This is a genomic window from Streptomyces sp. TOM-9 (assembly GCF_056858595.1).
The window spans coordinates 563,561-619,607 of the sequence record NZ_JBXEQB010000001.1 but is presented as its reverse complement, the minus strand read 5'-3'; the positions used below and the strand labels follow the sequence as shown (position 1 = coordinate 619,607).

Sequence of the window (56,047 nt, the reverse complement as noted above, 5' to 3'; positions counted from 1 at the left end):
ATGCTCTTCACCGCCTACAGCTACGGGAAGATGGCCGCCGAGCACCCCGTCGCCGGCTCCGCCTACACCTACGTACGGCGCTCCATCGACGGACGGGCCGGCTTCCTCGTCGGCTGGGCCACGCTCCTGGACTACTTCTTCCTGCCCATGGTCATCTGGCTGATCGGCGGCGCCTACCTGCAGGCGCAGTGGCCCGCCGTGCCGATGTGGGTGTGGATCCTCGCCTTCATCCTCACCACCACCGCGCTCAACCTGCTCGGCATCCAGGCCGCGGACCGGGCCAACTCCCTGCTGATGGCGTTCCAGATCCTCGTCATCGTCATCTTCGCGCTGCTCTCGCTGCGGCACGTCTTCCACATCGAGGGCGCCGGCGGCCTGTTCAGCACCGGGCCGTTCCACAACGACGCCACCACGCTGGCCGGGATCTCCGGCGGCGCGGCCATCGCGGCGTACTCCTTCCTCGGCTTCGACGCCGTCACCACGCTCACCGAGGAGACCGTCGAGCCCCGCAGGACCATGCCCCGCGCGATCCTGCTCACCGCCCTGATCGGCGGCGGCATCTTCGTCGCGCTCGCCTACACCACCCAGCTCGCCCACCCCGGCAGCCGGTTCGACGACCCGAGCTCGGCCGCCTTCGAGATCGCCAGGACCATCGGCGGCGACCTCTTCTCCTCCGTCTTCCTCGCCGGACTCGTCGTCGCCCAGTTCGCCTCCGGCGTCGCCGCCCAGGCCAGCACCTCCCGCCTGCTGTACGCCATGGGCCGCGACGACGTCCTGCCGCGCAAGGTGTTCGGCTACCTCCACCCCCGCCACCTGACGCCGGCCCTCAACATCCTCCTGACCGGCGTGGTCGGGCTGATCGCCCTCCGCCTGGACGTCGCCACCTCCACCTCCTTCATCAACTTCGGCGCCTTCACCGCCTTCACCTTCGTCAACCTCAGCGTGATCGCGACGTACCTGCGCAAGCGCCGCGCGGGCGAGCACGCGGGCGTGTTCGCCTACGTCGTCGTCCCCGCCGTCGGCGCCCTGATCGACCTCTGGCTCCTGCTCCACCTCGACGGCAAGGCCCTCACCCTCGGCGTCATCTGGCTCGCCCTCGGCGTCGCCTACCTCGCCTACCTGACCCGCGGCTTCCGCAGGCCGCCGCCGGAGCTCACCTTCGACGAGCAGCACGGCACCGCGAAGGCCGTCTGACGTCCCGGCGGTCCCGCTGTCGGTGCCCACTCCTACAGTCGCGGCATGACGACTTGGATGCGCGGATCGTTCCCCGGGCACGAGGTGAATCTCGTCTTCGCCCGCGGCATGACCCTCGACGCGCTGACGCGGCGCCTACGGGGCGCGCAGCGGGAACCGCTCATGCTCGGTGAGGCGGGCGCATGGGCGTGGGCGGTTCACGACATGCACGACTACGACGCCGATGACTACGACGGAGTGGACTACAACCGCCTGTGCCGTGACGGCGCGGAGGTCGTCGTGTTCGAGACGGAGCCCTGCAGCGCGAAGGCCCATCCGCCGTCCTTCACCTACTTCCGCGACGGCCGCACGGTCCTCTACCTCTCCTTCGGCAGCCCGCAGCTTCGCAGCGGAGAGAACCCCGACCACCTCTCGCCCGAACTGCTGGCCGCGAACCTCATCGGTCCGGACTCGGAGTGCGCGCGGGAGGCCGACCCCGGTCACGACTGCTTCGACCACCGGGACGAGGACCACGCGCGCCTCGTGCGGGCGATCGCCGGTTTCTTCATCCTCCCCTCGCCGCCCCTGTCCCCGGAGGTCTGCGCCTGATGGCCTGGCTCAATCCGAACACGTTCGTCACCTTTGTGAGGGGCATGACGCTGCCGACGGTCGCCGCCGTCTACGCCGAGGCCGGCCGGCCGGCCCTCGCGAGCGGATCAGGGGCGGGCTGGGTCTGGCTGACCCACGACGCCTGCAGTGCTCCGCGCGGGTCGCAAGCCTGGGAACTGGCGCGCGAATGCACCGGCTTCCGTCACGCACATCGTGCGAGCGACCCTGGAGGTGCGCCGGTGGAAAGTGTCTTCCTGGCCTCCACGCCCCCATGCCCCTGCCCGCACGGGCAGGACTACGTGGTCCCCCACTGCGCCGAGCACCCGATCCAGTTCACCCACGCTTCCGGCGGATTCGAGGGGACCTACTTCAACTTCGGCATGCGACGCGAGTCCCGGCGCGCCGGCGGCTCGGCCGACCTGCTCGTCCGTGAACTCCTGGACGCGGGCATCGTGGGCCGCGACACCCCGCGGTACGACGCGGACCCCGCCTTCAACGCCGACGGCACCCACACCGTGCGCATCATCGCCGACCACTTCGGGCTGCCCTCACCGCCCCTCGCGCTCGCGCCGGCGGGGTGAGACCGCAGCGTGGCGACCCGGTTCACCGGGCCGGTCAGCGGCCGGCCGCGCGGAGCCGGGCGAGGGTGCGCAGGCCGCGTCCGAGGACCTCGGGATCGTCGTGTGCGGCGCCGTACCGGATGCCCGAGACCGCGTCCAGGGCGGAGTCGACAGCCAGGCGTTCGTGCTCGAGCGGGGTGAGCTCCCGCCCGTAGCCGGTCAGGAAGGCCTCGTGGAGGTCCGGACGGCCGGACCAGGCGTCGGAGAGCCGTACGACGTCACGGAGCGCCGGCTGCGGCTCGCTGCGCTCGAAGTCGATCACGGCGAGCCGGCCCGACCACAGCAGGTTGCGCAATTGGAAGTCGCCGTGCGTGGGCACCAGGTCGAGAGCGGGAAGCGCGGCTGCCCGGGCCGTCAGCGCGCGGACGAACTCCTCGTCACCCGGGGCCAGGTGGCAGCGGGCGCCGTCCAGGTGCAGGTCGAGCTTCCCCGTGGCAGGCCCCTTGTCCCCGGAGGCGGGCCGTGGCGGTGCGCTGCCGTGGACGGCGGCGGCGAGCGCGCCGACGCGGACGAAGATCGCACGTTCCTCCTCCGGGGGCCGGACGCCGACGTGGAGCGGGCGTCCGGGGACGGCGGTCACGACGACCGCGCGCAGCCGCTCGTCGGCCGCCACCAGGCGTGGCGTGGCGGCTCCCAGGGTCGGCACCCAGGTCCGGTAGGCCGTCACCTCCCGGTGGTGGAAGCGGTCGTTCTGGTGGACCTTGACGTAGCCGACGAGGCCGTCCGCACCGTCGACCCGCCATATCCGACTGCTCTCGCGGGGCCAGGACGTGTCCGTCCACCGTTGGATCGGGCCGACGGCGCGTTCCGCGAACCGTTGCACCCCGGCTTCCGGCAGGCCCGGTCCGCAGGTCATGCCCAGCCCGACTCGGTGTAGTGGCGGCCGGCCCGGATGCCCTCGATCGCGGCGCGGGTGTACGGCACGAGGCGCTCGGGGAGGGCGTCCGGGTGCCACCAGCGCCAGGACAGGCACTTGTCGGGCTCGCGGACCACCGGTTGGCCCTGCCAGCGGCGTACGCGGAAGACGAGTTGCAGCCGGGGGCGGCCGCCCGGCGCGTCGACGAGGTGCACGGCGTGCGCGAACTCGGCGTCCGCCGGGCTGATCCGCAGGCCCGTCTCCTCGTCCGCCTCGCGGACCAGGCACGCTACGGCGCTCTCCTGCTCGCAGTGCCCGGCGGGGAAGTGCCACTCGCCGCCGGCGAAGGCGGAGTCGGGGTGCCGCAGCCCGAGCAGGACCTTGCCGCCGGGGTTCTCCAGGTACAGGTGCGCGCCGACGACGTGGAGGACGCCCCGCCCGGCCGCCCGGACCCCGGTGCCGGGCGGCACGGCCGGGCCGGCGTGCCGGCGGACGAGCTCCAGGGTCGCGTGGCCCAACCGCAGCCGCGGCATGACCTCGGGCCGGAACCAGCGCAGCAGGACGCCTTCGCTCGGCTGCAGGGCGTCGGGATCGCCGTTCCAGCGGCCGGTGAACACCTGGACCGGCAGGAGCGACCCGTCCGGCTCGTGGACGTGCTCCACCGCGAAGGCGCGCAGCACGGGCAGGTCGAGCCCCGCCTCCTCGCGCAGTTCACGCCGGGCGGTCGCCTCCAGGGACTCGTCGCCCGGCTCACTGCCGCCGCCGAGCAGTGACCAGGCGCCGGGGTTCCGGATGTCCGGGCGGTCGTCGCGAAGGTGCAGGAGGTACTCGCCCCGGTCGTTGTGGATGAGCACCGAGGTCTTGCGCGGTTCACCGGCGGCCGGTGCACCGTCGTGGATCGACGTCAAGCGAGCCTCCAGGGGAGCTCCGGGGGTGTGCGGTCACCAAGGTCAACGAGCGGGGACGGCCGACGGGAGGGCAGGTTCCGGCCTTTCTGCGCGCCCCTGCCCGGGCCGCCCGCACGAGTGGGCAGGGGTGGCGCCAACTCGCCGCTTCACCAGCTAAGTTGTGTGCTGATCAGTTCGCGTATTCGAGTCCCCAGGGGATGGCCATGACCAGCGGCAGCGACGCTCCCGACGACTACGACTCCGCCGAGCAGCTCCGCCGGCGGATCGACACCACCAAGGCGCACCCGGCGCGCGTCTACGACGTCTTCCTCGGCGGCAAGGACAACTACCCCGTCGACCGTGAGGCGGCCGCGGCCGCGCTGGCCGCCAATCCCCGGGGCTACCTGGACGTGCGGCACAACCGGGACTTCCTGCGCCGCGCGGTGAACCACATCGCGGGGGAGACCGGCACGCGCCAGTTCCTCGACATCGGCACCGGGCTGCCCACGCAGGAGAACGTGCACCAGATCGCGCAGCGGATCGCCCCCGAGGCGCGGGTCGTGTACGTCGACAACGACCCCGTCGTCCTGGCCCACGCGCGCGCCCTGCTGACCAGCGGCCCCGAGGGGCGGACCGACTACATCGACGCGGACCTGCGCGACCCCGCCGCGATCCTGCGCCAGGCGGCCGGCACGCTGGACTTCACCGAGCCCGTCGCGCTCGTGCTCGTCGCCGTCCTGCACTTCGTCGAGGACGACGAGGCGTACGGCATCGTCAAGCACCTCGTCGACGCGCTGCCCTCGGGCAGCCACGTCGTGCTGAGCCACCTCACCTCCGACCTCAACGCGGAGCAGATCGCCAAGGTCGCCAAGACCTACCAGGACCGCGGCTTCTCCTTCGTGCTCCGCGAGCACGCCGAGGTCCTGCGCTTCGTCACGGACAACGGCCTGGAGATCGTCGAGCCCGGGCTCGTCCCCGTCCACCACTGGCGCCCCGACGACGTCGACGACACCTTGGCCACCCACGCCGACGCCTCGCCGGAGTTCATCGAGGGCCTCGAGGACATCGACGCGATCCGCTACCGGAGCATCACCGACGTCACCGACGCGGACATCAACGTCTACGCCGTGGTGGCCCGCAAGCCCTGACCCCGCCGTGCCCGGCGCCGCCCCTCCCGGACGGGGGGCGGCGCGGTCGTCAGCCGCGGCGGTAGATCGTGATCGAGTGCCCCACCTCGTCGATCGGCTCGCTGCCGGCGATGAGCTCGGCCAGCCGGCCCTCGGCCTTCGCGACCGAGGAGTCCGACACCACGAGCAGCCCGTGGACCTGGTCCTCGGGGACCTGGCGCGGATCGGCGGCGTGGATGCCGTAGTGGGCGGGGACCCCGCTGCCCTTGTAGACCAGCCAGACCCGCTCGCCGGGGTAGCGGTCGCGGAGCCGGTCCGCGAGGCGGCCCAGGTCCTGGCCCCAGTCGACGTTGGAGTCGTGCAGGCGCAGATGGGTCCGGGACGTGCCGCCGAAGGCCTCGTTGGAGTACTGCAGGTAGTACGGGAAGGTCCGCAGCGAGCTGACGGCGACGAAGGCGACGAGGGCCGCCGCCGCCACGTCCGCCCACCGCCGTCGCAGGGCGGTGACGCAGGCCGCGGCGACCGCCCCGAACATCGGCAGGAAGACCACGTAGCGGACGCCGAAGTCCCGTGAGCCGGTCATGGCGGCGGCCGTCAGCACGGCCGCCGGGACGAGCAGGTACGGGGCGGCGGGGCGCAGCCGGGGGAGGGCGAGCAGCGCGGCGGTGCCGGCGAGCCACAGGGCCAGCATGCCGAGCGGAGCCTTCACCAGCACCGCGGCGGGCAGGTAGTACCAGAGCGCCCCGCGGTAGTGGCGGCCGAAGAGGAAGCCCTCGAAGGTCGAGTCCTCGAAGCCGAACTGGACGGCCATCCCGTCCCGGTACGCCCGCGGGAGCGGGAGCGCGTCCACGGCCCAGCCCCGCAGTCCGTGCAGGGCCGGCAAGGTCTCCGGCGCGGTCCAGCGCAGACGCGGGTCGACGAGGAGGTAGGCCGCCCACACCACCGCGACGGCGACGAGCCCGACCCCGCCCGCCGCGATCGCGGCACGCCGCAGCGACCGGACGGTGCCGCGCCGCTGCGCGCCCCGCGCACCCATGTGCCACACCGACAGCGCAGCCAGGAGCAGCAGGACCGGCACCGCGGGGAGCGTGCTCATCCGCGTGGCGACCGCCGCGCCCAACGCCGCACCGGCGAGCGGCAGGTACCGCCGGGGACGCTCCCGGGCCCGCCACAGCGCCCACACCGACGTCAGCAGGAAACCGGCCGCCGGGACGTCGAGGGTGGCGAGCGAGCCGTGCGCGATGACGTCCGGCGAGAACGCGTACAGGACGAGCGCGAGCAGCCCCCCGGCGGGCCCGGTGAGATCGCGCGCGAAGGCGAGCACCACCAGCCCGAACAGCAGGGTCAGCGCGATCACCGGCAGGCGGGCCGCCAGCATCAGAGGCCAGGGATCGTTGCCCGACCCGTAGAGCACGCTGCGGCCGAGCTCCGTCTGGTCGCCCTCGAAGGCCGGGTCGAGGTGGGGGTGGGCGAACGCCAGACCACCGGCGATGACGAGCTTGCCGAGCGGCGGGTGCTCGGGGTTGAAGCGCAGGCTGTGCTCGCGCAGATAGACCGTCGCGGTGCCCACGTACACCGGCTCGTCGATGGTGGGCGTCTGCTGGACGGCCGTGGTGACCATCGCGAACGCCATCTGCGCCAGGAGCACGAGCACGGCCAGGACGTACAGCGGACGCCGGTGGCGCAGACCGGCCGGGAACCCGCGCACCGGCACCGTGGCGATGGTGGTGGGCGTCGCCGGTTCGGGGGACACCGCGGCGGGCGAGGGCCGTTCCTGCGTCATCGTGCGCTTACCCCGTCGCCTGTCCCTGTGGCGCCACCGCTGCGCGCCGGCGCCCTCCCGGTGGGCGCCGCGGGACACACTAGCCCCGCCGTCGTCACGGCGCGTGGGGTTCGGGGTGTTGCGCGGGACGTGTGCCGGACGCCGTACCGTGGGCGCATGGCAGTCCCCGAGCTGATCCGCATCGTCTCCCGTTCCTCCCCGATGGCGCTGGCCCAGGTCGAGCGCGTACGCGCGGGACTGGCGGCGCTCCACCCCGGCATCCGGACGGAGGTCGTGCCCGTCACCACGTCCGGTGACCGCTGGATGGGCGACCTGGCCCAGCTCGGCGGCAAGGGCGCGTTCACCAAGGAGGTCGACGCCACGCTGCTGGAGGGCCGGGCCGACCTGGCCGTCCACTGCGTGAAGGACGTCCCCGCCGACCGGCCGCTGCCCGCCGGGACGGTCTTCGCCGCCTTCCTCAAGCGGGACGACATCCGCGACGCCCTGGTGCACCCCGGCGGCCTCACCCTCGACCGGCTCCCGCCCGGCACGCGCATCGGCACCTCCTCCGTACGCCGCATCGCGCAGATCATGGCCTCGCACCCGCACCTCACCTGCGTCCCCATGCGGGGCAACGCCAACCGCCGCCTGGAGAAGCTCGCGGCGGGCGACGCGGACGCGCTGCTGCTGGCCGTGTCCGGGCTCGAGCGGATCGGCAGGACCGACGTGATCAGCGAGGTGCTCCCGGTCGAGACGATGATCCCGCCGATCGGCGCGGGCGTCCTCGCCCTGCAGTGCCGGGAGGGCGACGGCGACACGATCGACGTCGTCAGCGACCTCGGCGACCCGGCCGCACACCGGGAGACCACGGCGGAGCGGATGTTCCTCCACGTCCTGCAGGGCCACTGCAACAGCCCCATCGCCGGCTACGCCCACGCCGAACGCGACGGCCGGCTCTCGCTCCGGGCCCGGGTCTTCTCCCCGGACGGCAAGATCGTCCTCGACGCCCACGAATGGGCAGGTCCGCTGGACCCCGCCACCCTCGGGACGTCGGTCGCGGTGGCACTGCTGCGGCAGGGTGCGCGCGAGCTGATCGACAGCATCGGCCACTGACGGGACCCGGGCCGCCGTCGACGCCCGGACCGCGGCGGGGAGACTGGTGGGCGCTGCCCGTCGTCCGTCACCGTCCTGGGAGAGCCGATTGTCCCGCCGCGACCCCCGTGTGCTCGTCTACACCCGCACCACCGACTACCGGCACGAGTCGATCCCCGACGGCGTCAGGGCCCTCACCGAGCTGGGAGCCGGGAATGGCTTCCGGGTGGACGCCACCGAACGGCCCGAGGACTTCGAGGGGGCCGGCCTGCGTGCGTACGACGCCGTGGTGTTCCTCTCCACCAGCGGGGAGGTGCTCAGCGACGCGGGCCGGGACGCCCTCGCGGCGCACCACGCCGACGGCGCGGGGTTCATGGGCGTGCACGCCGCCGCCTGCACGGAGTACGACTGGCCCTACTACGGGGAGCTGCTGGGCGCGCGCTTCACGGGGCACCCGCCCCTGCAGGCGGGCACGGTCCTCGTCGAGGACGCCGCCCATCCGGCCACCGCGCACCTCGGCGCGGCGTGGAAGGTCACCGACGAGTGGTACGACTTCGACCGCAACCCCCGCCCCGGGGTGCGGGTCCTGGCCTCCGCCGACGAGTCCTCGTACACGGGCGGCTCGATGGGCGCGGACCATCCGCTGGTGTGGTGCCACGAGTACGGCGGAGGGCCCGTCTTCTACACCGCGCTGGGGCACTCCGCGCAGGCCTACCACGACGCGGCCTTCCGGGCCCATCTGCTCGGCGGGCTCCGGTCGGTGCTGCCCGGGGCGACGGACTGAGCGGGCGTCGGCGCGCGGCCTCAGAGGCGTCGCAGCACGGCGACCACCTTGCCCAGGATGACCGCCTCCTCGCCGGGGATCGGGTCGTAGGCGGGGTTGTGCGGCATGAGCCAGACCCGGTCGCCCTCGTGCTTGAGCCGCTTGACGGTGGCCTCGCCGTCGATCATCGCGGCCACGATGTCGCCGTGGTCGGCGGCGTCCTGGCTGCGCACCGTGACCCAGTCGCCGTCGCAGATCGCGACGCCCGTCATGGAGTCGCCGACGACCTTGAGGGCGAACAGCTCGCCCGCGCCGACGATCTGCCGGGGGAGCACGAAGACCTCGTCGACCTGCTCCTCGGCGAGGATCGGGATGCCGGCCGCGATCCGGCCGATCACCGGCACGCGCGCGGACGGGGAGGCGCTGACGGGCTCCGCACCCGGCTCGGAGTCGTGCTGGGACGGCCAGGAGCACCGCACACGGTAGGCGCGGGGCCGGTGCGGATCCTGCTCGAGCACGCCCTTGCGCTGCAGCACCGCCAGCTGGTGGGCGACGGAGGAGGTGCTCGCCAGCCCCACGGCCTCACCGATCTCGCGCATCGACGGCGGGAAACCGCGGCTCTCCACCGAGCCCAGGATCGCCTCGACGATACGGGTCTGACGGTTGGTCAGCCCGTCGGGGCCGGGGTTGTCCGAGCCCTGCGGGCGCCCGCGGCGCACTGTCGTCCTGGTGGGCTCCATGCCCCGTCCCTCCCTGTGCGGATCTTGCTGCGATACGTAACGTTACCCTGCTCCACGGCGTTTTTGGAACGCGTGTGCGAAATTCCGTGAAGATCTGTGAGCACGCCGCGCGGAACCGGCCGGGATCACCCGTGGAATCCCGCTGTCACAAACGGAGCCGCTGCCCGGTCAGACTTTGGGGCCCGTGCGTCCGGCGCCGGCGACCGGAATGGGTCCGCAATGGCTCCGGAATTCCCCGACCCGGCGGGCAGGCCCCCCGCGGGCCCGCCACGGCAATTCGCGCGAGGCGCGGGAAATGCCTGCCGTACGGCGGCGGCGCTCCTCAACCGCGCCGAATGGGGCCAGGGCGAAGTGGCCCCGGGCCCGGCGGAAATCGCCCTCTGTGTAGGCTGGAACGGGCAGTCGGGCGGATCTGACGGTGGAGGAAAACGCGACGATGCAGCCAGGCGACGCGGAACGCGACGGCTCGCTCGACGAGGCCGCGGAGGTGTTCACGGCCCTGCGCCCCCGGTTGTTCGGCATCGCCTACCGGATGCTCGGCAGCGCCGCGGAGGCCGAGGACGTCGTCCAGGACGTCTGGCTGAGGTGGCAGGCCGCCGACCGCGACGCCGTGGAGAATCCGACCGCGTTCCTGACCACCGCGACGACCCGGCTGGCGATCAACGTCACCCAGTCCGCCCGCGTGCGGCGCGAGGGCTATGTCGGGCCCTGGCTCCCGGAACCGGTCGACACGCGCGCCGACCCCGTACTCGGCGCCGAGCGCGGCGAGGCGGTGGAGTTCGCGGTCCTGCTCCTGCTGGAGCGGCTGACGCCCACCGAGCGCGCGGCGTACGTGCTGCGCGAGGCGTTCGACTACCCGTACCGGGAGATCGCCACCGTGCTGGACCTGAGCGAGGCCAACTCCCGCCAGCTCGTCAGCCGCGCCCGCAAGCACATCGCCGCCGGGCGGCGCGAACAGGTGGGGAGCGCGGAGCACCGCCGGCTCCTCGAGGCGTTCGTGGCGGCGGCCAGGGCGGGCGACCTGGCCGGCCTGGAGAAGCTGCTCGCCACGGACGTGGTGAACTACGGCGACGGCGGGGGCGCCGTGCGCAACGCCTCCAAGGTCCCCGTGGTCGGCAGCGCCAAGGTGGCGAGGTTCGTCACCGCCTTCGCCCCGCGCTTCTGGCCCGACACCGAGGTGGTGTGGGTCGAGGCGAACGGGCAGACCGCGGCGCTCGTGTCCCAGGCCGGCACGCCGATGGCCCTGCTGGCCATCAGCGCCTCCGAGCAGGGCATCGACCAGCTCATGTGGGTGCTCAACCCGGCGAAGCTGACCGGCTTCAGCTCCTTGGCGGCGGGCCCGGACGCGCCGTCCGCGTAGGACCGGGCCCGGGGCGGCGCCCCGGGCCGCACGTGGCGACCGCCCGGCCTACGGTCAGAGGTCGGACGCTGCCCGGCCCGGGGCGACGTCGCCCGCCCGCAGCAGCCGGAGGAAGGCCTTGAGACCCGTGATGATCTCCTCGTTGTCCGTGAGCCGGTTCACCGTGGCCTCGAACTCCCGTGCCAGCGCGGTGATCCGGCGGTCGGTGTCCTCGGCCCGCTCGTAGACCGACACGCCCAGCACGTCCACCGTGCGCCGCAGCTCCGCCAGGGCCCGGTACTGCTCCTCGGCCTTCTCCTCAAGGACCTTGATGCCGCTGTCCGTGCGCTCGACGCCCTTCTTGAGCTCCAGCACGTCGTCGCGTGGGTAGGTGACGTCCTTCAGCAGGGTGCCCAGCCGCTGCCGCAGCTGCCCGAACCACGCGCCCGCCGGGCGGAACACCGTGCTGAGCAGGAAGAACCCGGCGATCCAGTACCCCGCGCCGTGACCGGTCGCGAGCGTCACCGCCACCACGCCGGCCGTCGTCAGCAGGTGCCCCGCCAGGGCGACGCGCAGCATCGTCCGGGCGATCCGCGCGGCCTCGGCGTCCCGCGCCTGGGGGACCACCAGCCCCTTCTCCCGGCTCACGGCGATCTCGGCCAGCACCGCGTGCGCCCGGAAGTGGACGTTCCACGGCACCGTGAGCAGCACCAGCAGCCACAGCAGGCAGAGCACCCCGGCGCCCACGCCCAGGACCACCGGCAGCGGCGCGCCCACCGCGTAGACCAGTGCCAGCACCCCCGCGGTCACCGCCAACGCCAGCACCGCGCCAAGGAATCTCCCCATGGCCGTCTCCAACCTCCTTCGTCCGAGCGTTCGTTGCCGCCATCGTCCCGCCCGGTCGGCCCGCGGGCATGAGTACGGCTACTCACCCCGCCTGCGCCCCGGTGCTGTGGCGCCGGGGCCGGTGGGACCGAAGCGCATGCCTGCCGGAGAAGCGGGCAGCAACCGCGTGAATCCGTCCGTCGGAACGTGATTCCCCTGCCCCACGTGGCATGCGACAGGAAGGTCGTGCTCCCAGGAGGTCAGCGATGGTCCCGGTCCACCACCTCACGGCCGCCGTCGCGGACCGGGAGGTCTTCTACCGCGAGGCGGGTCCCCGCGACGCCCCCGTCGTCGTCCTGCTGCACGGCTTCCCCGCCAGCTCCCACATGTTCCGGCACCTCATCCCGCTGCTCGCGGACCGCTACCGGGTCCTCGCGCCCGACCACATCGGCTTCGGCCGGTCCTCGATGCCGTCCCTGCAGGACTTCCCCTACTCCTTCGACGCCCTCGCCGACGTGACGGCCGCCCTGCTGGAGCACCTCGGCGTCGGACGCCACGCGATGTACGTCCACGGCTACGGGGCGGCGATCGGCTGGCGCCTGGCACTGCGCGCCCCGGCGCGGATCACCGGGATCGTCACGCAGAACGGCAACGCCTACGCGGAGGGCCTGCTCGACTCCTTCTGGTCCGACGTGCGCGCCTACGCCGCCGACCCGTCACCGGGGAACGAGAAGGCCGTGCGCTACGCCCTCACCCCGGACGCCGTCCGCTGGCGGTACCTCAACGGCGTCCCCGACCCGGGCCTGGTCAGCCCGGACACCTGGGCCCACGACGTCGCGCTCCTGCAGCGTCCCGGCAACGACGAGATCCAGCTGCGGCTGTTCCGCGACCACCCGCGGGACGTGGACCTCCAGCCGGCGCTGCACGAGTACTTCAGGGCCGGCCAGGTGCCGCTGCTGGCGGTGTGGGGCGCGAACGACGAGGTCTACGCCCCGGTCGGCGCCCGCGCCTTCCTCGGCGACCTGCCCGAGGCCGAGGTGCACCTCCTCGACACCGGGCACTTCGCCCTGGAGAGCCACCTGGACTCCGTCGCCGGGTACGTGCGGGGCTTCCTCGGCCGCGTCGTGCCCTGACCCCCGGGTGGCCCGGGTGCGCTCAGCGGGGCCGGGTGATCGTCCGGTGCGCGACGTACGCGTCGACGCCGGCCGTCCCGTCGAGGCCCGCCGGAGCCCCGTTGACGGTCACCGGGCCGGTGCGCAGCCTGCGCGCGACGGCGACGGCGCGTTCGGGGTCGGTGGACCACACGCCGCCGGACACGCGGTACTCGCAGTCCTCGGCGATCCGTACCGCGTCGTCGTCCCCGTCGTGCGGGATGACCGTGACCACCGGGCCGGAGACCTCGTCCTGCGCGATGCGCATGCGGGGGTCGACGTCCGCGAAGAGCGTCGGTGCCACGTAGTAGCCCTCCTCAAGGCCCGCGGGGACCCGGGGACCGCCGGTCACCAGCCTGGCGCCCTCCTCGATGCCCAGCTCGATGTACGACATCGCCCGCTGCTGCCGCTCGCGGCCGGCCATCGGCCCGATGGTGGTGTCCGGTGCCGCCGGATCACCGGCCTTCAGGGACGTGACGGCTTCCTCGACCGCCGCGACGACCTCCTCGTACCGGTGGCGCGGGGCGAGGACACGGGTCCGCGCGGCGCACGTCCCGCCGTCGTCACCGGGCGACGCGAACAGCCCCCGCACCGTCCGCGGGACGTCGGCGTCGTCCAGGACGATCGCGGCCGCCTTGCCGTCCAGTTCCAGCCGGACCCGCTTGAGCTGCTCGCCGGCGAGGGCGGCGACGCGGCGGCCGGCCCGGGCGGAGCCGGTGAAGGCGATCGCGTCGACGTCCGGGTGGGTGACCAGGTACTCGCCGGTGTCCCGGTCGGCGGGCAGTACGCTCAGCGCGCCCTCGGGCAGTCCGGCCCCGGCGTACAGCTCGGCCAGCAGTCCCATGCCCAGCGAGTTCTCCGGCGTGACCTTCAGGATGACGGTGTTGCCCGCCAGGAGGGCCGGGGTCAGCCGCGCCGTGGCGGCCGAGAACGGGCACTGCCAGGGGATGACCGCCGCGACCACGCCTACGGGATCGCGCCGCACGATGGTGTCGAACCCCGGGGTGGGGTCACAGGGATGGACGACCTCCTCCCAGCCGAGCTCCTCGGCGGCCTTGAGGCAGGCGTCGACCCGCCGCGTGAGCGAGGCCTGCTCCGCATCGGTGAACCGGCGGGGCGTCCCGGTCGCGGCGGACACCCGCGCGGCCGCCTCCTGCGCACGCTCCTCGCGCAGCCCGTTCACCCGCCGGATCACCTCCTGCCGTTCCTTGGGGTCCAGGTGCGGCCACGGCCCGCTGTTGAAGGCGGCGCGCGCCGTGGCGACGGCGGCGTCGGCGTCGCCCGGCGCGGCTTGGGCGGCGCGGCCGATCAGGGAGCGGTCGTGGGGTGAGCGGATGTCCAGCAGCCCGGGATGCGCCGGGGCGGTCCAGGCACCACCGATGTACAGCCTGTCGTACACGATCATCGAGTGTTCCTCTCGGAGTCCGGGTCCTGGACGGTCCTGTCGCTCCGCGGAATCGACGGGATGCCCGATATAGGCTCGTTGGCAGTGACTTCCGTGATCGGCCCGCACGGGGCGCTCCAGCGCGGGGCGGGCGGGCCGACCGCAGGACGGAGCGGGGAATGAGCGCAGCGCGCGGAGCGGGCGCCCGGGCGGCCGAGGGGACCGACGAGGCGCCGCGGCCCGGGCAGGGCCGCAGGCCGGCCGCCCTGGTCCGCGGCGAGGTGCTCGCGGCCGCGCGTGAACTGCTCCTCGCCGAGGGCATGGCCGCCTTCACCGTCGAGAAGGTGGCGCGGCGCTCCGGGGCGAGCCGGATGACCATCCACAAGTGGTGGCCGTCGCGGGGCGCGCTGGCCCTCGACGCCTACGTCGCCGTCGTCGAGGAGCGTCTGGTCTTCGAGGACACCGGCGACATCGAGGCGGACCTGACGGCCCACATGCGGAACTTCGTACGGCATCTGTGCGGCACCCCCGCGGGACGGGTCGTGTCCGAGCTCATCGGCTGCGCCCAGACCGATCCCCCTCTCGGCGAGCTGTTCCGCGAGCGCTACTCCGGGCCGCGCCGCGCGCGCATGGCCGCCGTCCTGGAGCGGGCGCGGGACCGGGGCCAGCTGGCGGCGGACATCGATCCGCAGGTGCTGATCGACCAGTTGTGGGGGGCCTGCTACTTCCGGCTCCTGGTGGCCGACCACCCCGTCAGCGAGGGGTTCGCGGAGACCATCGTGCGCAATCTGCTGCACGGCGTGGGCGGCCATGTCACGGGCCCGGCATGAAGACGGCCTTGGTCTCCAGGTAGGCCTCCAGCCCCTCGGGGCCGCCCTCGCGCCCCATGCCCGAGGACTTCCGGCCGCCGAACGGGACCGAGGGTGCCAGTTCGAATCCGTTGACGCTCAGCTGGCCTGTCGTCACCCGGCGCGCGACCTCGTAGGCGCGTTCGGGATCGGCACCGTGGACGCTGCCGCTGAGGCCGAAGTCGGTGGCGTTGGCGATCGCCACCGCCTCGTCGACGTCCTCGTAGGCCTGGACGGTCACGACCGGGCCGAAGATCTCCTCGCGGGCGATCGTCATGCCGGGCTCGACGTCGGCGAACACCGTGGGCAGCACGTAGTGGCCGTGCTCGTGGCCCGGGCTGCGGCCGCCGCCGGTCACCACCCTCGCGCCCTCGCGGCGGCCGCTGTCGATGTAGCCCAGGACGCGGCGCAGCTGCCGGGCGTTGAGGACGGGGCCGACCTGCGTCGTACGGCTCCAGGGGTCGCCGACCCTGAGCAGGCGCACGCGGTCGGCGTACGCCCCGAGGACCTCCGTGATCCTGGAGCGCGGCGCGAGGATGCGGGTCTGGGCGAAGCAGATCTGTCCGGCGAAGGGCATGCTCAGCGGGGTGAGGGTGTCGAGGGTGTCCTGCAGGTCCACGTCGTCGAGCAGGATCGCGGCGGACTTGCCGCCCATTTCGAGGGTGACCCGGGCGAAGCGCTCCAGTGCGGCCGTGGCGACGGCACGGCCCGTCGGCACGCTGCCGGTGAAGCTGATCTTGTCGACGCCGGGCGAGGCCACCAGCGCCTGCGACTCCTCGCGATCCGCCGTGATCACGTTGACGACCCCCGGCGGCAGTCCGGCCGCCTCGGCGCACTCGGCGACCACCAGGGCGTCCAGCGGACTCTCCGGCGGTGACTTCACGACCACCGTGCAGCCTGCCGCCAGGGCCGCGGGGATCTTGTGCGCGAAGATGTTGAAGGTGGCGTTCCACGGGGCGAACAGCGCGGCGACGCCGACGGGTTCACGGGTCACACGGGCGTGCCCCCGGGAGGTGGGACGGCGGTCCTCGAACGCGTACGAGCCGGCGAGCTTGGCGAAGTAGTCGAAGCGGCTCTGGCCGGCCTGGACGAGTCCCTCGGCGAAGGCGACCGGCGCCCCGACCTGGGCCGTCCACAGACGGGCCAGCAGCGGCAGCCGCCGGCGCACCTGGTCGGCCAGCCGTCTGAGGTGTGTGGCGCGTTCGGGCGCGGACATCCGCGGCCAGGGGCCCTCGTCGAAGGCCGTGCGCGCGGCGGCGACCGCGCGTTCGACGTCCCGGGTGTCCGCGAGCGGCACGTGCAGCAACTCCTCCTCCGTGGAGGGGGAGACGATGGGTGTGCGGCGGGTCCCGCTGGGGGAGACCCAGCGGCCGCCGATGTAGAAGCCCTGGCCGGTTCCCGCGGAGACTGCTGAGGACAGGTCGAACATGGCGCTTCCCTGAGGTCGGCCGGACCGCCGCCACCCCATCGGCCGGATCCGGCGATATGAGCACAGTGTCAATATAGTACTTAAGGAATGTTTCACGGGAAACATTCCTTATCGGGCAATTCGCCGTACGCAAGTGATGTGCCGGGGCGCGAGGGCGCGAAGAGCGGAAGCCGCGCCCACCGGTCTCCCGTGGGCGCGGCTTCCGCTTCCGTGAGGTGCGCGACCGGCCAGTCGCTGGTCAGAGGCCTGCTGTGGCCGGTCGCCAGATGTTCGGCCGGTGTCGGGGGCCAGTCGAGGACCGGTCCCCGGTCGGGGTGTTACCGGCCGCCACCGCCGCCGCCGCCGTGGCCGCCGCCACCACCGCCGCCGCCGTGGCCGCCACCGCCGCCGCCGTGGCCACCGCCACCGCCGCCGTGGCCGCCACCGCCGCCGCCGTGGCCACCGCCACCGCCGCCGTGGCCACCGCCACCGCCGCCGTGGTCGTAGCCGCCGCCCCAGCCGCCGCCGTGGTCGTAGCCGCCGCCACCGTAACCGCCGCCACCGTAGCCGCCGCCACCACCGCCGTGGCCGCCGCCACCGCCGCCGCCACCGCCGTGTTCGGCGTAGCTGACTGCTGAGGCCGGTGAGCTCGTCGGTGCCGCGACGGCCGCTGAGGCCGCACCCCCAAGGGCGAGCGCGAGGCCTGCCATTGCGGCGAGGGGCCACTTGGAAATACGCATGAGAACTCTCCTAGCCCGGTCGGTTCCTGGGCGTGGACGAGGTTCAAAGGCCACTGCGCCGGACGGTAAGAGCGGCGCCCCACCGCTCTGCGGGTTCTGAGATCCCGCAGTCAAGTAGGTGATGTTCGAAATGTTGCCTTTGCCACTATTTGTCCACGCACCCCACGCTGCGACTGCCAGGTCGTGACGTCAAGGAGCGAGCCTGGTAGTGCCACTACCAGGCTCAGGGGGAGGGGTGCCGAGGGCGGGGACGTCAGTCGCTCGGCGAGTCGTCGTCGAAGGGCTCGTCACTCCACCGGAACCAGGCCCGGTCGTCCTCGATGTGCAGCAGGAACTCGGCCACGGGCCCCGAGGGCGAGCGCAGCGACACCGCACGCCGGACCTCGTCGTACGCCGCCTCCCACGCGGCCCACGGCTCGTCCTCCTCGGCCGGCGCGGTCATCGCCGTCTCCATCAGGGCGAGCTCGCGCGCGAACAGCGGCCGGACCCGGCCGAACGCCGGGGTGGGCGCGAACCGCCCCGACAACCACGGGAAGTCGGCCTCCTCGACCGTGATGTCCCCGACGGGTTCCCCGTCGCTCAGCACACGCCAGATCCCGCCCACGAACCCCATCGTGTCCTCACCGGCCCTCGGTGGCCTCGGCGCCCGCCTGCTGCGGCTCCTCATGCGGCTCCTCGTGCAGCGCCGAGTCGGCCACGCCCCGGGTGAAGCCCGTGAAGGCCACGCGCAGCCCCGCGCGTTCGGGCGAGCAGCAGAAGGGCCCCGCGGTGGCGGTGGCGTCCGGGGCCAGCGGCGCCAGCCGGACCAGCCGCCAGGGACCGTCGTCGCGGCGGGCACGGATCGTGACGGCGTCACCGGAACGGCTGGCGCGCACGGTCACCGCGTGTCCGGCCCAGCCGGGCACCGGCGCGAGCGACCAGTCGGACACCCCGCGGGTGACCACCGCGCCGAGGTGCGGCACGCCGTCGGACATCTCGATCCCGGCCTTGACCCAGTTCTCGGCGTCGACGCGGATCATGAGCCCGGCCTGGTCGTACAGCGCGTCGAAGTCCGAGCGGAACGTCACCTCCATCGACGTGCCCCCCGGGAAGGCGGTGAGCAGGGCGTGCCCGTCGTCGCGTACGAAGCCGTAACCGGTGGTGCGCCAGAAGTCGCTGCGGTCACGGGTGGTGACGAGCATCCCGGATCCGTCCGCCGTGGCCTCCCGCGGGGTGTTGAGCCACGTGGCCTCGTCCCAGTCGATCGGGCGCTGCTCGTTCATGGACCGTCCTTCCGGTCGGGCGGGCCCCTGGGCAGGGTGCATCGGGGCCGCCGGTCGCGTGGGCGGCCCCAGCGTAGATCAGCGCTCCGACAGCGGGAGACGGCCGGGGGTGACGGGGCGCGAGGGCGGGTCATTCCCGCTCGGGGCCGAAGGGCGGCACCCTCGTGGGGCGACCGGGTTCCGGGCCGCCGGACAGGGCCGAGGGCCCGTCGACGGTCCGTGGTTCGTACGACAGGCCGAGACCCAGCGGCTCCCGCCGTACGGTGATCAACGCCGCGTCGTCGCCGAGTCGGCCCCCGCAGTACAGGAGGAGGTCCTCGCGTACGTGCCGCACCAGGTCCTCCGGGGTCTGTTGACCCGGCCACGACGCGATGCGCTCGGCGAGGGGGTAGAAACGGCCGGACGCGTCACGGGCCTCGGTGACGCCGTCGGTGTAGAGCAGCAGCATGTCGCCGGGTGCGAAGGGGAAGGTGTCCACGCCCGGGTGCGAGGGCTGCAGCAGCCCCAGGCCGATGGGCGGCGCGGGCTGCGTCGGGTCGAGGGGCGCGAGGCCGTCGGCGGCCAGCCGGAACGGGGACGGGTGGCCGCAGTTGAGGATGCGGACCTCGGGACGGTCGTCGGGGAAGTCGACGAGGATCGCGGTGATGAACGACTCGACCGCCGAGTCCTCCTCCAGGCCGTCGGCGCAGCCCTGCGCCGCCTTCCAGGACACCGTCGCCTCCAGGTGCGCGTACATCGCGGGCAGCGGCGGGGCCCGGTAGGCGACGCTGCGGAACGCCCCCAGCAGCAGTGAGGCGTCGCCGATCGCCGGCAGGCCCTTGCCACGGACGTCCCCGATGAGCAGCCGGGTGCCGCCGGGCGTGCGCACCGCCGCGTACAGGTCGCCGCCGATCCGGGCCTGGTCCTCGGCGGCCTGGTAGTCGAAGGCGATCCGCAGCGGGCCGATGCGCTCCGGCAGGGGCTGCAGGACGACCTGCTGCGCGGCCTCCGCCACCGAGCGCACCTGTTGCAGCTCCGCCTGGTGCCGTTCGCGCAGCCGGCAGAAGAGCACGGTGAGGGCCGAGACGAGGACGAGCGCGATGATCTCGCTCTGCCGGTACGACGTGGTGATGGTGCCGTCGGCCACCGACACCACGGTGAGCGACGCCACCGCCAGGGCCCCGATGAGGGCGGTGAGCCGGAGCCCGCCGAACGACGCGGTCAGTGCCGGTGCCACCACCAGGAGCGGTCCCAGGTGCCCCTCCGTGGGGATCACCAGGTCGCTGATGACGATCGCCACGATCAGCAGCACCGGGACCGCGATCAGGGCAGGGGTCCGCTCGGCTGACCAGTACGTGCCTGCGCGTGGTGCAAAACGCATATCTCTTGCTTACACCCCTCCCGTCGCCCCCGCCCGTGGCGGACCGTCGGCGGGAACGGGGAGGAGCAGCGCCGTCACATTGTCGTGCCCGCCGGCGTCGAGCGCGTACCCGACCAACGAGCGCGCGCCGTCCAGCGGCCCGCCGCCGCCGCGGGAGCCGGGTGCGGAAGCCAGCCGGGCCCGCAGCGCCTCCGCGCCGGGGAGGTACCGCCACAGCCCGTCGGTGCACAGCAGGAGACGGCCGGGCACGGCCGGCCGGCTGCTGCGCACCCGCGGTACGGGCTCGCCGTTCCCGGCGCCCAGCCAGCCGGTGAGGACGTCGAGTTCACCGGTGTCGTCCTCGGTCAGCGCGATGGCCAGGCCCTCGTCCGGCAGCCAGTACGCACGGCTGTCACCGATCCACGCACACCACAGGCCGTCCGGACCGGCGACGCCCGCGACGAAGGTGCAGGCCGGTGCGTCGTCCGGTGCCACGGCGAGTGCCGCGACCGCGCGTCCCGCGCGCCCGGTGGCGTCCTCGAGCGCGACCTCCGGCACGGTCCCCGCCCGCAACGCCGAGGCCAGCGCGTCCGAGGCGACCTCGGCCGCGAGCCGGGCCGCCCGCTCCGACCGGGGTGACATGGACACGCCGTCGCACACCACGCCGATCGTCCATGCGCCGGCCGTGGTCACGGCCATCGCGTCGGCGTTCACCTCACGCCGCTTCCCCCGGTCGCTGACGCCCGCCGCGCCGCCCGCGGCGACCTCCACCCGCGACCGGAACGCCGCCTGGGCGACACCGCAGTCCCAGCAGTAACCGTCCGGGGCCACCGTCCCGCCGCAGCGTTCGCACGCCGGCGTACCGCCCCCCTGTCGTCCGTCCATGACAGGACACTACGAGGGGCCGTGCGCTACGGGAGGGGCAGGGCGGGACCGAGGTCAGGACGGCGTGCGGCGCAGCGGCTCCAGGGCCTTGGTCCAGGCCAGGACCTCGTCAAGGACGACGCCGAGCTCGCCCGCGCGGCGCGGGCCGGGCTCGAAGCGGCTCATGTCGGCGAAGTCGCGGAAGAGGGAGAGCGCCACCTGCGCACGCACGGTGGCCACCCGCAGCTCGGCCATCACCAGCCGCAGGTGCTCCACCGCGCGGCTGCCGCCGACGCTGCCGTACGCGACGAACCCGGCCGCCTTGTTGTTCCACTCGGCGAAGAGGTAGTCGATGGCGTTCTTGAGCGCCCCCGGGATCGAGTGGTTGTACTCGGCCGTCACGAAGACGTAGCCGTCGAAGGAGCCGATCTTCTCCGCCCACGCGAAGGTGTGCGGCCGGCTGTACTGGCCCAGCGACGGCGGCAGCGGTTCGTCGAGCAGCGGGAGGTCGTAGTCGGCGACGTCCACCAGTTCGTACTCGGCGTCGCCGCGCAGCGCGGCGTTCTCGTACACCCACCGGGCGACGGCCTCGCCGAGGCGCCTGGGGCGTGTGCTGCCGAGGATGATGGCGATCCTGGTCATGGCGTTGCTCCTGGACGGTCCTGTTCCGGTGGCCGGGCGGGGCGCCGGAGGCGGTGGACCGGCGCGTGAGGCACCTTCCATGCGCTCCCGCCGGTGAACCCGGCCGGGCCGGGGGTTCACCCGATCGCCGTGACGGCGGGGCGTGCCGCGGCTCAGCGGGTCCGGGGCTCCAGGGAGATGCGGACCGTGATGCGCTTGCCCACCGGCTGCCGCTGCACGTCGTAGCCCTCGCACAGGGCCAGGATGATCTCCAGGCCGTGCTGGCCGATCCGTCCCGGCTCGGCGGCGCGGGCCAGGGGCAGGGTGCTGCTGGTGTCCCACACGGACACCAGCAGCGTCGCCGTGTCGACGTCCACCTCGAGGTCGAGCAGACCGGGGCCCGGAGCGTACTTGCAGGTGTTGGTGATCAGCTCGCTGACGACGAGCTGTGCGGTCTCGACCGTCTCCACCGGTACCGGGACGCCGTGCTCGCCCTGGACGCGGGCGAGGAACCCGCCGGTGAAGCGCCGCGCCGCGGAGATCGCCTCCGAGTCGCCCTCGTGCGCGAATCCGGCGTGGATGCACGGCCAGTCGGCCAGGTGGGCGGGGTGGCCGTCCAGCCTCGGTTCCATGGTGGTGCCTTTCGTACAGCTTCCCGGCCGGCCGCGCTCAGGCGCGGCCAGCCGTCCGTCTACCCCGTTTTCCGCGACCGACGCTCATCCGTTTCCGGTCGCGTTCACTGGCGGGGGAGCTTGGTGACGGTGTCCAGGTAGAAGGCGTCGATGCTGTGCACGGCGCGCTCGAAGTCGTCCAGGTTGACCGGCTTGGTGACGTAGGCGTTGGCGTGCTGCCGGTAGGCGCCGGTCACGTCGTCGGGCGCCGCGGAGGTGGTGAGGACGACCACCGGGACCGCACGCAGTTCCTCGTCGTTCTTGAGGATCGAGAGCAGCTCGTGGCCGTTCATCCGCGGCATGTTGAGGTCGAGGACGATCAGGTCGGGAAGCCGGTTGGCCGGGTCGCGCAGGTACTCCAGCGCCGCGAGGCCGTCCTCGACCTGGGTCAGGTTGCGGGCACCGCGTTCGGCGAGGGCGTCCCCGATCAGCATGGCGTCCGCGGGGTCGTCCTCGACCAGCAGCACGTCGTGGGGGCGGGCGGGGGCGATCATCATCATTGGCTCCGGGTCCGGTCGGTGCGCCGCGGGGGACGGTGGGGGGTGTCGCTGGTCACCAGGCCGGGCCAGCGGCGGCGGGCGCCCTGGCGGCTGATGTTGCAGGCGCGGCCGATCTGGGGGTATCCGGCACCTGCGGCGGCCGCCTGCTCGGCCGCCTGGTTCTCCAGGTGCTCGACCGCCTGCTGGAGGAGGCTGAGCATGTGCAGGTACGCCAGGGCGTCTCCGCGCGCTTCGGTACCGTCGTCGGTGGCCCCGGGGACGGTGAGCGGGCGGAAGGCACGACGGGCAAGGCGCCGGGCGAGGTCGTCGACCGCGCCGATCGCCAGGGCGGCGAGCTCCTCCTCCGGCAGGCGCGGAGAGAAGTGGGTGCCAGGCATGGCCCCCACCTTAGGACCTGCACCATCGCACGACAACAAGTGTTGTCGGGTGGCCGATACAGTGGTTTCGCCCTCGGGTATCCGGCGGCGGCGAGCGAAGCGGAGGGCGCACAGCGTGGCAACGGGCGAGACGATCGTGCAGGCGGCCGCGAGGCCGGAGACGGCGCGCGTGCCCGATGACGCCCGGGGCCCGGGCCGGCTGTCGGCGTGGACCACCCGGCAGTGGCTCCGGGTGGGGGTGAGCCTCGCCCTCGCGGTGCTCGCCGCGCTCGGCGCGCTCGGCATCTGGGCGCTGGACCGCAGCTCGGCCCTGACCGACCAGCTGGTCGACGTGCGCTCCCCGGCCCTGGTCAACTCCGTCCGGCTGGAAGCGGCGCTGGTGAACCAGGAGACCGGTGTCCGCGGCTACGGGCTCAGCGGGCAGCGGGAGTTCCTCGACCCGTACACCCAGGGGCTGGCGGACGAGCGGACCGCCCTCGACCGGCTGCGTCCCCTCGTCCAGGGTGACGCGCGGGCCCGCGCCGACCTCGACGCCGTCGTGGACGCGGCCACCGCCTGGCAGGGGCTGATCGCGCGCCCCGTCGCCTCCGCGCCGGCCACGCCGGGGGAGCCGGTACCGCTCGCCACCGAGCGGGCCGACGAGGGCAGGGCCGCCTTCGACCGGGTCCGCGACGCCCTCGGCTCCCAGCAGGAGCACCTGCGGCAGGCCCGCATCACCGCCGGCACCCAGCTCGACGCCGCCGTGCGGCTGCGCAACGTGGTGCTCACCGCCATCGCCGCCGTCATCGTGCTGCTGGCCGTGCTCGTCTTCGAGGGCCTGCGCCGCGGCATCACCCGGCCCCTGGAGCTGCTGGGCACCGAGGTCCGGCACGTGACGCGGGGCCGCTTCGACCACCCCATCACCGTGAACGGCCCGGCCGACCTGCGCCGGCTCGGCGGGGACGTGGAGGGCATGCGGCGCCGGCTCGCGGAGGAGCTCTCCTTCGCCGAGCGGGCCCGGGAACTCCTCGACGAGCAGTCCGCCGACCTCAAGCGCTCCAACGCCGAGCTGGAGCAGTTCGCCTACGTCGCCTCGCACGACCTGCAGGAGCCGCTGCGGAAGGTGTCGAGCTTCACCCAGCTCCTGCAGCGCCGCTACGGGGACCAGCTGGACGAGCGGGCCGACCAGTACATCGCGTTCGCCGTCGACGGCGCGAACCGCATGCAGACCCTCATCAACGACCTGCTGGCGTTCTCCCGGGTGGGCCGGGTCCACAACCAGCAGGGCACCGTGGACCTCGATCGGATCGCCGGCGCGACGGAGGAGGCGCTGAGCGTCGCCCTGGAGGAGTCCGGCGCCGAGATCACCCGCGACCCGCTGCCCACCGTCGTCGGCGACACCACGCAACTGGGCATGCTCTGGCAGAACCTCATCTCCAACGCGGTGAAGTTCCGCCACCCCGACCGGGCACCGAGGATCCACGTCGAGGCCCGGCGCGACGGCGACCTGTGGCGGTTCTCCGTCACCGACAACGGCATCGGCATCGACCCCGAGTTCGCCGAGAAGGTCTTCGTGATCTTCCAACGGCTGCACACCAAGGACGCCTATCCCGGCAACGGGATCGGGCTGGCCATGTGCAAGAAGATCGTCGAGTTCCACGGCGGCACCATCGGCATCGACCCGGAGTACGGCCCAGGTACCCGCATCGCCTTCACCCTCCCCGCACAGCGGCCCGACCCCGGGCAGGAGTCCGGAACCGCGTCCGCCGCCGCAGAGGACGCCGCGGACGACGCCGGAGGTACGGGGGAGCCCCGACCGTGACGACACCCCCCACGCCGCTCACCCCTGTCGCGCACCACCGGATCCTGCTCGTCGAGGACGACGCCGGCGACGCCCTGCTGGTGACCGAGATGCTCGCCGACACCGCGCTCCGGTACACGCTCGTCTGGCACAAGACCCTGGCGGACGCCTGCTTCGAGCTGTCCGCGCGGGCCGCCGACTGCGTCCTGCTCGACCTGCACCTGCCCGACGCCGCGGGCCCCGGTGCCGTCGCCGAGATCCAGAGCGCCGACCCGAACACCGCCGTCATCGTGCTGACGGGCCTGGCCGAGGGGCAGGCCGGTTCCGAGGCCCTGGCGACCGGCGCCCAGGACTACCTCGTCAAGGGCAAGGTCGAACCGGAACTCCTGCAGCGCGCCGTGCGCTACGCCGTCCAGCGCAAGCAGGCCGAACGGGCCGGCGCCGACCTGCAGGCCGGAAGGCTGCGCGCGCAGGAGAACGCCCGCCTCGAACGGGGCCTGCTGCCGCAGCCCCTGCTGGCCACCCCCGCCGTCACCGCCACCAGCCGCTACCTCCCCGGGCGGGAGAGCGCCCTGCTGGGCGGCGACTTCCTCGACGTGGTGCAGACCGACGACGGGCGCGTCCACGCCGTGATCGGCGACGTCAGCGGCCACGGCCCCGACGCCGCGGCACTCGGCGTCTGCCTGCGCATCGCCTGGCGCGCGCTGACCCTGGGCGGCCACCGTGGCCCGGAACTCCTGCGCCTGCTGGAGCGGATGCTGGTCGCGGAACGTTCGCACCCCGACCTGTTCACCACGTGCACCCTGCTCACCCTGGACTTCGCCGCGTCCCGGGCCACGGTGCACCTGGCCGGGCATCATGAGCCCCTGCTGACCACCGGCGGCGTCACGCGACCGGTCCAGGCGGCCCACGGCGTCGCCCTCGGCATCGCACCGGGCCTGGACCAGTGGCCCGCCACGGCCTTGGACCTGCCGGAGCGGGGCACCCTGACGCTCTACACCGACGGCCTCATCGAAGGCCATGCCGGCCCCGGCGGTGAGCGGCTCGGCGCGCAGGGGCTGCTGCGCCTGCTGGCCCGGACCTCCGTGACCGCGCCCGACGCGCACCTCGACGCGCTGATCGGGCAGGTCCGTGACCTGGACGGGGAACGCCACACGGACGACCTGGCGGTACTGCGCCTGGACTGGGGCGCGGCGGGTGACGGCGCGGCCGTGCCCGCCGGCGGTTCAGCCGGCGCGGCGGTGAACGGCCGGGGCCACTGACTCCAGGCGCTCCAGGAGCAGCCCCTCGCGCGTGGACCAGGGGCAGATCTCCACGCTGTCCACCCCGCACATCTCCATCAGGGTCTCGGCCACCAGCGCCCCCGCCAGCGACTGGCCCGCGCGGTGCCGTGAGATGCCCGGGAGCTTGGCGCGTCCCGCCGGGCCCTTCGCGGCCAGGACGGGCACGATCTCCCGCACCTGCTTCAGCGTCAGCCGGTCCGCACCCTCGTCGGACGTGCCGCGGGCGGCTGCGAGCCGCGCCAGCTGCGTGAACGTCTTGGAGGAGGCCAGCACCCGTCCGTCCCGCGGCGCCCGCGGCAGGGCGTCGCCCAGCTCGCCGACCGACGCGCGTAGACGGTCGCGGACCTCGTGCAGCCGCCGCTTGGAGGTGACGGCGTCCACCAGGTCCCAGCGGCGGTTGACGGCGCGGGCTCCCAGGGGAAGCGAGTGGACCGCGTGCGGCTGCTCCCCGGTGCCGGCAGCGATCTCCAGCGTGCCGCCCCCGATGTCCAGCACCAGCAGAGGCCCTCCGTCCCGGCCCGCCCACTCGCGGGCGGCCACGTAGGCCAGCCGGGCCTCCTCCTCGCCCGACAGCACCCGCAGCCGCATGCCCGTGGTCCGCGCGACCTGCGCGATGACCTCGTCGCGGTTCGGCGCGTCCCGGATGACGGAGGTGGCGAAGGCGTACACCGAGGGCAGCGAATGCCCGCTGTCGGCCGCCAGGGTCCGCGCCACCGCGTGCTGGACGCTGCGCACCCCCGACCTGTCGAGCCGTCCCGCCGCGTCGAGCGTCTCGTGCAGCCGCAGCCGCACCTTGCGTGCCAGTACCGGTTCCAGCGGCGAGTCGGCCCGTCGCTCCACGATCGTGAGCAGGGCGCTGTGGCACCCGACGTCGAGCACTCCCGTTCTGCGTACCTTCCTCTGCGTCTTCAATCCGTACCTCCACCCCTCATCGACACCGCACCCTCCTCATTCCCCGGATCGACGGCTCTGCCTCCCCGAAGACGGGCGGGCGCCGTCCTATTGAGGGCCCCGCGTGCCCGCAAGTCAAGATCCTTTGACGAGATCGTTGCGGAGAGCACCCAATCGGTCACGGCTGCGCCGGTGCGGCTCCGGGGGGTGGAGCGGCGAATTCCGCGCCGGTGGCGGCTGGTTGCGCCGTCACCGCGCCGTCACCGCGTCCTCACCGCGCCGGCTCCGCCAGCTGCACCAGCGCGGCCGCCGTCAGCGCGGTCACGCCCGCGGGGACGGCGAGCCGGGGATCGGGACGGAACCCGGGGGAGTGGTTCGGCGGCAGGGCCCCCATCTTGGCCGCGGCGCCCGTACCCGGGGTCCGCGCCCACTGTTCCGGGCCGACGCACCCGAGCATCCAGTAGGCGGTGCGCACCTCGGTCGCGCCGTGCAGACCGGCGCCGGCCGGGCCGTACAGCGGGAAGTCCTCGGTGGCCGTGGACGCGGGCCAGACGGCGACGCGTGCGGCCCCGAGGGTCCGCTCGTGAGCGCGCCGTACGGCGGCTGCGGTGCCGGGGTCGGCAAGCGTGGGCTGCGACTGCGCCAGGACCCGGACGGAGGGTTCGCGCGGGCAGCCGGAGGCCGCGCACTCGGCGGCGACGATGCGGTGCACGGCCGCGGTCACACGCTCCAGCGCCTCGTCGCCGAAGGCGCGCACCGAGACCTCCAGCGTCGCCGAGGGGGGCACCACGTTGCCCCGGGTGCCGGCGTGGAGCGAGCCCACCGTCAGCACCACCTGCTCGGCCGGACTGGTCTCCCGCGACACCACGGTCTGCAGCCTCAGCACGATCGCGGCCGCGGCGACCACGGGGTCCACCGCCAGGTGCGGGCTGGCCGCGTGGCCGCCCGAGCCGTGCACGACGACCTCGAGGAGCCGGCTGCCCGCCAGCACCGGTCCGTGCGCGTGGGCGACCATCCCGGCCGGCAGCGGCGCGGTGTGCTGGGCCAGGACGACGTCGGGGACCGGGAAGCGGGTGTACAGGCCGTCTTCCAGCATGGCGCGGGCCCCGTCGAGGGTCTCCTCCGCGGGCTGGCCGACCGTCACCAGGGTGCCCGACCAGTGACCTGTGGCGCCGGCGAGCAGCGCCGCCGTACCGCCGAGGCACGCCAGGTGCAGGTCGTGGCCGCACGCGTGCATCACGGGCACCGGGCGGCCCTCGCCGTCGAGGGCGACGGCCTCGCTGGCGTACGGCAGACCGGTGGCCTCCCGGACCGGCAGCGCGTCCAGTTCGGCGCGCAGCATCACCACCGGGCCGGGGCCGTTGCGGAGCACGCCGACCACGCCGTGCCCGCCGACGCCGGTGGTGACCTCGAGCCCGGCGTCACGCAGGCGCTCCGCGTGCCGCGCCGCGGTGCGCTCCTCCGCACCGGACAGTTCGGGATGCCGGTGCAGGTCGAGGTAGTCGGCCACGGTGGGCCGCAGGACGCGGGGCAGGCCGTCGAGGACTTGGCGGTACGGGCCGTTCGCGGAGGGACTCAAAACTGGCTCCCGTCGAGGGGTGTCAGGGCGGCATGGCCGCCGGAGGGCTGACAGCGGGGTGACAGCGGGACGCGCACGGATCTGCCAGCGGACCCCGTTAGAAAGGAACCCGGGTACGGCGCAAGGGTGTGCGGTTGTCCGCAACCGGCGCCCCGAGCCGCGCCCTTGTCGTCGCGTTCACCCATGGGCCGACCGGCCCGTTCCCTCAGGAGGAGACACGATGCCGCAGAACTCGCTGGAGTCGCTCGCCCAGGAGATCCTCGAGCTGGAGTCCGAGACCTTCGAGATCACCGACTACTCGGACGCGAGCGAGGTCATGCTGGGCTCGTCCACCAGCTGCTCGAGCACCAGCACCTGCTCCAGCACCACCAGCACCACCAGCTGCACCGCCTGATCCTCCGGATCCGGGTCATCGCCCTCTGCGCCGCGGCTCGCGCCGCCGCGCAGAGGGCTTTGCCGTGCTCCGTCCGGGCGGGGCAGGCTCAGGGGAACGGGTGCGGGACGCGCCGCAGTTCGTCCTCGCCGAGGTCCGTCCGCCGCAGCCCGGCCCGGCGGAACGCCGTGCGCAGCCTGGGCATGTGCAGGGCGCGCTGACGTGTCCAGCCGAAGTCGATCGGCAGCAGGCCCGGGACCAGGGTGGAGACGGTGCGCAGCCCCATCCGTTCCTGCTCCGGCGTCGTCTGGTCGACGACGATCACGTCGAAGCCCGCCCCGGTGAGGGCGTCCCGGCACAGCATGAGGTCGTCGAGGAGGTCACCGGTGCGCGGCAGGCGCCGCTCCCAGTCCGCGTACAACTCGCCCAGCGGGCGTACGGCGGCCGGCCGCAGATATGACGCGGCGTGCTCCGCCATCTCGGGCAGCCCGAAGAGCGCGGCGTGGTCGGGCAGGCGCCGGACGAGGTCGAAGTCCCGGGCCATGGCGGCCAGTTCCTCCGGGCGTTCGCGGACCTGCCCCGGCAGGTGGGGGATGTAGGTGAGGATCTCCGCCACCGCCGACTCCACGGCGGTCTCCGGGTCGAAGGCGGCCCCGGCGGCGAAGGCCAGCGTGCCGGGCCCGCCGTCGCGGCGCACCGCGAGCCCGGTGGCGACCGGCACCGGCAGGTCCACGCGGCTGTCGAAGACGTGTACGTCGTAGCCCTGCAGGGCGGCCCGGTCGACCATGGCGCGGGTGGCCCCGCGGGTGCAGGAGCCCAGGTCGATCTCCGTCGGCCGGGCGTTGCCGTACCAGCCGAGCAGGAAGGAGTCGCGCTCGATGAGCTCCAGCAGCCCGAACAGGACCGCCTCCTCCAGGCAGCTGCCGATCGCGCAGCCGTTGGAGCACTCGAAGACGAAGTTGTCCGCCGCCAGCCCCGCGCTGTAGTGGACGAGCCGGGCCGGGACGAGGACCGGCCGCTCGTCGCGCAGCGACCAGCCCCGCACCCACGGGATGGGGCGGTCCGGCGCGAAGGGGCTCAGCATCGGGTCGTCGCGGTAGGTCTCCGGCGCGTACAGGCCGCATTCGCGCGGGTCGAGCGCCCGGTCGCCGAGCACGTCGTATGCCTCGGTCAGCAGTGGCCCGCGGCGCCGCCGGTGGGTGCCCGCGTAACGCTCCAGGCCCTCCAGGAACGCCAGGTCGCGGCTGGCCCGGAAGGAGTTGGCCTGGCCGCTCCACGTGACGTCGGTCAGGCCGGCGTAGCCGCGCATGAACACGCTCCCGGCGACCGGCGCGGTCGTCGGCGACTTGACGTCGGTCCAGGTGGTGGCGCCGAGGACACCGCACACCGGGTTCGCCAGCGCGTCGGCCGGCAGCGCGTACGAGCGCGGGGAGCGCAGCCGGTACGCCTCCGGGGACGGCTTGGGCCGGGGCACCGGTGCCGTCACCGGCTCCACCGCCGTGGTCCCGTCCTCGGGGACGCAGTGCGGGCACAGCGGCTCGCCCAGCAGGGGCACCGAGGTGACCTGGAGGGTCGCCAGGTCCAGCCGGGTGACGCGGGGCAGCGGCCCGGACGGGCCGGCGGTCAGGGCGCGCTCGTACAGGGAGGAGACGGCGTCCACCACGTAGCCCGGCAGGGCGGGCCAGTCGCCCGCCGCCCGCGTGGCCGTGCCGGTCTCCCAGGCCTCGCGCTCCGAACGGGTGCGCAGCCGCTGCCAGCGCATGGCCAGGCACTGGCCGCATGCCCGCTCCGCGGGGTCGGTGCCGCGCCAGGGGCCGATGAGCACGGCGTCCCAGGTGAGGTGGATCGTGGCCGCCGGGCGCTCGGCGTGGTGCGGATCGCGCCCGGGGGCGAGGGTGTCGGCGGTGCCGAGCGGCACCACGAGCGGCGGCGCCGCGGGGTGGCGTCCGGCGAGGGCCGCGCGCAGCGCGCGGGCCGCGGTGTCCATCAGCGCCGCGGGCGGCGCCGTCGTGGGGACGAGGTCGGCGGTCATCCGCGGCTGCTCCAACGGAAGGTCCTGGCGGCGATCAGCGCGAACAGCGCCGCGAATCCGATGAGTCCGCCGCACGCGAGGGCGTAGTCGGAGGCGCTGCCGTGGTGGGTGTCGGAGAGCACGCCGAGGACGCCGTCGTTGAAGTAGCGCAGCGGCAGGGCGAGCGACAGGTCGCGCACCCAGCCCGGCATCAGGTCGGCCGGGAAGAACGAACCCGACAGGAACGCCATCGGCACCATGATGCAGTTGGCGATCGCCGCCACGGCCTCGGGCGTGTCGGCGAGACTGCCGACGACCAGCCCCAGCGCCATGAACGCGGTGATGCCGAGCACCAGCACCGGGATCACCAGCGGCCAGCCCGACGCCAGGTGGAGCCCGAACATCGGCAGCAGCGCCACGCCGATGAACAGCGCCGCCTGCGCCAGCCCCACGCCGACGGCCACGGCGTAACGGGACGCCAGCACCGAGGACAGGGAGGCGGGCGTGCGCCAGATCAGCCGCAGGATGTCGTCGCGGCGCCAGTGCATCAGCGTGAAGGCCACGCCGAACATCGCCGCGTTGCCGACGCCCCACGACAGCACGCCGGGGGCGATGTAGTCGATGTACGGGGGGCCGTCGTCCTGGACGGTCTGCCCCTTGAAGATCAGGCCGAAGACGATCAGGAAGAGCAGGGGGAAGGCGAAGGTGAAGAAGACGGTGGTCCGGTCCCTGACCGCGGCGCGGTAGTTGGCCCGGGTCAGTGCGGCGTACGCGCTCACGTCAGTGCTCCGATCCGGTCAGGGCGAGGTAGGCGTCCTCCAGCGTGGCGGTGCGGGTCTGCACCGCGTCGGGCCCGGCGATCTCGTTCACCGCGACGATCACCTGGCCGGCGACGTGGGTCTCCATGACGACCTCGCCGTTCTCCACCTCGGCGCGTTCCACGCCCTCGATGGCCAGGGCGCGTTCGACGGAGAGGCGGTCGGCGGGCACCAGGACGCGGGTCGGCGCCTTGAGCGAACGGACGAGGTTGGCGGGCGTGTCCAGGGCGATGACCCTGCCATGGGCCATGATCGCCACCCGGTCGCACAGGGCCTCGGCCTCGTCCAGGTGGTGCGTCGTGTGGACGATGGTGCGCCCCTCGCCCTTCAGGCCCCGCAGCAGGCTCCACAGCGAGCGCCGGGCCTCCGGGTCGAGGGCGGCCGTGGGTTCGTCCAGCATGATCAGCTCGGGCTCGTGGACGAGGGCGGTGGCGATGGCCAGGCGCTGGCGCTGTCCACCGGACAGGTCGTCGACGCGGGCGGCGCCCTGCTCGGCCAGGCCCACCTCCTTCAGCGCGCGGTCGGCGGCCTCGGGGCCCAGGCCGTAGAGGGTGGCGACGGTGCGCAGGTGCTCCAGTGCGGACAGCCGGGTGAAGAACGCGGAGGCCTGGGTCTGGACGCCGAGCCGCCGCAGCAGGCCGGTGTTGCGCGGCCAAGGGGACGAGCCGAGCACCGACACGCTCCCGCTGTCGGCGCGGCGCAGGCCCTCGACCATCTCGATGAGCGTGGTCTTCCCGGCGCCGTTCGGCCCGAGGATGCCGAAGAACTCCCCGCGGCGCACGGTGAGCGACACCCCGTCCACGGCCTGTACGTCGCCGTAGCGCTTGCGCACGTCGTCGATCACCACGGCCTCGGCGGCCGGTTCCACTGGCGTCATCACTTGTTCCCTTGGCTCCCTTGCTGGGTGATGGTCGTCGCCGGCCGGGACGCGCGGCGGATCCGCGGTCACGGCGGGCGCGGTCCCGGGTGGCCGCGCGGACTCCCGCGCGGCCTGGTCCCCGTCCGGCGGTGTGTGCTTCAGCCGCCTGGCGCGCGCGGCCAGGCCCAGCCGCCACAGCACGACGGCGGCCAGGAGGAGGAGCACCGGGGCCGAGCCGGCCACGGCGCCGTAGCGGTCGGCCAGCGTCCTGGAGGCCCACAGCAGGAGCAGCGCGGCGGCCCCCGTCGTCATGGCCCCGGCCAGCAGGCCGTACGCGGTGTAGACGGCACGCGCCCGCGGCGGGTAGGCGCCGGTGCCCGGGCCGCGGCCGAACCGGCCCGCGACGGCGGCACCCAGGTAGGTGCGGCTGCCCGCGGCGAGTTGCTCCACGCCCAGGCCGTACCCGAGCAGCTTGTAGCCGTCCAGCGGGGACAGCGGCACGAGGTTGGCGAGCGCGAAGACCAGGCCCACCAGCAGCGCCCCGCCGAGCGCGGAGTGCAGGGCCCCGGGCGGTGCCCACGTCCACAGCGGCCAGAGCGGCAGGAGCAGGGCGAGGTTCATGGCGGGTCCGGCGGCGGCGGTCGCCACCTGGTGGCGGCGCCGGGCGAAGAACGGTACGTCCTGCACCAGGCAGTACATGTACGTCACCGGCAGCCGCCAGCGCAGCCCGATCTCCGTGACGGTGCCTCCGAAGGCGCGGCCCACCAGACCGTGCGCCAGCTCGTGCAGGGCCATGCTGACCCAGAGTCCGACGCCCACGGCCATCAACAGCGGTGGATGGTGGGCCAGTTGGTTCATGTCGCGCACCAGTGTGCCGAACTCCGCGGCCAAATGGATCATCATCGCGCACACCAGCAGCACCACCGTGCCCAGGAAGAGCGGTGTGCGGGCGAAGGCGGTGCGCCGGTGCAGGTCCTCGATGAGCGCCCCGGCGTCGGAGACCATGCGGACGTGCCCGTTCAGGACCGTGGACCGGCCGGTCAGCGCGCCCCTCGGTGCCGGTCCACCCGCCGGTCCGCCCGCCCCCGCCGGGGCCGCGGCGTCCGCGCCGGCCAGCAGCTGCCGCCCGTACAACAGGCCGAGCAACTGCCGCCACTGGGCCTCGCCGAGACGGGCCCCGAAACGCGCGGCGTACGCGTCGCCGACCTCGGCCAGGGTGCGTTCCCCGTCCAGGTGGTCCAGGACGAAGAACTCCTTGGCCCGCAGCTCGTGACGGCGGCCGCTGACCGGGTCCTTGACCGGGTGGATCTCCACGGCCCCGCGCAGCACCGCCGGACCGACGCGCAGGTCCGGGCGCCGCCGCGGCCGCGCCTCCAGCATGCCGGGAGCTGTCATCCGGTCCCTCCCTGCGCCCCGGCCGCGCCCTCGCGCAGGGTGCGGGCGAGCACGTACGCGAGGAACGCCTCGTCGCGGATGGTCACCGAGAGCCGGTTGTTGGTCATGTGCATGTACGGGGACATGAGCATCGCCAGCGCGTGCCGCTCGTCGCCGATGCCGAACTCATCGCCCCCGCTCCAGCGCCGGAACACCAGCTCGCCGTCTGCCGCCAGCTGCCGCACCCGCCCGGCCAGTTCGCGGCAGTGCAGCGCCCAGCCCCGCAGGAACGCCGGCAGTTCCTCCTCCGCGCCGTCCGCGATGGCCGCCCTGACGGCGGTGAAGCGGCGGCCGAGTTCCGCGCCCATGTCCCCGTAGGCACGGTCGTAGCCCTTGCGGGCGGTGAAGTTGGTCTCGGAGAAGGCGCCGTCCCAGAAGGCGTGGTAGCGCTCCAGGAAGTGCGCCAGCTCCTCGTCGTCGTCGAGGAAGGACGCGGACATCACCATCATCAGCTGTGCGGCCGTCCCCAGCAGCACCGTGCGGACGTGCAGGTTCATCGTGCGCAGCGCCTCGATGACCAGGTCGCTGGAGCGCTGGAAGTGCCACTCCGCCAGGGCGACTCCCGCCGGGCCGCCGTACTTGCCGTACTCCGGCTCGTACGGCTCCAGGCTCACCGAGTTGTTGTCCCGCAGCAGCATCCGGCCGTCCGGGCCGAGCAGCTTCTCACGCTGCTCCTGCGGGTACTCCAGCTCGAACAAGGTGTTGTAGAGGTCGGCGAGGAAACCGGCCTTCACCTCGTACAGCGCCGGGCGCGTGGTGAGGAAGTGCTGCACCGCGGCCAGCGCCCGGTCGCGCACCTCGGCGTCCGCGGCCGCCGAGGAGGGCTTCAGCCGCAGCCGGACGTGCGGACCCTGCAGCCAGTAGTTGATGAAGAACCAGCCGGAGAGCAGCCCGTCCCGGCTGAGTTCGTCGACCAGCGGCCTGACGCAGTCCAGGAGGAACGGCCGCGGGCTCGCCGCGTAGAAGACGTGCAGGGCCTGCCAGTCGCCGGGCGCGCCGGGGCTGCCGGGGGCGGCGGTGCCGGTCCGGGCGGGTGAGGTCATGCCTGCTCACCATGTCCTTCCTCGTCGGGTACGGGATGTGCCGGGCCGGTGGGGAAGAGCTCCAGCGCGAGCTCAGCGACGTGCCGGCCCCGGTCCGAGGCGACGTGCAGGTCGTCCTCGGCCGGCAGCATCTCCTCCAGCACGACCCGTCCCTCGGGGTCCTTCACCAGGCCCTCGAGGGCCAGCAGCGACAGCGGGCTGTCGAAGTCGACGTAGTGCGGCTTGGAGCCGCCCGCCCAGCCCGCGGATGCTCCGGCGCCGGGCAGCACCGTCGCGAAGGCCCGGGCGGGGACGCCGTGCCGGCGCCGCCAGCGCTGCCACCGCAGGAACCAGCCGGCGTCGTCCTCCCCGGCCGGACGCCGCGGCAGCGCCGTGGCGTCGGCGGTCCAGCGGCGCCGGCTGAGCACCACGGAGCCGTGGCGGACCCTCGGCCGGGTCGTCACCCCGTCGACGGCGGGCGCCTCGGGGACACCGGTCCACACGTCGAGGGCCGTCTTGGAGGTGGGGGAGAGCAGCAGCAGGGTCCGCGGGATCTCGGGGAGCACCATCGGCACCAGGTAGCCCAGGTAGAGCGGGATCACCTCCTTGCCGAGCCTGCGCGAGCGCACGACCAGCCGGTCCTCGGCCGTGTCGTGCTCCACGAAGAGGTCGTCGAGGTGGATACGGGCCTCCGGCGGCGCGGAGCCGGTCTCCCCGGGGCACAGGATCTGGTAGTCCGTCAGGCGGCCGTGCAGGTTGAGGTTGGTGGTCGCCGAGCCCGCGGTGATCTCGGCGAAGACCGCGCCCTCGGGCTGCGCGGCGCGCAGCGCGGCCAGCAGTCGCTCCGACAGACCGGGGGAGTCCCCGGCGGTGTCGAAGCAGTGGGTGAAGCGCGTGAAGGGGAAGCAGAGACCGCCGTAGGAGCCGTTGAGGACGACCAGCGGGTCCACGGCACGGTCGGCGAGCTGCACGAAGTGGCTCTGCGGGGCGAACCCGTCCGGGAGCGGCGCGAGTTCGCCCGCGACCGCGTCGACGAGCTCCCCGTCGACACGCAGTTCCGCCGCGTCCGCGTCCCGGTTCCGCCAGCGTTCCCGCATGCCCTCCACGAAGGCGGAGCGGGCCCGGTCCAGCGCGGTGATCTGGGGCAGGCCCAGCCAGTTCTCCTCCGGCTGGTGGCCCTCCCGGCTGTCGTGCGGCGGGCGCTGGGACGTGAAGAGCAGGTACTGCTCGAACAGGTCCTCGTGGAAGTCGTGGACGAGTCTCAGCAGGTCCTCGCAGCGGCCGCCCCGGCCGTACCGGGCCAGGAAGAAGCCCTTGAAGGTCAGGCGCTGCGCCAGGGAGACGTCGAAGGCGGGCAGCACGCGGGCGAGCGAGCGGAGCGGGCCCTCGGCCAGTTCCGTCCACCGCCGCAGGTCGGCGGTGACGGGCCCGTCCGAGGCCCGCGCGTCCTCGTACAGCAGGGTCTGCGGCAGCGTCGTGGTGGCGGCGCCCAGCGACTCCACGACGGCGGGCAGTTCGCGGCGCAAGCCGGTCAGCAGCTCACGCCGCCGGTCCAGCGGCGCGCCGGCGTACGCGGCGACACCGGCCGCGGTCCCCGCCAGCCGCTCGGCGAGCCCGGTCGCCCACGGCCGGCCGACCTCGCGCAGTGCCTCCTGGAAGTCCCGCAGCGGGTCGCTGCTGTGGACGTCCGGGTGGAGGGAGTTGAGCTGCACCATGCCGAGCTGCAGCAGCGCCGACAGATAGCGCTCGGCCTCCTCGGCGGTCGCGCCGCGTTCCGTGCGCAGCCAGGCCGCCAGTTCCCGGTGGCGCAGCCGCGGCCGCTCGCGCAGGAGGCCGAGCAGACCCTCCAGGGCGCCGCTGCGGCGGAGGAAGAACAGGCGGTCGCGTGCCGCGTCGAAGCTGACGGCGGCGGAGTCGTCGCCCGCGGTCACCGAACGCCGTACGAAGCGGACCCGCTCGTCGTCCAGTTCCCAGCCCGATGCCAGGGAGACCAGCAGGTCGCCGCGGCGTTCGGGGTCGGCGGCGATCGCCTCGGCCAGCCGCCGCAGCACCACGACGTTCAGCCGGGCGTGCCCGGTCCAGCGTTCGTCGACGCGGACGGTCCCGCCCGGTTCGCCGTCCGCGCGGAACTCGCCGACGGCGACCCCGGTGAAGGTGCTGAACGGGCTGGTCTTGCAGGCGGTGCGGTACAGGTACGCGAGCAGCGACCGCTCGATCTTCCGGCCCCGCTTGCCGGCTGCGGCCGCGTCGCCGCGGATGTAGGCGTCGAGCTGCCCGTCCAGGGTCGGCGAGGCCAGCAGCAGCCCCGTCCGCAGCTGTTCCCCGGCCGCCAGCCGGCGCAGTTCCGTGCGTCCCTCGGCGAGGGCGTCCGCCAGTACGGCCGCGCCTGCCGCGCGCTGTTCCTCCCACGCCTGCCGGTCGTGCAGCCAGGCGAGCAGCTCCGCGCCGGTCGGGCCGTCCAGCCGGGCGGCGAGCGCGAGGGCGCCCGGCCCGTCCTGCGGGAGGCGGTTGTTGAACACGGTGCGGCGCAGCCGCAGCACCTCGCGGCGCATCGCGTCGTCGTCGTTGTCCGCCACGAGCGCGGCCAGCGGGTCGCTCAGCCGGGCGCCGGCCCGGGCGAGCCGGTGCTCCTCGTCCAGGACGTGGTCGGCCCACCGGCGTGCGTCCGCGCTGCGCAGGCGCTGCGCGGCCTCGATCGGCAGACCTGCCAGCCGCAGCATGAAGCGCGGGGAAAGGGCCGCCGCCCGCGGGGCGGTGGGCCGTTCGAGTGAGGTGCTCACCGTGCCTCGTCCTCCCGGCCGGCCTGCTCGCCCCGCATGTCGCGGCTCTGCGCTGACGGCACGAGCTCGTAGCGGAAGTCGGCGGGGCGCGGCCGCTCGTGGCCGACGAGCATCAGCAGCAGGGGGAGTTCCCCGGTGCCGGTGAGCCCGAGCTCCTCGGCGAAGGCGACGCTGTCGAAGCCGAGCGCCACACCGCAGGCGGTGCCCGATGCCGCGGTGGCCGTGTAGACCGCCTGCGCGGCCGCGCCGATCGCGGCGCTGACGAGCCGGTAGCCCCGGTCCCCGGCGGCATCCAGGACGGCGTGGGTGCGGACGGCCGGCACGATCACGGCGGCCGCCTGCTCCAGGTTGTAGTTGTTGAGGAAGTAGTGGGCCTGGAGGAAGGCGCCCGGCGGACCCTGCTTCAGCAGCCGCAGCTCCGCCGTCCCGCCGTCGTACGCGTACACGCCCTGCGCGACGCCCTCGACGTGGTTGACGAAGACGTACAGCGACGCCAGCCGCGGGCTCCCGGCCGGAGTGACGTCGGTCGCCAGCGCCGCGCCCGCCTCCGCCGCCTTCAGCGCGGCGGCCAGAAGCTCCCCCGACAGCGGACGGATGCCGGTGAACCGCCCGAAGCTGCTGCGCCGCTCCCGCAGTGCGCGGCGCACGCTCAGTTCCATCGGCGCGGCGGGCGGCAGTGGTTGCCGCTGACCGCCGGGCGGCACGGCAGGGGCCGCCGCGTCCTGCAGCGCGTCCGGCGCCGGACGGGCCGACGCGCCGTCGAGCGTGGCGCGGTGCACCTGCCGCACGGTCTCGAAGGCCAGCACGCGCCGTGACCGTTCCTGCTCGACCCTGCGGACCCCGGACGTGGCCACCCCGCTCGCGGCGGCGGGGGCCGGCCCCTCCCAGCGCAGCGGCACGACGGCGAACACCCCCTCGTCGTCGGCCTCCGCCCCCAGCAGCCGGCCCAGGCGCGGCTCGTCGAACCACAGCACCGGGTCGATCCGCAGCCCGCGGGCCTGCGCCCACATGCGCCAGGTCTGCAGCAGCGCCCCGGTGTCCATGGTCACCACGTGGTAGCTGAAGCTGTTGTACTTGAAGGAGTTCTGCCAGAACTTCACACCGAGGACGAGGAACTGGTCGGTGTCCCGGTGCAGCCGGGCGTCCCCGACCGCGGCGCGGACCTCGCCCGAGACGTCGCCCGTGAGCAGCCGGTGGACGGCGTGGTGCGAGGGCGCGTAGTGGTACACGCCCGGTGTCATCGGGCCGGAGGCGCCGCTGACCCAGTGCACGCCCACCGGGTACAGACCGCCGCCGGAGGCCGTGCCGCGCGACCAGTTGGCCTGGGTGTACATCGGCAGCGTGCCCAGGTCGGTGTTGGCCTGGACCGCCAGTCGGCGGCCCACCAGGCCGTACGAGTCGCGCAGCATGCCGCCCAGCAGCGGCAGGCTGAACGGGGCGTCGCCGTGCGGCCCGGACAGGCCACGGCCGACGCCCGCGTCGTCGGGGAAGTCCCCGTCGGGCAGCGGGAAGCGCTCGGCGCCCGGGTAGAACTTCTCCTTCCTGGGCCGGTCCACCCAGTCGGGTACGAAGTCGGCGGGCTCCATCGCGACCCTGCCGCGCCGCATCACCGCGGTCGCGTACTCATGGGTGTGCCCCATGTCCGGTCCTCTCTGTCTGCGGCTGTCCTGCCGTCGTGCGCGGGCGGCGGTTCACGGGAAGGGGTGCGGGGCGAGGTTCAGCTCGTCGGTCCGCAGGTCGTGGTCGGTGAACCCGGCCTCGCGCGGGGCGGTGCGCAACCGGGGCATGCGCAGGGCGCGCTGGCGGTGCCAGCCGAAGTCGATCGGGACCAGCCCGGGCACCAGGACGGAGGCCGTGTGCAGGCCGGCGTCCCGCTGCTCGGGCATCGTCTGGTCCACCACGACGACGTCGAACCCGCGCGCGGTGACCGCGGCCACGGCCGCCTCCAGGTCCTCGCGCAGGTCCGCGGCCGGCGGGCGGCCGGTCCGCAGGTCGGCCACGGCGAGCGGCGGCGTCGCGGCCCGCTCCTCCCGGTCCAGCAGGAAGGCGGCGTGCCGGGCCATCTCCGGCAGCCCGTACACCAGCGGATGGTCGTGGAGCACGTGGACCGTGCCGAAGTCCGCCGCCATCGCCGCCAGCCGGTCGTGGTCCCGCTCGGTGCGGCGGCGCAGCTTGACGGCGTCGGTGGCGATCTCCGACAGGCCCGCGGCGAGGGCCGCCTCGGGGTCCCAGGCCGCCCCGGCACCGAAGCACAGCGCACCCGTGCCCCCGTCCACGCGCTGCGCGACGGCGGTGACCACGGGGACGGGGAAGGTGATCCGCGTGTCGAAGAAGCGGGCGCGGTAGCCGTACATCGCCAGCCGGTCGACCATGTGCCGGGTCGCGTTGCGGCCGCTGGTGGCCGGGTCGATCTCCCGCAGCGGCAGCCCCGCGTACCAGGCGATGAGGAAGGCGTCCCGTTCGACGGCCTCCATCAGGCCGAAGAGCACCGCCTCCTCCAGACTGCCGCCGGAGGCGCAGCCGTTGGAGCTCTCCTGCACGAAGCGGTTCTCCAGGCCGCCGGGCGCGTGGTAGTACGCCAGCACCTCGGGCACCAGCAGCGGGCGCCGGTCGCGCAGCGAGTACCCCCACACCCACGGGATCGGCCGGTCGGGCGCGAACGGCCGCACGATGTGCTGGGCCCGGTAGAAGGCGTCCGAGTAGACCCCGCAGGTCCGCGGGTCGAGTGCGTCGTCGCCGAGTGCGGTCAGCGGGGCCACGACGGTGGTCCGCTTGCCGCGGGCCCGCATCCCGGCCAGCCGTTCCATGCCCTCCAGCACCCCGACCCGCACGCTGCGGGCGTAACTGCCGGTGTGGCCGCCCCAGTAGGACTCCCGCAGGTACGCGCCCGAGCGCAGGGTGAAGGCGCCGACGGTGGAGGCGGTCGACGCCGACGTCAGATCCGGGGCCACCGACGGCCCCAGCATGCCCGTCACCGGGTTGACGAAGGCCTCCAGCGGCAGGTCGTACGCCTCGATCGGCCGGCCGCGGAAACCGGAGGGGTCCGCCTTGGGCACGCTGCGGGGCGTGAGGGTCGCGCCCTCGGCGGAGTCGGGGACGCGCCGGTCGCAGTCCGGGCACTCGGCGTCGGGGACGACCACGGCCCGGTTCACCTCCAGGCTCTCCAGGTCCAGGAGGTGGACGACGGGATAGCGGCCCGCCGTCCCCGTCCCCGCCTCCGCCCTCGTCCCCGTCCTCCGGGCGGGCTCCGCGGCGGCGGCGAGGAGCGCGGCGACGGCGTCCATCGCGAAGGCGGTGGTGAAGGGCCACGGCCCCGTCGGCCGCGTGGCGGAACCGAGTTCGAGGGCGTCACGCAGGATTCCGGGCCGCACGGCCTGCCACCGCCGCGTCAGGCAGCGCGTGCACGCCGCCGCCCCGTCCGCACCCGTCACCGGCCCCACCAGGGCGTGGTGACCGTACAGGTGCACCGGCGCGGCGGGGGATCCGGGGGCCTCGCCGGCGGGTACCCGCTGCTCGTCCCGGAAGCCGAGCAGGGTGACCCGCGGCGGCGCGGCGGCACCCGGGTGGTGGCGCAGGCCGTCGCCCAGCAGTCCCTCCACGACGCCGGCGACGGCGGGCGGCCGCACGCTCACGTCAGAGGGCATCCACGGCCCCGTGCGTCAGCAGGACCCGGGCGACGTGGACACCGGCCGACCGCAGGTCGGCCGAACCGGTGGCGACGACAAGGGCGTCGAGGCCGCGTTCGCGCAGGCGGCGCAGCACTTCGGCGCCGTCGGCGGCCGCCGTCCCGTCCTCGCCGGACTCCCCGGTGACGGCGACGGTCATGGGGTCGAGGTCCCCCAGGAAGGGGTCACCGGTGTCGAGCGGCGCGGCCGGCGCCTCGTCCCGGCCGAGCTGCACCTGACCGAGGAGGTCGCGCAGCGCGCCGACCGCGGCCTCGCGCGGGGTGGGGGCGGCGTCGACCGCCCAGAGCGCGCGTCCGGTGTGCGGGTCCTCGGCGCGGGCGAACATCACCGGGGCGGGTCCGCCGGGGCCGCCCAGCTCCAGCAGCTCGGCCTCCAGCCCGAGGTTCGCCGCCGAACGGCGCAGGAAGACCACCTCCGCGTCGTCGGCGGCCCACTGCGGGCCCGTCAGGGCCACGGAGCTGCGGGACCGCAACGCGGCGGTCAGCGTGTGGAAGGCCACCGCCGAGTACAGGGCGCGCGCCGCGGCCCGCGACGGGGACGGCCCCGCGGCGGATCCGGCGGAGGTCGGCACGAACAGCCGGTCGTGGTTGTGGCCGCCGAACGTCCGTACGGCCGCCGCCGGCACCAGCGCGGTACGGGCCTCGCCGAGGGACGCGGCCGGGACCCAGGCGCGTACCGCGTCCGTGGTCGCGCCGGTGCCCGAGGCGATGTCCAGCGCGGCCGGGGCCAGCACGGGCCACTTCTCGCGCGCCACCTCCAGCGCGGCGCCCGCCACGACTCCCCGCTGGGGGACGACGTGTTCGGCATACACCTCCGCGGCCCGGTACAGCGCCCGCAGCCTGGCCCCGGCGACGTGGTGCACGTCGAACGCGGTGATCTCGCGCGGGTCGCCGTGCCCCACGGCCAGCCTGACCGTCCCCGCCTTGAGCGGGGTCTGCTCCCACACGTCGTCGGTGAAGGCGCCGAACACCCCGGCACGCGGGTGGGTCAGCACCGAGCGGGCGTCGAGCGCGGCCAGGGCCGCGTCCGCGTCGGCTTCGGGCGTCACTTCCCGGGGCCCGCCCTCGCGCAGGTCCTGTCCGTCCGTCAGGTCCGCGGCGGTGAGCGCGGCCTCCCCTTCCGGTTCCTCGTCCTCGCGGCAGAACGGGCAGCGCGGGTGCGGCAGCAGGGGTTCGGTGACCACGTCGAGGGAGTCCAGGTCCTGCAGCACCAGGCGTCCCTCGGTCTCCGGGGCGAGTACGCCGGTCACCAGCCGGAACACCTCGTACGCCAGCAGGTTGCCGAGCATCGCCGCGGGCGGACCGGAGATCCTCCCCTGCTCGGCCTGCTCGGGGTCGTCCAGGCGCACCGCGCTCCACAGGTCGGCGGCCGCGCCGGGCTCGCCGTTGGCGCCCAGGCGCAGCGCGGCACAGGACCAGCAGCCCTGCGTTCCGGCCGTCATGACCGGGCCCACGACCGCCTGGTCGCCGAAGGCCCAGGCGGGCAGCAGGCGCACGCCCTCGGGTACTCCGGCCTCGAGCAGCCGCAGGGCGGCCCCGGGGGCCCCGGTGGTCAGGACCACGTCGTAGCCGGCGAGGTCGTCCCAGCCGTCGTCGCCCGTCACGTCCCACCGGACGACCTCCACGGGGCAGCCCGCGGCCTCCAGCCCCGCCGCCTCGCGCAGCGCCTCGGCGAAGGGGTCGGTGCCCGGGCCCGTGGCGGCCGGGAGCGCGAGCGCGGCGCAGCCGTTGCGGACCAGGCTCAGCGCGCACCACCGGGCCACCGGGTCGTCGCCCAGTACCGCGACGCGGGTGTCGCGGAAGCGCCGGAACCGGCTCCCGGCCTCGCCGGCGTAGTGGTCGATGTAGTCGACCTGCGCCGCGAAGCGCTCCGCCACCTGGGGAGCCAGTTCGTCGAGGCCGTCGCTGCCCGGGAGGACGTCGCGGGCGAAGCCCCTGCCGTACAGGGCGCCCACCAGCTCACCCACCATGGCCTGCTGCCGCTCGCCCAGGCCCGCGCAGATCTCCTCGACCCGGTTCGTCCCGTTCAGGTGGGGAACGACCAGCGTGGCGAACCTGTAGGCCGATCTGCCCCGCAGATTGAATCCACCGTGGGCGTTATGGAATACGACACCGTCCGGAGTCTCGGTGAAAAGGACGTCACGGCGGATACGGGGATACGAATGCGCGACTTCCTCGTACGCAGCGGTCATGCCGTCATTACTCCCATTCGGGCGCGGTCAGCGGACACGGATACCGGCGGTAACATTCCCGAACCGCCGGGGAACGGCGTTCAGAAGGTGGAGGACATGTCGGAACCGGACGCCTCCGTCCGTAATTCCATCGCCCCGCGGGCGAGAATCCGGAGAGAGTCGTGCATTCGGTAGTGGCCGTCCGGGCCCTCCTCCAGGAGGCCCGCCCCGAGGAGCGTTTCGAGGACCTGCGCGGCGCCCCGGGACAGCAAAGGCTTTCCGGTCGGAGGCGCCGTGGGGGCGATATCGGAACCACCCCGGGAATGGTCTCGACCATTGGCGCCGGAATGCGGGCGGTAACGCCCGGGAGGGCCGGTGGAGAGGTCCTCGCCGCGCAGCACCGCGAGCTCCAGCCGCTGCAGGGCGGCCCCGGGGTCGACACCGAGCTCGGAGCGCAGGTACTCCTTCACCACCCGGTACTCGCACAGCGCCTCGGCACGCCGCCCGGTGCGGTGGAGCGCCTCGACGAGCTGCGCCCAGAAGGGTTCGTGCGCCGGGTGGGAGCGGGCCACCGGCCAGAGCTCGGACAGCACCTGGCGGCAGCGGCCCAGCGCGAGCTCCAGGTCGAAGACCCGCTCCATGGCGCGCAGCCGCTCCTCGGTCAGCCGGGGCACGACCTCGCGCCGGAGGATGTCGGAGTGGATGTTGGCCAGCAGCGGCCCCTGCCAGAGGGCCAGCGCGGTCCGCAGGACGTGCAGCTCCCGCTCCGGTCCGGACGCCTCGTCGGCCACGCGCAGCAGGTCGCGGAAGGCGATCAGGTCCAGCGAGCCGGCGTCCGCGGCGATCCGGTAGCCCCCTGGGACGGCCTCGATGAGGGTGCCGGCGATGCCGTACTTGGTGAAGAGCTGCCGTAATCGCTGCACGCAGGTGTGCAGGGCCGACCTGGCGCTGACGGGGCGCTCCTCGCCCCAGACCACCCGCTGCAGGAATTCGGCGGACACCGTGGAATTGGGATGCAAAAGGAGAGCCGCGAGGAGATTTGCGGGCTTCGACGGCTGAAGTGCGATGACGTTGCCGCCGTCCGCTATCCTCACCGGTCCGAGCATGAGGAACTTCGGACTGAATTCGTCCGAATCTAATAACGTGTTCGGTCCGAGATCACCGGACGCTTCTTGGACACGGTCGACAGATTGCCTTTTATGCATTTCCGCCCACACTCCCCGCTGACGCCGGGAACGTATCACGCACACGAACTCGTCACAAGGGGCCCGCAAGGCCTTCCCCGAGGGATTGCCGCGGCTGCGTATGCACCATTTAACCTAAAACATCTACGCGTGTCGACCCGTTGCCGTGAAAAAGTCTGCCGGACTCCTCCGGCCGACTCCGGGCATTGCTCCACGAATGTGCGGAAGTCGGTGCGGAGCGGCGCGGGGGAATCGCGGCCCTTTCGCGCCCGCACCCACGCGCGGTCCGCCCGCCGGGTGGGGCCCGGGATGCCGGCCGCGGGGCGGTCCGTTGCGGCAGGGGACGTACAGATGCGAGGACCCGGCGTAAAAACGCCCCGCGTCGGGTAAAGAGGGCTCCGTGGCCGTCTCCGTCAGGAGGCGACTCCGGGTCACGCAGTCGGCGTGGCTCGGCGGCTGGCACGTGAAGGATGGACGCGGTGGCGACAGGCGTCGTGAAGTGGTTCAACTCGGAAAAGGGCTTCGGCTTCATCGCACAGGACGGAGGTGGCCCCGATGTGTTCGCGCACTACTCGAACATCGCCGGCAACGGCTACCGCGAACTGGTCGAGGGTGAGGCCGTGACGTTCGACGTCACCCAGGGACAGAAGGGACCGCAGGCGGAGAACATCATCCGCAACTGACGGTCCGCGACCGGGGTGGCCGGGTCGTCACCGGCAGCGCGCACATGGCTGCCGGGGAGGCGCGGCCACCCCGTCCCCGTCTGCGGCCCCGCCCCGTTCCACCTGTTGACCCCACCTGTGGACCCCGCCTCCGGGCCGGCGTCCGGGGCGAGGACACTGGGGCGGTATGACGCACTGGTACGAGCGACGCGACGTCGAGGACGGCATCGTCCGCATCAGCGAGCCGCACGCCCACCAGATCGTGAAGGCCAACGTGTGGTGGCTGCACGGCTCCGAACGCGACCTCGTCGTGGACGCCGGTCTCGGGGTGGTGCCGCTGCACCGGGAGCTCCCGGACGTCTTCGCGAGGGACCCGCTGCTGCTCCTCACCCACGCCCACCTCGACCACGTCGGCGGCGCCCACGAGTTCACCGAGCGCGTCGCCCACACCGCGGACGCCGCGGCTCTGGCGCGCGGCGTGCCGGCGAGCCTGTACGGGCCCGAACTCGCCGAACGGCTCGGCACCGAGGACGTCGGCGCGTCCTTCCCGGACCTCCTCCTCGACGCCCTGCCCGGCCCCGGGTACGACCCCGGCAGCTACGGCATCGGCCCGGTGACCCTCACCCGCACCCTGAGCGGGGACGAGCGGATCGACCTCGGCGACCGGACCTTCACCGTCCTCCACCTGCCGGGGCACACGCCGGGCTCCGTCGCCCTCCTCGAGGAGCGCACGGGGGCGCTGTACTCCGGCGACGCCGTCTACGACGGTTACCTCGTCGACGACCTGCCCGAGTCCGACGTGCCGGCCTACCGGCGCACCGCGGCCTTCCTCGCCGACCTGGACGTCCGCGTCGTCCACCCCGGCCACGGGCGGAGCTTCGGCCGTGACCGGCTGCGCGAGGTGGCGGAGCGCTACCTGCGCCGCAGCGCTCCCGCGGACCGCTCCTGAGCGTGCTCTGCGGGGTCGGTCCGGAGGATCGGGCACGGGCCGCGGGTACGGGCGCGGGTACGGGCCTCAGGCCAGCCGCAGGGTGACGTAGGCGATGGTGTCTCCGGGCAGCACGTAGCGTTCGACCTCGACGAAGCCCCGCGCCTGCGCGAAACGCAGCCCCTCGGTGTTGGACGCCAGGACGACCGTCTCGACCGCCACTGCGCCCAACTCGCGCGCCCGGTCGATCCCCCGGGTGTAGAGCCGCATGCCGAAGCCCTGCCCCCGGTGGTCGGGCAGCACCCGGGCGATGACCGTGGCCGTGGCCTCCTCGCCGGTGGGCGGTCGCACGGTCGTGCAGCCCACGACGGCGTCACCGAGGTAGGCGACCTCCAGGTGGTTGCGCTGCGATCGCTCGCGCACGTCGTCGAGGGAGAGCGGGCCGGTGGGGATGATCGTGTTGTGGACGAACCGCCAGTCCTCGAGCATGGCGTCGCCGTGGGGCCGTTCGATGCGAAGGGTCGGCATCGCAGCAGGAAACCGGTGGACGGCGAGTGGCGTCAACCGCATTTGCCGGAGGCCGCAGGGCCTGCGACGCGTCGCGCGGCGCGGTGGGGGAGCGCAGCGGTTAGCGTGGGCCGGGATCCGGAGGAGAGCCCTGGTGCAGACCACCCTTGCCGTGTTGTTCGCGCTGCTCGCGGCCGTCAGCAACGCCCTGGCCACCGTGCTCCAGCGCTACGCGGCCCGCACGGTCCCGCTCTCGGTGGGGCTGCGTCCGGCCCTCATGGGTGAACTGCTGCGCAAGCCCGTGTGGCTCGCCGGATTCGGCGCGGTGATCGCGGCGGCCGCGTTCCAGGCCCTGGCCCTGCTCAACGGCGCGCTCTCGCTCGTCCAGCCGCTGTTCGTCCTGGAGTTGCCCTTCGCCCTGTTCATCGGCGGCCTGGTGCTGCGCCGCCGGCTTCCGCCGCGTGGCTGGGCCGCCGTCGCCGCCATGGTGGTGGGGCTGGGCGTGGGGCTGTGGGCCGCATCACCGAGCGGCGGGGTCGACCGGCCGCGCACCGGGCTGTGGGCGATGGCGGTGCCGAGTTGTGCCGCCGCCGTCCTGGTGCTCGTCGGCACCGCCGTCCGGCGCCCCGAGGGCCGGGTGCGCGCCGCCTGCTTCGGCCTGTCGGCGGCCATCTGCTACGCGCTGACCGCCGGGCTCCTGAAGGACGCCACGCAGGTGTGGGCCACCGACGGTGCGACCGCCTTCTTCGCCGTGTGGCAGACCTACGGCTTCGCACTCGTCGGGGTCGCGGCCGTCTTCCTCCTGGAGAACGCCATGCAGTCCGGGCCCCTGGTGGCCTCCCAGCCCGCGCTGACGCTGGGGGACGCGACCGTGAGCCTCGCGCTGGGGGTGACGGTGTTCGAGGAGCGGCTGCGGGGAGGCTGGTGGCTCCTGCCCATGCTGCTGGGCGCGCTGCTCGTGGTGGCGGGCGCGTTCGTCCTGGTCCGGGTCCCGCTCGTCCGCACGCTGGTGGGGCCGGACGCACCCCGCTGAGCGGCACCCGGCGGGCGCGAGGCGTTCATCCGACGGGAACCCTTGATTTCGGCCATGCTCCTGTCAACCAGTTGTACTGGCCGCCATGAGTGGACACCACGCCGACTCGGCGCACACGCACGCGCACGGACCCAGCCGACGTTCCCTCCTCGCCGGTGCGGGCGGCCTGCTGATCGCGGCCTCCCTGCCCGGAACCGCCCAGGCGGCGGGCACCCGTACCGCGGCGGGCACCCCCGCCACGAACCGGATCGGGGCCTCCCGGGCCTCGCTCGTCACCCAGGGCACCAGACTCGTCCACGCCGACCTGCACAACCACACCCTGATGTCGGACGGCGACGGCGACCCCGCCCTCGCGTTCGCCTCCATGCGTGACGCCGGGCTCGACGTGGCGGCGCTCACCGACCACACCACCCTGCTCTCGATCAACGGCCTGTCCAAGGGGGAGTGGGACCGCACCCGTCAGCTCGCGGACGCCGCCGACGTCCCCGGCGCCTACACCGCGATCCGCGGCTTCGAGTGGTCGCACCCGCTCCTCGGTCACGCCAACGTGTGGTTCACCGACCAGTTCGTCGACCTGGGCGGGGCGAGCTCGATGGGCTCCCTCTACAACTGGATCGCCGGCCGTGACGCGGTGGCGGGCTTCAACCACCCGGGCCGCGAGATCGGGCGCTTCAACGACTTCGCCTACTCGGCCGCGGTGCGCGACAAGATGGTCAGCGTCGAGATGTTCAACCGCGGCGACGACTACCTCTTCGACGGCTGGTCGGACCGCAGGTCCTCGCACCTCAACGCCGTCCTGAACGCCGGCTGGCGCACCGGGATCACCGGGGTCAGCGACCACCACGGCAGCGAGTGGGGCAAGGTCGAGGGCGTGGGCCGCGCCGGGCTCTGGGTCACCGAGAACACCCGGGCCGGCGTACTGGAGGCCATGCGCGCCCGCCGCTTCTTCGCCACCCGCTTCTCCGGGCTGCGCTTGGACGCGACTGCCAACGGCGTCCAGATGGGCGGCGTCCTGCCGCTCGCCTCCGGCGACGTCCGCTTCGCCGTGGACCTCGACCGAGGCCCCGACTGGCTGGGCAGGCCCCTGCACGTCCAAGTGCTCCGCCCCGGCTCCAGCGCGCCGGCCGTTGCCGAGGTCGTCCCCACGACGTCCGGCAGCCTGGCCGAGTTCACCGTCCCGCTCGACGTCGAGGACGGTGACTGGGTGGTGCTGCGCATCTCCGACCCCTCGCAGCCCAACGGGCAGCCGGGACCGTCCGGACACCCCTGCAACGACCTGGGTGTCGCCTACTCCAGCCCCTGGTGGCTGCAGCCCTGACGGCGCGTCGCGCCCGCCGGGCCCACGGCCCGGCGGGCGTCCGCGGGGCCCACTCCCGCTCGGCCTGTCAGTCGAAGCCGAGATCCCGCAGATTGGTCTTCGCCAGTTCCACGATCTCGTCCGCCCGCCCGGACAGGATCGTGCGGGTCGCGAAGAGGGTGAACCCCTTGAGCTGGCCGTAGGTGATCTTCGGGGGCAGGGACAGCTCGTGGCGCGCGGTACGGGCGTCGACCAGGGCCGGGCCGTCGTGGTCGAGCGCGGCCGAGAGCGCCTCGGCGAGCTGACCCGGCTGTTCGGCCCTGGCGCCGAACAGTCCTGCCGCCCGGGCGATCTCGGCGTAGTCCGCCTCGCCCAGGTCGGTGCCGAAGTTGACGATGCCCGCGGCCTTCATCTCCAGCTCCACGAAGGAGAGCGCGGTGTTGTTGAAGACCACGATCTTGACGGGCAGGTCCAGCTGACGGAGTGTGAGCAGCTCCCCGAGGAGCATGCTCAGGCCGCCGTCCCCGCACAGGGCCACGACCTGGCGTCCCGGATGGGAGGCCTGGACGCCGATGGCGTGCGGCAGGGCGTTGGCCATCGTGCCGTGGTTGAACGAGCCGATGAGCCGCCGGTGGCCGTTCATCGTCAGGTAGCGGGCCGCCCACACCGTGGGGGTGCCGACGTCGGCGGTGAAGACGGCGTCCGGGGTCGTGAGCTTGTCGACGGTGGCCGCGACGTGCTGGGGGTGCATGGGGGAGTCCGAAGGACCGGCCGCCGCGAGGTGGTCCAGCCGGCCGCGCACCTTCCGGTAGTGGCCGGTCATCCGGTCCGCGAACGACCGGTCGGCCCGGGGACGGAGCAGCGGGAGCAGCGCGGCGGCGGTGTCCTTGACGGTGCCGACCAGCGGGACGTCGACGTCGGTGCGCCGCCCGATGTGCTCGCCGCGCAAGTCGACCTGGACGACCGGCACGTCGGGGCCCGGGTAGAACTGGCGGTACGGGAAGTCGGTGCCGAGCATCAGCAGCGCGTCGCAGTGCTCCATCGCCCGGTAGCCGGAGCTGTAGCCGATCAGGCCGGTCAGCCCCACGTCGTACGGGTTGTCGTGCTCCAGGAACTCCTTGCCGCGCAGCGCGTGCACCATCGGCGCCTTCAGGGCGTCGGCCAGGGCCACCGCCTCGTCGTGCGCGTCGTGGCAGCCCGCGCCGCCGAGGATCGTGACCCGTTCCGCCCTGTTGAGGACCTCCGCGGCGCGGGCCAGGGCGGCGTCGTCGGGCCTTACGTGCGAGGAGGTCCCGACCACGGGCCGGGGCGGGACGGGCAGGTCGATTCCGGCCAGGAACAGCTCGCCCGGGATCACCAGCACCGCGACGCCCCTGCGCTCCAGCGCCGAGCGCATCGCGATGCGCAGCAGCCGCGGGACCTGTTCCGGCAGGCTCGCCATCTCGCGGTAGACGCTGCACTCACGGAACAGCTCCTGCGGATGCGTCTCCTGGAAGTACTCGCCGCCGATCTCGGCCCGCGGGATGTGCGCGGCGATCGCCAGCACCGGCACACGGCTGCGCTGGGCGTCGAACAGCCCGTTGATGAGGTGCAGGTTCCCCGGTCCGCAGCTGCCCGCCGCCACCGCGAGCCGCCCGGTGACCGCGGCCTCGCCCGCCGCGGCGAAGGCGGCGGTCTCCTCGTGCCGCACGTGGGCCCACGCGACGGTCCCGTTGCGGCGCAGGGCGTCGGTGAAGCCGTTCAGCGAGTCCCCCGGCAGGCCGTACACCCGCCGTACACCGGAGGACGCGAGAGCCGCGACCATGACATCTGCGACGGTGGTACCCAAGAGGACTCCCTGGCGGCTCGTCGGAACGGCGCGGTGCCCGCGGCACCCCGGACATTTTGTGACATCCCGTCCGGTCCGCGGGAAGCGACACGGCGCCCAGAGGGTCCGCAGGTTCTCGCCGGGACGCGGCGCGTGAGGCCCCGGGTCGTCGGCTGAAGCCTTGTCAGATCCACCCGCGGCGGGTGGCCTCCATGGCGATCTGGAAGCGTGTCTGGGCGCCGAAGCGCTGCATGAGCCGGGTGACGTGGCGCTGGACGGTCCGTTCGCTCCAGCCCAGGGCGCGGCCGGCGGATTTGTCGGTGGCGCCCGCGGCGAGCAGCGTCAGCAGTTTCGCCTCCTCGGCGGACAGTCCGTCCGGCGCCGGCTCCAGCCTTCCCAAGGAGGCGCCGTTCGCCGGGAGGCGTACCTGCACCGCGCGCTCCCAGACCGCCTCGAAGAGGGCGATCAGCGCGTCGAGGAGGGGGGAGGGGTGAATCAGGTAGGACGCCGTCACCGCGTCGTCGCCGGGGCGCAGCAGGGGGATGATGGCCAGCCGGTCGTCGGAGATGGCGAGCTTCATCGGCAGGCCGGCCGCGACCCGGGCCTGTTCGCCGTGGCGGACGCCGACGGTGACGTCCGCGAGCCAGCCGGGCAGGGCGAGCACGGTGCTGTCGTAGATGACGCGGTAGGCGACGCCGCGCTTGAGCAGTTCGAGCTCGATCGGGTTGGGCTCGGTGTGCTCCTCGACCGAGGCGTACGGCGGCCGGTCGAAGCCTCGGACCTGCGTGCGCGTGCTCTGCTGGAGCTGCGCCCAGCGGCGGTTGACGTCGTCCCGCCCCGAGACGACCTCGACCAGCTCGCCGGGGTTCACGAAGCGCGTGCCCGCGCGGTACAGGTCCATCAGGCCGGAGACATGGGAGCGCACGTCGTTCAACGCCCGTTCCCTGTCGCGCAGTACGGCCTCCAGGGCGCTGTCCGGTGAGACCGCGGCGTAGGTGACGGGGCGTCCGGTGGAGCGCACGGCGAGGCCGAGGGAGACCAGCGACCGCACGCTGCGCCGCGTCGCGGGAGCGGGCAGCCGGCAGTCGTGGGCCAGGTCCGCGACCGTGGCGTGCACCCGGCGCACGAGGGACTCGTACACCGATTCGTCCTGCCGGCTCAGGCCGATGGATTCGAGCATGGTCCGCGGTCCGCCTTCGCGCTCTCTTCATGTGTCGTACTTCCGTCACCTGACGGGAAGTCGCCCCGCGATCATCTTGTCAGCCCGGTGAACCGGATGTCAGCGTTCCCCGCGGTACGTCGACATTCCGGTTCCAGGACGTGGACACACGTCGCACGAAGGAGCGCCCATGCCGCTGCCCACCCGCCGCTCGCTCCGACAACGGCGCCACCGCGCCTGGTTGCCGGCCCTCGGGTTGTGCACGCTGCTGCTCACGGCGCTCCCGGCCGCGGCACAGGAGAACGGTCCGGCGGCGCCGGGCCCGGTGCAGGCCGGCCGGGAGAAGATCGACCCCACGCTGCTGCGCAGGATGGACGCCGTCCGGGCACGGGGTGACGGACGCGTCGAGGCGGCCGTGGTGCTGCGGGACCGCGCAGGACTCCCCGGGCAGGCCGCGGACCCGGGCGCGGTGCGGGACGAACTCACGCGCAGCGCACGGTCCGTGCAGTCCCCGGTCGTGGACCTCGTCGAGTCGCGCGGCGACCAGGTGCTCAACACCTTCTGGCTGAAGAACATGGTCCTGGTGAAGGTCACGCCGCAGACCCTCCAGGAGCTCGCCTCCCTCGCCCCGGTCGACCACATCATCCCCAACTTCACCCTCCAGGCACCCCCCGCCGAGCCGGACAAGGACGCCAAGGCGACCCGTGCGGCGGCCGCCGCGCCGAGCACCTGGGGCCTGACGAAGATCGGCGTCGACAAGGTGCGCGCCGAGCAGGGGCCCACCGGCCAGGGCGTGCGCGTCGCCGTCCTGGACACCGGCGTCGACATCGGCCACCCCGACCTCGCCGGGAAGCTCACCACCGACGACGCCAAGGACCCCGCCCACCCGGGCGGCTGGCTGGAGTTCAGCGGGACCGGTGAGCCCGTGGCCTCCCTCCCGCACGACAGCAGCTACCACGGCACCCACGTCGCCGGCACCATCGCGGGCGGCGACGCCTCGGGCACCGCGATCGGCGTCGCACCCGGCGCCGACCTCATGGCCGGACTGATCATCCCCGGCGGCTCGGGCACGCTCGCCCAGGTGATCGCGGGCATGGAGTGGGCGATCGCCCCGTACGACGCCGAGGGCAGGCCCGCAGGCGAACCCGCCGACGTGGTCAGCATGTCGCTCGGGGCCGAGGGCTACGCGGACGAACTGATCGAGCCCACCCGGAACATCTACCGCGCCGGTGTGTTCCCCTCCTTCGCCATCGGCAACCAGTGCGTCAGCGGCTCCGCCAGCCCCGGCAACGTGTACGAGGCCGTGTCCGTCGGTGCCACCGACGACGCCGACGACGTGGCCGACTTCTCCTGCGGCGAGGTCGTCGACCGCAGCGACTGGATCGACGCGCCCGCCGAATGGCCGCAGTCGTACGTGGTGCCCGACGTCTCCGCCCCCGGCGTGGACGTCCTGTCCACCCTCCCGGGTGGCGAGTACGGGCTGCTCAGCGGCACCTCCATGGCCACGCCCCATGTGTCCGGCACGGTCGCGCTGATGCTCCAGGCCCGCCCCGGCCTCACCGTCGACGACGCCCTCGGCATCCTCACCGGCACCTCCTTCTTCGACCAGCGCTACGGCGCGCGCCCCAACCCGCGCTACGGCTGGGGCCGCATCGACGCCTACGCCGCGGTGAAGGAGGCCGCGCTGCGCAGCGGCGTGCGCGGCACGGTCAAGGACACCAGGACCGGCCGCCCGCTGGCCGGAGTCACCGTCGCCCTCACCGGCACCGGACGCACCGTCACCACCGGCGCCGACGGCCGGTTCGAGCTGCGCCTCGCCGCCGGCACGCACGAACTGCGGCTCACCCGCTTCGGCTACGTGGCGCAGGAGATCACCGCGCGGGTGCGGACCGACCGGTACACCGACGTCTCCCCGCGGCTCGAGCGGACCCGCCGCGGTGTGATCACCGGCCGGGTCACCTTCGGCCCGACGGGCTCCACCGTGCCCGGGGCGACGGTCACCGTCCTCGACGTCCCCGACCCGCTGAAGGCGACGACCGACCGCGAAGGCCGCTACACCATCCGCGACGTCCCCGTCGGCGCCTACGAAGTGTCCGCGAACGCCCCGGGGATCTCCCGCTCCAAGCCCGTACGGGTCGTCGTCCGCGGATCGGGTCCCGCGGCCCGCGCCGCCCTGCAACTGCCCCGGCCGTCCGCGACCGCACGCGTGTCGCTGACCTCCGAGGGCAAGCAGGGCAACCACGAGGCGTGGTGGCCCAAGCTGAGCGCCGACGGCTCCGCGGTGGCCTTCGCCAGCCCGGCCTCCAACTTCGCCCCCGGCGACACCAACGGCGAACTCGACGTCTTCGTCACCGACCTGAACACCGGGGAGACCGAGCGCGTGTCGGTCGCCTCCGACGGCGCCCAGGCCGACGGCTTCTCCCTGACGCCCACGCTCAGCGCCGACGCGCGGTGGGTGGGCTTCAACAGCGGCGCCACCAACCTCGTGCCCGGCGACACCAACCAGCAGACCGACGGCTTCGTGCACGACCGCAGGACCGGCACCACGGAACGCGTGTCCGTCGCCTCCGACGGCACCCAGGGCAACGGCCTGTCCTCCGCCCCCGCCCTCAGCGCCGACGGACGCTACGCCGTGTTCAACAGCGACGCCGACAACCTGGTGCCCGGCGACACCAACAACACCACCGACGTCTTCGTCCGCGACCGGCAGACCGGCACCACCAGCCGGATCTCGCAAGGCCCCGACGGCGGTCCCGGCGACGGCGCCTCCAGGGAGCAGTCGGTCAGCGCCGACGGACGCTACGTCGCCTTCCAGAGCGCCGCGGGCAACCTGGTGCCCGGCGACACCGACGGCGAACCCGACGTCTTCGTCCGCGACCGGCAGACCGGCACCACCACCCTGGTGCCCGGCCCGCGGCCCGGCGAGAACACCGGTCCCGTGATCAGCGCCGACGGACGGGTCGTCGCCTTCACCAACAACTGGCAGCTCTTCACCCAGGACCTGCGGACCGGCACCTCCGAGCAGGTCTCCGTGAACTCCGCCGGGGCCCCGGCCGACGACTGGGCCTTCGCACCCGCGCTGAGCGACGACGGCAGCAAGGTCGCCTTCTACAGCTACGCGACCAACCTCGCCTCGGTGGACACCAACCGGCAGGTGGACGTCTTCGTCCGCGACCGCACGGCCGGTACGACCGAGCGCGTGTCCACCGGTCTGGAGGGGGCGGAGGCCGACGGCGCGTCCGACCTCCCCTCCCTCAGCGGGGACGGGCGGTACGTGGCGTTCGAGAGCGCCGCGACGAATCTCGTCGCCGACGACACCAACCGCCGGTACGACGTCTTCGTCCACGACCGGGTCGAGGGCCCGGAGCCGGTCTTCGCGCTGAGCGGGCTGTCCGTGACCCCGCACGGCGCCCGGCCCGGCAAGGCGGTGCACGTCTCCGCCCGCGTCAAGAACGTCGGTGAGCGGACGGGTGACTACGAGGCCGTGCTCCTGGTCGGAGACGCGGTCGAGCAGCGCACAACGGTCCGCGTCCGGGCCGGGCACGACGTCCGCGTCGACTTCACCGTGCGCCGTGGCACGGCCGGCACCTACAGCGTCCGGCTCGGCGCGCTGACGGGGGAGTTCACCGTACGGAAGTGATTCCTGCGAGCGGCTGACACGGCGGTCCCGGGCCGTCGGCGCAGCCCCGCGTCGAGAGGTGCGTTCCGCGGTGCCCCGGGCGCGCCGGGGCACACCCGCGCCGATGCCGCGCCGCGACGGGGGCCGCCCGCGAACGGGCGGAACGCCGGGTCCGCGCCGGCGGAGCCGGCTCAGCAGGGCTGTTTG

48 protein-coding genes (2 of these 48 cut by a window edge) are annotated in these 56,047 nt (G+C 73.7%); 18 read left to right on the top strand and 30 right to left on the bottom strand.

What is annotated here, in order from left to right; genetic code table 11:
* The 3 genes in view from AC1VWI_RS02820 to AC1VWI_RS02810 are tightly spaced (at most 45 nt apart) and all read left to right on the top strand, a layout consistent with a single transcriptional unit that may run on beyond the window.
* Positions 1-1,194, top strand: the 3' portion of a protein-coding gene (locus AC1VWI_RS02820; RefSeq protein ID WP_499509290.1) for an APC family permease. Its footprint begins 186 nt before the window's first position; only the last 1,194 of its 1,380 coding nucleotides appear in the window; the start codon falls outside the window, past its left edge; it ends in the stop codon at positions 1,192-1,194.
* 45 nt (positions 1,195-1,239) lie between these two features.
* Complete coding sequence (locus AC1VWI_RS02815; protein ID WP_499509289.1) at positions 1,240-1,782, top strand: hypothetical protein; 543 nt, start codon at positions 1,240-1,242, stop codon at positions 1,780-1,782.
* Between the two features lie 44 nt (positions 1,783-1,826).
* On the top strand, positions 1,827-2,363 hold the full coding sequence (locus tag AC1VWI_RS02810) for a hypothetical protein (protein ID WP_499509288.1): 537 nt from the start codon (positions 1,827-1,829) through the stop codon (positions 2,361-2,363).
* A gap of 34 nt (positions 2,364-2,397) precedes the next feature.
* Here the strand turns inward: AC1VWI_RS02810 and AC1VWI_RS02805 are convergent, their stop codons facing one another.
* Together AC1VWI_RS02805 and AC1VWI_RS02800 are read right to left on the bottom strand one after the other, a co-directional pair.
* Positions 2,398-3,258, bottom strand: a complete 861-nt coding sequence (locus AC1VWI_RS02805; protein ID WP_499509287.1) for a phosphotransferase family protein — start codon at positions 3,256-3,258, stop codon at positions 2,398-2,400.
* A complete protein-coding gene (locus AC1VWI_RS02800) occupies positions 3,255-4,166 on the bottom strand; it encodes an NUDIX hydrolase (protein WP_499509286.1) in 912 nt (303 codons plus the stop codon). Before AC1VWI_RS02800 ends, AC1VWI_RS02805 begins: the two co-directional genes overlap by 4 nt.
* Before the next feature lie 203 nt (positions 4,167-4,369).
* Here AC1VWI_RS02800 and AC1VWI_RS02795 point away from each other — a divergent pair, with 203 nt between their 5' ends.
* Positions 4,370-5,293, top strand: a complete 924-nt coding sequence (locus tag AC1VWI_RS02795) for an SAM-dependent methyltransferase (protein ID WP_499509285.1) — start codon at positions 4,370-4,372, stop codon at positions 5,291-5,293.
* Between the two features lie 49 nt (positions 5,294-5,342).
* On the opposite strand, the gene AC1VWI_RS02790 is transcribed toward AC1VWI_RS02795, so the two are convergent.
* Positions 5,343-7,055 carry an ArnT family glycosyltransferase gene (locus tag AC1VWI_RS02790; protein ID WP_499509284.1) on the bottom strand — a complete coding sequence of 571 codons (1,713 nt, stop codon included), beginning with the start codon at positions 7,053-7,055 and terminating at the stop codon, positions 5,343-5,345.
* A gap of 156 nt (positions 7,056-7,211) precedes the next feature.
* Here AC1VWI_RS02790 and hemC point away from each other — a divergent pair, with 156 nt between their 5' ends.
* Both hemC and AC1VWI_RS02780 read left to right on the top strand, forming a co-directional pair.
* Positions 7,212-8,147 carry a hydroxymethylbilane synthase gene (hemC, locus tag AC1VWI_RS02785; protein WP_499509283.1) on the top strand — a complete coding sequence of 312 codons (936 nt, stop codon included), beginning with the start codon at positions 7,212-7,214 and terminating at the stop codon, positions 8,145-8,147.
* Between the two features lie 88 nt (positions 8,148-8,235).
* On the top strand, positions 8,236-8,910 hold the full coding sequence (locus AC1VWI_RS02780) for a ThuA domain-containing protein (protein ID WP_499509282.1): 675 nt from the start codon (positions 8,236-8,238) through the stop codon (positions 8,908-8,910).
* 20 nt (positions 8,911-8,930) lie between these two features.
* Here the strand turns inward: AC1VWI_RS02780 and lexA are convergent, their stop codons facing one another.
* Positions 8,931-9,629 (bottom strand): transcriptional repressor LexA, encoded by a 699-nt coding sequence (lexA, locus tag AC1VWI_RS02775; RefSeq protein WP_499509281.1) that lies wholly within the window; start codon positions 9,627-9,629, stop codon positions 8,931-8,933.
* A gap of 436 nt (positions 9,630-10,065) precedes the next feature.
* Between lexA and AC1VWI_RS02770 the strand changes: the two genes are divergently transcribed.
* Complete coding sequence (locus AC1VWI_RS02770) at positions 10,066-10,989, top strand: RNA polymerase sigma-70 factor (RefSeq protein ID WP_499509280.1); 924 nt, start codon at positions 10,066-10,068, stop codon at positions 10,987-10,989.
* A gap of 54 nt (positions 10,990-11,043) precedes the next feature.
* On the opposite strand, the gene AC1VWI_RS02765 is transcribed toward AC1VWI_RS02770, so the two are convergent.
* Positions 11,044-11,814, bottom strand: coding sequence for a hypothetical protein (locus AC1VWI_RS02765; protein ID WP_499509279.1), 771 nt, complete (start codon positions 11,812-11,814; stop codon positions 11,044-11,046).
* 245 nt (positions 11,815-12,059) lie between these two features.
* Here AC1VWI_RS02765 and AC1VWI_RS02760 point away from each other — a divergent pair, with 245 nt between their 5' ends.
* Positions 12,060-12,926: an alpha/beta fold hydrolase gene (locus tag AC1VWI_RS02760; RefSeq protein ID WP_499509278.1), complete on the top strand. Its 867-nt coding sequence runs from the start codon at positions 12,060-12,062 to the stop codon at positions 12,924-12,926.
* A 22-nt stretch (positions 12,927-12,948) separates the two neighbouring features.
* Here the strand turns inward: AC1VWI_RS02760 and AC1VWI_RS02755 are convergent, their stop codons facing one another.
* Positions 12,949-14,349 (bottom strand): aldehyde dehydrogenase family protein, encoded by a 1,401-nt coding sequence (locus AC1VWI_RS02755; protein WP_499509277.1) that lies wholly within the window; start codon positions 14,347-14,349, stop codon positions 12,949-12,951.
* A gap of 158 nt (positions 14,350-14,507) precedes the next feature.
* On the opposite strand from AC1VWI_RS02755, the gene AC1VWI_RS02750 reads away from it, so the two are divergent.
* Positions 14,508-15,158, top strand: a complete 651-nt coding sequence (locus AC1VWI_RS02750) for a TetR-like C-terminal domain-containing protein (protein ID WP_499509276.1) — start codon at positions 14,508-14,510, stop codon at positions 15,156-15,158.
* Here AC1VWI_RS02750 and AC1VWI_RS02745 read toward each other — a convergent pair.
* Entirely contained in the window at positions 15,142-16,605 is a 1,464-nt protein-coding gene (locus tag AC1VWI_RS02745; protein ID WP_499509275.1) for an aldehyde dehydrogenase, read from the bottom strand. The genes AC1VWI_RS02750 and AC1VWI_RS02745 overlap by 17 nt on opposite strands.
* A gap of 314 nt (positions 16,606-16,919) precedes the next feature.
* On the opposite strand from AC1VWI_RS02745, the gene AC1VWI_RS02740 reads away from it, so the two are divergent.
* Positions 16,920-17,222, top strand: a complete 303-nt coding sequence (locus AC1VWI_RS02740; protein WP_499509274.1) for a hypothetical protein — start codon at positions 16,920-16,922, stop codon at positions 17,220-17,222.
* Positions 17,223-17,577: 355 nt separating this feature from the next.
* On the opposite strand, the gene AC1VWI_RS02735 is transcribed toward AC1VWI_RS02740, so the two are convergent.
* From AC1VWI_RS02735 to AC1VWI_RS02700, 8 genes are all read right to left on the bottom strand, one after another.
* Positions 17,578-17,937 carry a hypothetical protein gene (locus AC1VWI_RS02735; protein WP_499509273.1) on the bottom strand — a complete coding sequence of 120 codons (360 nt, stop codon included), beginning with the start codon at positions 17,935-17,937 and terminating at the stop codon, positions 17,578-17,580.
* Positions 17,938-17,944: 7 nt separating this feature from the next.
* Entirely contained in the window at positions 17,945-18,586 is a 642-nt protein-coding gene (locus AC1VWI_RS02730; protein WP_499509272.1) for a DUF1349 domain-containing protein, read from the bottom strand.
* Positions 18,587-18,716: 130 nt separating this feature from the next.
* On the bottom strand, positions 18,717-19,946 hold the full coding sequence (locus AC1VWI_RS02725) for a PP2C family protein-serine/threonine phosphatase (RefSeq protein ID WP_499509271.1): 1,230 nt from the start codon (positions 19,944-19,946) through the stop codon (positions 18,717-18,719).
* Between the two features lie 9 nt (positions 19,947-19,955).
* Positions 19,956-20,810: a PP2C family protein-serine/threonine phosphatase gene (locus tag AC1VWI_RS02720; protein WP_499509270.1), complete on the bottom strand. Its 855-nt coding sequence runs from the start codon at positions 20,808-20,810 to the stop codon at positions 19,956-19,958.
* A gap of 54 nt (positions 20,811-20,864) precedes the next feature.
* Complete coding sequence (locus AC1VWI_RS02715) at positions 20,865-21,431, bottom strand: NADPH-dependent FMN reductase (protein WP_499509269.1); 567 nt, start codon at positions 21,429-21,431, stop codon at positions 20,865-20,867.
* Between the two features lie 152 nt (positions 21,432-21,583).
* The gene (locus AC1VWI_RS02710) at positions 21,584-22,042 is read right to left on the bottom strand and encodes an ATP-binding protein (protein ID WP_499509268.1); all 459 of its coding nucleotides are present in this window, start codon (positions 22,040-22,042) and stop codon (positions 21,584-21,586) included.
* Positions 22,043-22,146: 104 nt separating this feature from the next.
* Complete coding sequence (locus AC1VWI_RS02705) at positions 22,147-22,578, bottom strand: response regulator (RefSeq protein WP_499516702.1); 432 nt, start codon at positions 22,576-22,578, stop codon at positions 22,147-22,149.
* Positions 22,578-22,958 carry a hypothetical protein gene (locus AC1VWI_RS02700; RefSeq protein ID WP_499509267.1) on the bottom strand — a complete coding sequence of 127 codons (381 nt, stop codon included), beginning with the start codon at positions 22,956-22,958 and terminating at the stop codon, positions 22,578-22,580. The genes AC1VWI_RS02705 and AC1VWI_RS02700 overlap by 1 nt, the downstream gene beginning before the upstream one ends.
* A gap of 115 nt (positions 22,959-23,073) precedes the next feature.
* On the opposite strand from AC1VWI_RS02700, the gene AC1VWI_RS02695 reads away from it, so the two are divergent.
* A complete protein-coding gene (locus AC1VWI_RS02695; RefSeq protein ID WP_499509266.1) occupies positions 23,074-24,759 on the top strand; it encodes a sensor histidine kinase in 1,686 nt (561 codons plus the stop codon).
* Positions 24,756-26,000 (top strand): PP2C family protein-serine/threonine phosphatase, encoded by a 1,245-nt coding sequence (locus tag AC1VWI_RS02690; RefSeq protein WP_499509265.1) that lies wholly within the window; start codon positions 24,756-24,758, stop codon positions 25,998-26,000. Before AC1VWI_RS02695 ends, AC1VWI_RS02690 begins: the two co-directional genes overlap by 4 nt.
* Here the strand turns inward: AC1VWI_RS02690 and AC1VWI_RS02685 are convergent.
* Positions 25,965-26,933 (bottom strand): Ppx/GppA phosphatase family protein, encoded by a 969-nt coding sequence (locus AC1VWI_RS02685; RefSeq protein ID WP_499509264.1) that lies wholly within the window; start codon positions 26,931-26,933, stop codon positions 25,965-25,967. The two genes, AC1VWI_RS02690 and AC1VWI_RS02685, sit on opposite strands and share 36 nt — an antisense overlap.
* Before the next feature lie 250 nt (positions 26,934-27,183).
* On the bottom strand, positions 27,184-28,491 hold the full coding sequence (locus tag AC1VWI_RS02680) for an amidohydrolase (protein WP_499509263.1): 1,308 nt from the start codon (positions 28,489-28,491) through the stop codon (positions 27,184-27,186).
* 220 nt (positions 28,492-28,711) lie between these two features.
* Between AC1VWI_RS02680 and AC1VWI_RS02675 the strand changes: the two genes are divergently transcribed.
* Entirely contained in the window at positions 28,712-28,885 is a 174-nt protein-coding gene (locus tag AC1VWI_RS02675; protein ID WP_089228050.1) for a thiazolylpeptide-type bacteriocin, read from the top strand.
* Positions 28,886-28,973: 88 nt separating this feature from the next.
* On the opposite strand, the gene AC1VWI_RS02670 is transcribed toward AC1VWI_RS02675, so the two are convergent.
* The 9 genes from AC1VWI_RS02670 to AC1VWI_RS02630 all read right to left on the bottom strand — a co-directional run bounded on the left by AC1VWI_RS02670 (position 28,974) and on the right by AC1VWI_RS02630 (position 44,645).
* Entirely contained in the window at positions 28,974-30,896 is a 1,923-nt protein-coding gene (locus AC1VWI_RS02670) for a TOMM precursor leader peptide-binding protein (RefSeq protein WP_499509262.1), read from the bottom strand.
* Entirely contained in the window at positions 30,893-31,654 is a 762-nt protein-coding gene (locus AC1VWI_RS02665) for an ABC transporter permease (RefSeq protein WP_499509261.1), read from the bottom strand. The genes AC1VWI_RS02670 and AC1VWI_RS02665 overlap by 4 nt, the downstream gene beginning before the upstream one ends.
* Before the next feature lies 1 nt (position 31,655).
* The gene (locus tag AC1VWI_RS02660; protein WP_499516701.1) at positions 31,656-32,570 is read right to left on the bottom strand and encodes an ABC transporter ATP-binding protein; all 915 of its coding nucleotides are present in this window, start codon (positions 32,568-32,570) and stop codon (positions 31,656-31,658) included.
* A 1,373-nt stretch (positions 32,571-33,943) separates the two neighbouring features.
* Positions 33,944-35,029 carry a lantibiotic dehydratase C-terminal domain-containing protein gene (locus AC1VWI_RS02655; protein WP_499509260.1) on the bottom strand — a complete coding sequence of 362 codons (1,086 nt, stop codon included), beginning with the start codon at positions 35,027-35,029 and terminating at the stop codon, positions 33,944-33,946.
* Positions 35,026-37,728 carry a lantibiotic dehydratase gene (locus AC1VWI_RS02650; RefSeq protein WP_499516700.1) on the bottom strand — a complete coding sequence of 901 codons (2,703 nt, stop codon included), beginning with the start codon at positions 37,726-37,728 and terminating at the stop codon, positions 35,026-35,028. The genes AC1VWI_RS02655 and AC1VWI_RS02650 overlap by 4 nt, the downstream gene beginning before the upstream one ends.
* 56 nt (positions 37,729-37,784) lie before the next feature.
* Entirely contained in the window at positions 37,785-39,428 is a 1,644-nt protein-coding gene (locus tag AC1VWI_RS02645; protein ID WP_499509259.1) for a nitroreductase family protein, read from the bottom strand.
* Positions 39,429-39,479: 51 nt separating this feature from the next.
* Entirely contained in the window at positions 39,480-41,432 is a 1,953-nt protein-coding gene (locus AC1VWI_RS02640; protein WP_499509258.1) for a TOMM precursor leader peptide-binding protein, read from the bottom strand.
* On the bottom strand, positions 41,422-43,665 hold the full coding sequence (locus AC1VWI_RS02635; protein WP_499509257.1) for a TOMM precursor leader peptide-binding protein: 2,244 nt from the start codon (positions 43,663-43,665) through the stop codon (positions 41,422-41,424). Before AC1VWI_RS02635 ends, AC1VWI_RS02640 begins: the two co-directional genes overlap by 11 nt.
* Before the next feature lie 80 nt (positions 43,666-43,745).
* On the bottom strand, positions 43,746-44,645 hold the full coding sequence (locus AC1VWI_RS02630) for an AfsR/SARP family transcriptional regulator (RefSeq protein WP_499509256.1): 900 nt from the start codon (positions 44,643-44,645) through the stop codon (positions 43,746-43,748).
* A gap of 662 nt (positions 44,646-45,307) precedes the next feature.
* Between AC1VWI_RS02630 and AC1VWI_RS02625 the strand changes: the two genes are divergently transcribed.
* Positions 45,308-45,511: a cold-shock protein gene (locus tag AC1VWI_RS02625; RefSeq protein ID WP_018557881.1), complete on the top strand. Its 204-nt coding sequence runs from the start codon at positions 45,308-45,310 to the stop codon at positions 45,509-45,511.
* 166 nt (positions 45,512-45,677) lie between these two features.
* Positions 45,678-46,439: an MBL fold metallo-hydrolase gene (locus AC1VWI_RS02620; protein ID WP_499509255.1), complete on the top strand. Its 762-nt coding sequence runs from the start codon at positions 45,678-45,680 to the stop codon at positions 46,437-46,439.
* 66 nt (positions 46,440-46,505) lie between these two features.
* Here the strand turns inward: AC1VWI_RS02620 and AC1VWI_RS02615 are convergent, their stop codons facing one another.
* Positions 46,506-46,946: a GNAT family N-acetyltransferase gene (locus AC1VWI_RS02615; RefSeq protein WP_499509254.1), complete on the bottom strand. Its 441-nt coding sequence runs from the start codon at positions 46,944-46,946 to the stop codon at positions 46,506-46,508.
* 133 nt (positions 46,947-47,079) lie between these two features.
* Between AC1VWI_RS02615 and AC1VWI_RS02610 the strand changes: the two genes are divergently transcribed.
* Positions 47,080-47,958, top strand: a complete 879-nt coding sequence (locus tag AC1VWI_RS02610; protein ID WP_499509253.1) for a DMT family transporter — start codon at positions 47,080-47,082, stop codon at positions 47,956-47,958.
* Between the two features lie 85 nt (positions 47,959-48,043).
* A complete protein-coding gene (locus tag AC1VWI_RS02605) occupies positions 48,044-49,276 on the top strand; it encodes a CehA/McbA family metallohydrolase (protein WP_499509252.1) in 1,233 nt (410 codons plus the stop codon).
* 67 nt (positions 49,277-49,343) lie between these two features.
* Here AC1VWI_RS02605 and poxB read toward each other — a convergent pair whose 3' ends face one another.
* Positions 49,344-51,083 (bottom strand): ubiquinone-dependent pyruvate dehydrogenase, encoded by a 1,740-nt coding sequence (gene poxB / locus AC1VWI_RS02600; RefSeq protein ID WP_499509251.1) that lies wholly within the window; start codon positions 51,081-51,083, stop codon positions 49,344-49,346.
* Positions 51,084-51,246: 163 nt separating this feature from the next.
* A complete protein-coding gene (locus tag AC1VWI_RS02595) occupies positions 51,247-52,242 on the bottom strand; it encodes a helix-turn-helix transcriptional regulator (protein ID WP_499509250.1) in 996 nt (331 codons plus the stop codon).
* A 169-nt stretch (positions 52,243-52,411) separates the two neighbouring features.
* Between AC1VWI_RS02595 and AC1VWI_RS02590 the strand changes: the two genes are divergently transcribed.
* A complete protein-coding gene (locus tag AC1VWI_RS02590; protein WP_499509249.1) occupies positions 52,412-55,861 on the top strand; it encodes a S8 family serine peptidase in 3,450 nt (1,149 codons plus the stop codon).
* Between the two features lie 170 nt (positions 55,862-56,031).
* Here AC1VWI_RS02590 and AC1VWI_RS02585 read toward each other — a convergent pair whose 3' ends face one another.
* Positions 56,032-56,047, bottom strand: the 3' end of a protein-coding gene (locus tag AC1VWI_RS02585) for a SpoIIE family protein phosphatase (RefSeq protein ID WP_499509248.1). 1,469 nt of this gene lie beyond the right edge of the window; 16 of the gene's 1,485 nt are visible here — the last part of the coding sequence; its start codon lies off the right edge, out of view — the gene reads right to left on this strand; the stop codon is at positions 56,032-56,034.

Excerpts from the sequence above, each read along its gene's own strand:
- AC1VWI_RS02815 (WP_499509289.1), top strand. The coding sequence starts at position 1,240 with ATGACGACTTGGATGCGCGGATCGTTCCCCGGGCACGAGGTGAATCTC.
- AC1VWI_RS02810 (WP_499509288.1), top strand. The coding sequence starts at position 1,827 with ATGACGCTGCCGACGGTCGCCGCCGTCTACGCCGAGGCCGGCCGGCCG.
- AC1VWI_RS02805 (WP_499509287.1), bottom strand. The coding sequence starts at position 3,258 with ATGACCTGCGGACCGGGCCTGCCGGAAGCCGGGGTGCAACGGTTCGCG.
- AC1VWI_RS02795 (WP_499509285.1), top strand. The coding sequence starts at position 4,370 with ATGACCAGCGGCAGCGACGCTCCCGACGACTACGACTCCGCCGAGCAG.
- AC1VWI_RS02790 (WP_499509284.1), bottom strand. The coding sequence starts at position 7,055 with ATGACGCAGGAACGGCCCTCGCCCGCCGCGGTGTCCCCCGAACCGGCG.
- hemC (WP_499509283.1), top strand. The coding sequence starts at position 7,212 with ATGGCAGTCCCCGAGCTGATCCGCATCGTCTCCCGTTCCTCCCCGATG.
- lexA (WP_499509281.1), bottom strand. The coding sequence starts at position 9,629 with ATGGAGCCCACCAGGACGACAGTGCGCCGCGGGCGCCCGCAGGGCTCG.
- AC1VWI_RS02770 (WP_499509280.1), top strand. The coding sequence starts at position 10,066 with ATGCAGCCAGGCGACGCGGAACGCGACGGCTCGCTCGACGAGGCCGCG.
- AC1VWI_RS02765 (WP_499509279.1), bottom strand. The coding sequence starts at position 11,814 with ATGGGGAGATTCCTTGGCGCGGTGCTGGCGTTGGCGGTGACCGCGGGG.
- AC1VWI_RS02760 (WP_499509278.1), top strand. The coding sequence starts at position 12,060 with ATGGTCCCGGTCCACCACCTCACGGCCGCCGTCGCGGACCGGGAGGTC.
- AC1VWI_RS02755 (WP_499509277.1), bottom strand. The coding sequence starts at position 14,349 with ATGATCGTGTACGACAGGCTGTACATCGGTGGTGCCTGGACCGCCCCG.
- AC1VWI_RS02750 (WP_499509276.1), top strand. The coding sequence starts at position 14,508 with ATGAGCGCAGCGCGCGGAGCGGGCGCCCGGGCGGCCGAGGGGACCGAC.
- AC1VWI_RS02745 (WP_499509275.1), bottom strand. The coding sequence starts at position 16,605 with ATGTTCGACCTGTCCTCAGCAGTCTCCGCGGGAACCGGCCAGGGCTTC.
- AC1VWI_RS02735 (WP_499509273.1), bottom strand. The coding sequence starts at position 17,937 with ATGGGGTTCGTGGGCGGGATCTGGCGTGTGCTGAGCGACGGGGAACCC.
- AC1VWI_RS02730 (WP_499509272.1), bottom strand. The coding sequence starts at position 18,586 with ATGAACGAGCAGCGCCCGATCGACTGGGACGAGGCCACGTGGCTCAAC.
- AC1VWI_RS02725 (WP_499509271.1), bottom strand. The coding sequence starts at position 19,946 with ATGCGTTTTGCACCACGCGCAGGCACGTACTGGTCAGCCGAGCGGACC.
- AC1VWI_RS02720 (WP_499509270.1), bottom strand. The coding sequence starts at position 20,810 with ATGGACGGACGACAGGGGGGCGGTACGCCGGCGTGCGAACGCTGCGGC.
- AC1VWI_RS02715 (WP_499509269.1), bottom strand. The coding sequence starts at position 21,431 with ATGACCAGGATCGCCATCATCCTCGGCAGCACACGCCCCAGGCGCCTC.
- AC1VWI_RS02710 (WP_499509268.1), bottom strand. The coding sequence starts at position 22,042 with ATGGAACCGAGGCTGGACGGCCACCCCGCCCACCTGGCCGACTGGCCG.
- AC1VWI_RS02705 (WP_499516702.1), bottom strand. The coding sequence starts at position 22,578 with ATGATGATCGCCCCCGCCCGCCCCCACGACGTGCTGCTGGTCGAGGAC.
- AC1VWI_RS02700 (WP_499509267.1), bottom strand. The coding sequence starts at position 22,958 with ATGCCTGGCACCCACTTCTCTCCGCGCCTGCCGGAGGAGGAGCTCGCC.
- AC1VWI_RS02675 (WP_089228050.1), top strand. The coding sequence starts at position 28,712 with ATGCCGCAGAACTCGCTGGAGTCGCTCGCCCAGGAGATCCTCGAGCTG.
- AC1VWI_RS02670 (WP_499509262.1), bottom strand. The coding sequence starts at position 30,896 with ATGACCGCCGACCTCGTCCCCACGACGGCGCCGCCCGCGGCGCTGATG.
- AC1VWI_RS02660 (WP_499516701.1), bottom strand. The coding sequence starts at position 32,570 with ATGACGCCAGTGGAACCGGCCGCCGAGGCCGTGGTGATCGACGACGTG.
- AC1VWI_RS02655 (WP_499509260.1), bottom strand. The coding sequence starts at position 35,029 with ATGACCTCACCCGCCCGGACCGGCACCGCCGCCCCCGGCAGCCCCGGC.
- AC1VWI_RS02650 (WP_499516700.1), bottom strand. The coding sequence starts at position 37,728 with ATGCTGCGGCTGGCAGGTCTGCCGATCGAGGCCGCGCAGCGCCTGCGC.
- AC1VWI_RS02645 (WP_499509259.1), bottom strand. The coding sequence starts at position 39,428 with ATGGGGCACACCCATGAGTACGCGACCGCGGTGATGCGGCGCGGCAGG.
- AC1VWI_RS02640 (WP_499509258.1), bottom strand. The coding sequence starts at position 41,432 with ATGCCCTCTGACGTGAGCGTGCGGCCGCCCGCCGTCGCCGGCGTCGTG.
- AC1VWI_RS02635 (WP_499509257.1), bottom strand. The coding sequence starts at position 43,665 with ATGACCGCTGCGTACGAGGAAGTCGCGCATTCGTATCCCCGTATCCGC.
- AC1VWI_RS02620 (WP_499509255.1), top strand. The coding sequence starts at position 45,678 with ATGACGCACTGGTACGAGCGACGCGACGTCGAGGACGGCATCGTCCGC.
- AC1VWI_RS02615 (WP_499509254.1), bottom strand. The coding sequence starts at position 46,946 with ATGCCGACCCTTCGCATCGAACGGCCCCACGGCGACGCCATGCTCGAG.
- AC1VWI_RS02605 (WP_499509252.1), top strand. The coding sequence starts at position 48,044 with ATGAGTGGACACCACGCCGACTCGGCGCACACGCACGCGCACGGACCC.
- AC1VWI_RS02595 (WP_499509250.1), bottom strand. The coding sequence starts at position 52,242 with ATGCTCGAATCCATCGGCCTGAGCCGGCAGGACGAATCGGTGTACGAG.
- AC1VWI_RS02590 (WP_499509249.1), top strand. The coding sequence starts at position 52,412 with ATGCCGCTGCCCACCCGCCGCTCGCTCCGACAACGGCGCCACCGCGCC.